The 55,433-nt window shown below is 69.5% G+C and carries 50 protein-coding genes, 3 tRNA genes and 1 pseudogene (1 of these 54 running past the window's edge); 24 read left to right on the plus strand and 30 right to left on the minus strand.

Annotation, left to right across the window (positions count from 1 at the left end; genetic code table 11):
• Positions 1 to 1,466: 1,466 nt before the first annotated feature.
• The 7 genes from GGQ63_RS00005 to GGQ63_RS00035 are packed head-to-tail and all read right to left on the minus strand — an operon-like array spanning position 1,467 to position 9,038.
• Entirely contained in the window at positions 1,467 to 2,675 is a 1,209-nt protein-coding gene (locus tag GGQ63_RS00005; RefSeq protein WP_183851552.1) for a molybdopterin-binding protein, read from the minus strand.
• Entirely contained in the window at positions 2,672 to 3,157 is a 486-nt protein-coding gene (gene moaC / locus GGQ63_RS00010) for a cyclic pyranopterin monophosphate synthase MoaC (RefSeq protein ID WP_183851553.1), read from the minus strand. Before moaC ends, GGQ63_RS00005 begins: the two co-directional genes overlap by 4 nt.
• 3 nt (positions 3,158 to 3,160) lie before the next feature.
• A complete protein-coding gene (gene trpC / locus GGQ63_RS00015) occupies positions 3,161 to 3,970 on the minus strand; it encodes an indole-3-glycerol phosphate synthase TrpC (protein WP_183851554.1) in 810 nt (269 codons plus the stop codon).
• Positions 3,967 to 4,989 carry an anthranilate phosphoribosyltransferase gene (gene trpD / locus GGQ63_RS00020; protein ID WP_183851555.1) on the minus strand — a complete coding sequence of 341 codons (1,023 nt, stop codon included), beginning with the start codon at positions 4,987 to 4,989 and terminating at the stop codon, positions 3,967 to 3,969. The genes trpC and trpD overlap by 4 nt, the downstream gene beginning before the upstream one ends.
• 2 nt (positions 4,990 to 4,991) lie before the next feature.
• A complete protein-coding gene (locus GGQ63_RS00025; RefSeq protein ID WP_183851556.1) occupies positions 4,992 to 5,603 on the minus strand; it encodes an anthranilate synthase component II in 612 nt (203 codons plus the stop codon).
• Between the two features lie 12 nt (positions 5,604 to 5,615).
• A complete protein-coding gene (gene trpE, locus GGQ63_RS00030) occupies positions 5,616 to 7,130 on the minus strand; it encodes an anthranilate synthase component I (RefSeq protein WP_183851557.1) in 1,515 nt (504 codons plus the stop codon).
• Between the two features lie 12 nt (positions 7,131 to 7,142).
• Positions 7,143 to 9,038 carry a peptidylprolyl isomerase gene (locus GGQ63_RS00035; protein ID WP_183851558.1) on the minus strand — a complete coding sequence of 632 codons (1,896 nt, stop codon included), beginning with the start codon at positions 9,036 to 9,038 and terminating at the stop codon, positions 7,143 to 7,145.
• A gap of 152 nt (positions 9,039 to 9,190) precedes the next feature.
• On the opposite strand from GGQ63_RS00035, the gene GGQ63_RS00040 reads away from it, so the two are divergent.
• The 4 genes from GGQ63_RS00040 to pyrG all read left to right on the plus strand — a co-directional run bounded on the left by GGQ63_RS00040 (position 9,191) and on the right by pyrG (position 12,728).
• Positions 9,191 to 9,454 (plus strand): type II toxin-antitoxin system Phd/YefM family antitoxin, encoded by a 264-nt coding sequence (locus tag GGQ63_RS00040; protein ID WP_183851559.1) that lies wholly within the window; start codon positions 9,191 to 9,193, stop codon positions 9,452 to 9,454.
• A 119-nt stretch (positions 9,455 to 9,573) separates the two neighbouring features.
• Positions 9,574 to 10,329 carry a triose-phosphate isomerase gene (gene tpiA, locus GGQ63_RS00045; RefSeq protein ID WP_183851560.1) on the plus strand — a complete coding sequence of 252 codons (756 nt, stop codon included), beginning with the start codon at positions 9,574 to 9,576 and terminating at the stop codon, positions 10,327 to 10,329.
• 76 nt (positions 10,330 to 10,405) lie between these two features.
• Positions 10,406 to 10,954 carry a preprotein translocase subunit SecG gene (gene secG, locus GGQ63_RS00050; RefSeq protein WP_183851561.1) on the plus strand — a complete coding sequence of 183 codons (549 nt, stop codon included), beginning with the start codon at positions 10,406 to 10,408 and terminating at the stop codon, positions 10,952 to 10,954.
• Positions 10,955 to 11,099: 145 nt separating this feature from the next.
• Positions 11,100 to 12,728 (plus strand): CTP synthase, encoded by a 1,629-nt coding sequence (gene pyrG / locus GGQ63_RS00055; RefSeq protein WP_183851562.1) that lies wholly within the window; start codon positions 11,100 to 11,102, stop codon positions 12,726 to 12,728.
• A 6-nt stretch (positions 12,729 to 12,734) separates the two neighbouring features.
• On the opposite strand, the gene GGQ63_RS00060 is transcribed toward pyrG, so the two are convergent.
• Complete coding sequence (locus tag GGQ63_RS00060; protein ID WP_343061041.1) at positions 12,735 to 13,697, minus strand: 1-phosphofructokinase family hexose kinase; 963 nt, start codon at positions 13,695 to 13,697, stop codon at positions 12,735 to 12,737.
• 164 nt (positions 13,698 to 13,861) lie between these two features.
• On the opposite strand from GGQ63_RS00060, the gene kdsA reads away from it, so the two are divergent.
• The 3 genes from kdsA (at position 13,862) to GGQ63_RS00075 (ending at position 17,490) form a co-directional block, all read left to right on the plus strand.
• On the plus strand, positions 13,862 to 14,722 hold the full coding sequence (kdsA, locus tag GGQ63_RS00065; RefSeq protein WP_183851564.1) for a 3-deoxy-8-phosphooctulonate synthase: 861 nt from the start codon (positions 13,862 to 13,864) through the stop codon (positions 14,720 to 14,722).
• A 703-nt stretch (positions 14,723 to 15,425) separates the two neighbouring features.
• Positions 15,426 to 16,844: an MFS transporter gene (locus tag GGQ63_RS00070; protein WP_183851565.1), complete on the plus strand. Its 1,419-nt coding sequence runs from the start codon at positions 15,426 to 15,428 to the stop codon at positions 16,842 to 16,844.
• A 10-nt stretch (positions 16,845 to 16,854) separates the two neighbouring features.
• Positions 16,855 to 17,490 carry a chloramphenicol phosphotransferase CPT family protein gene (locus tag GGQ63_RS00075; protein ID WP_183851566.1) on the plus strand — a complete coding sequence of 212 codons (636 nt, stop codon included), beginning with the start codon at positions 16,855 to 16,857 and terminating at the stop codon, positions 17,488 to 17,490.
• Here GGQ63_RS00075 and GGQ63_RS00080 read toward each other — a convergent pair.
• The 3 genes from GGQ63_RS00080 to GGQ63_RS00090 all read right to left on the minus strand — a co-directional run bounded on the left by GGQ63_RS00080 (position 17,487) and on the right by GGQ63_RS00090 (position 20,008).
• On the minus strand, positions 17,487 to 18,209 hold the full coding sequence (locus GGQ63_RS00080) for an RlmE family RNA methyltransferase (protein ID WP_183851567.1): 723 nt from the start codon (positions 18,207 to 18,209) through the stop codon (positions 17,487 to 17,489). The two genes, GGQ63_RS00075 and GGQ63_RS00080, sit on opposite strands and share 4 nt — an antisense overlap.
• The gene (locus GGQ63_RS00085; RefSeq protein ID WP_183851568.1) at positions 18,206 to 19,468 is read right to left on the minus strand and encodes a Ppx/GppA phosphatase family protein; all 1,263 of its coding nucleotides are present in this window, start codon (positions 19,466 to 19,468) and stop codon (positions 18,206 to 18,208) included. Before GGQ63_RS00085 ends, GGQ63_RS00080 begins: the two co-directional genes overlap by 4 nt.
• A gap of 171 nt (positions 19,469 to 19,639) precedes the next feature.
• Positions 19,640 to 20,008: a PRC-barrel domain-containing protein gene (locus GGQ63_RS00090; protein ID WP_183851569.1), complete on the minus strand. Its 369-nt coding sequence runs from the start codon at positions 20,006 to 20,008 to the stop codon at positions 19,640 to 19,642.
• A gap of 565 nt (positions 20,009 to 20,573) precedes the next feature.
• On the opposite strand from GGQ63_RS00090, the gene GGQ63_RS00095 reads away from it, so the two are divergent.
• Positions 20,574 to 20,647: transfer RNA gene (locus GGQ63_RS00095), tRNA-Gln, on the plus strand.
• Positions 20,648 to 20,837: 190 nt separating this feature from the next.
• On the opposite strand, the gene GGQ63_RS00100 is transcribed toward GGQ63_RS00095, so the two are convergent.
• Entirely contained in the window at positions 20,838 to 21,872 is a 1,035-nt protein-coding gene (locus GGQ63_RS00100; protein WP_183851570.1) for an aldo/keto reductase, read from the minus strand.
• Positions 21,873 to 21,991: 119 nt separating this feature from the next.
• Between GGQ63_RS00100 and GGQ63_RS00105 the strand changes: the two genes are divergently transcribed.
• Entirely contained in the window at positions 21,992 to 22,615 is a 624-nt protein-coding gene (locus tag GGQ63_RS00105) for a TetR/AcrR family transcriptional regulator (RefSeq protein WP_183851571.1), read from the plus strand.
• A gap of 148 nt (positions 22,616 to 22,763) precedes the next feature.
• Here the strand turns inward: GGQ63_RS00105 and GGQ63_RS00110 are convergent, their stop codons facing one another.
• The 3 genes from GGQ63_RS00110 to GGQ63_RS00120 are packed head-to-tail and all read right to left on the minus strand — an operon-like array spanning position 22,764 to position 26,416.
• Positions 22,764 to 23,852: an ABC transporter substrate-binding protein gene (locus GGQ63_RS00110; RefSeq protein ID WP_183851572.1), complete on the minus strand. Its 1,089-nt coding sequence runs from the start codon at positions 23,850 to 23,852 to the stop codon at positions 22,764 to 22,766.
• A gap of 37 nt (positions 23,853 to 23,889) precedes the next feature.
• Entirely contained in the window at positions 23,890 to 24,912 is a 1,023-nt protein-coding gene (locus tag GGQ63_RS00115) for an ABC transporter permease (RefSeq protein WP_183851573.1), read from the minus strand.
• 13 nt (positions 24,913 to 24,925) lie between these two features.
• Positions 24,926 to 26,416: a sugar ABC transporter ATP-binding protein gene (locus GGQ63_RS00120; protein ID WP_183851574.1), complete on the minus strand. Its 1,491-nt coding sequence runs from the start codon at positions 26,414 to 26,416 to the stop codon at positions 24,926 to 24,928.
• A gap of 153 nt (positions 26,417 to 26,569) precedes the next feature.
• Between GGQ63_RS00120 and GGQ63_RS00125 the strand changes: the two genes are divergently transcribed.
• The gene (locus GGQ63_RS00125; protein ID WP_183851575.1) at positions 26,570 to 27,577 is read left to right on the plus strand and encodes a LacI family DNA-binding transcriptional regulator; all 1,008 of its coding nucleotides are present in this window, start codon (positions 26,570 to 26,572) and stop codon (positions 27,575 to 27,577) included.
• Between the two features lie 38 nt (positions 27,578 to 27,615).
• Here GGQ63_RS00125 and GGQ63_RS00130 read toward each other — a convergent pair whose 3' ends face one another.
• Positions 27,616 to 28,647 carry an L-idonate 5-dehydrogenase gene (locus tag GGQ63_RS00130; protein WP_183851576.1) on the minus strand — a complete coding sequence of 344 codons (1,032 nt, stop codon included), beginning with the start codon at positions 28,645 to 28,647 and terminating at the stop codon, positions 27,616 to 27,618.
• 161 nt (positions 28,648 to 28,808) lie between these two features.
• Between GGQ63_RS00130 and GGQ63_RS00135 the strand changes: the two genes are divergently transcribed.
• Both GGQ63_RS00135 and GGQ63_RS00140 read left to right on the plus strand, forming a co-directional pair.
• On the plus strand, positions 28,809 to 29,561 hold the full coding sequence (locus GGQ63_RS00135) for an SDR family oxidoreductase (RefSeq protein ID WP_183851577.1): 753 nt from the start codon (positions 28,809 to 28,811) through the stop codon (positions 29,559 to 29,561).
• Positions 29,562 to 29,633: 72 nt separating this feature from the next.
• Positions 29,634 to 30,689 (plus strand): LacI family DNA-binding transcriptional regulator, encoded by a 1,056-nt coding sequence (locus GGQ63_RS00140; protein WP_183851578.1) that lies wholly within the window; start codon positions 29,634 to 29,636, stop codon positions 30,687 to 30,689.
• Here GGQ63_RS00140 and GGQ63_RS00145 read toward each other — a convergent pair.
• From GGQ63_RS00145 to GGQ63_RS00185, 9 genes are all read right to left on the minus strand, one after another.
• Positions 30,665 to 31,609, minus strand: a complete 945-nt coding sequence (locus tag GGQ63_RS00145) for a LysR substrate-binding domain-containing protein (RefSeq protein WP_183851579.1) — start codon at positions 31,607 to 31,609, stop codon at positions 30,665 to 30,667. The two genes, GGQ63_RS00140 and GGQ63_RS00145, sit on opposite strands and share 25 nt — an antisense overlap.
• A gap of 85 nt (positions 31,610 to 31,694) precedes the next feature.
• A complete protein-coding gene (locus GGQ63_RS00150) occupies positions 31,695 to 32,681 on the minus strand; it encodes an ABC transporter permease (RefSeq protein WP_183851580.1) in 987 nt (328 codons plus the stop codon).
• A complete protein-coding gene (locus GGQ63_RS00155; RefSeq protein ID WP_183851581.1) occupies positions 32,678 to 33,652 on the minus strand; it encodes an ABC transporter permease subunit in 975 nt (324 codons plus the stop codon). Before GGQ63_RS00155 ends, GGQ63_RS00150 begins: the two co-directional genes overlap by 4 nt.
• A complete protein-coding gene (locus GGQ63_RS00160) occupies positions 33,649 to 35,163 on the minus strand; it encodes an ATP-binding cassette domain-containing protein (protein WP_183851582.1) in 1,515 nt (504 codons plus the stop codon). The genes GGQ63_RS00155 and GGQ63_RS00160 overlap by 4 nt, the downstream gene beginning before the upstream one ends.
• Positions 35,164 to 35,238: 75 nt before the next feature.
• Positions 35,239 to 36,270, minus strand: a complete 1,032-nt coding sequence (locus tag GGQ63_RS00165) for an ABC transporter substrate-binding protein (protein ID WP_183851583.1) — start codon at positions 36,268 to 36,270, stop codon at positions 35,239 to 35,241.
• A gap of 50 nt (positions 36,271 to 36,320) precedes the next feature.
• On the minus strand, positions 36,321 to 37,235 hold the full coding sequence (locus GGQ63_RS00170; protein WP_183851584.1) for a sugar phosphate isomerase/epimerase family protein: 915 nt from the start codon (positions 37,233 to 37,235) through the stop codon (positions 36,321 to 36,323).
• Between the two features lie 43 nt (positions 37,236 to 37,278).
• Positions 37,279 to 38,793, minus strand: coding sequence for a mannitol dehydrogenase family protein (locus GGQ63_RS00175; RefSeq protein WP_343061042.1), 1,515 nt, complete (start codon positions 38,791 to 38,793; stop codon positions 37,279 to 37,281).
• Positions 38,790 to 39,572, minus strand: coding sequence for an SDR family oxidoreductase (locus GGQ63_RS00180; protein ID WP_183851586.1), 783 nt, complete (start codon positions 39,570 to 39,572; stop codon positions 38,790 to 38,792). Before GGQ63_RS00180 ends, GGQ63_RS00175 begins: the two co-directional genes overlap by 4 nt.
• A 58-nt stretch (positions 39,573 to 39,630) precedes the next feature.
• A complete protein-coding gene (locus GGQ63_RS00185; RefSeq protein WP_183851587.1) occupies positions 39,631 to 40,512 on the minus strand; it encodes a MurR/RpiR family transcriptional regulator in 882 nt (293 codons plus the stop codon).
• 145 nt (positions 40,513 to 40,657) lie between these two features.
• Between GGQ63_RS00185 and GGQ63_RS00190 the strand changes: the two genes are divergently transcribed.
• From GGQ63_RS00190 to GGQ63_RS00205, 4 genes and pseudogenes are all read left to right on the plus strand, one after another.
• Positions 40,658 to 41,842 (plus strand): Gfo/Idh/MocA family protein, encoded by a 1,185-nt coding sequence (locus tag GGQ63_RS00190; protein ID WP_183851588.1) that lies wholly within the window; start codon positions 40,658 to 40,660, stop codon positions 41,840 to 41,842.
• Positions 41,843 to 41,976: 134 nt separating this feature from the next.
• Positions 41,977 to 42,072: pseudogene (locus tag GGQ63_RS21885) on the plus strand (hypothetical protein); the annotation flags it as partial.
• A 352-nt stretch (positions 42,073 to 42,424) separates the two neighbouring features.
• Entirely contained in the window at positions 42,425 to 42,976 is a 552-nt protein-coding gene (locus GGQ63_RS00200) for a DUF4365 domain-containing protein (protein ID WP_183851589.1), read from the plus strand.
• Positions 42,973 to 44,124: a hypothetical protein gene (locus tag GGQ63_RS00205; protein WP_183851590.1), complete on the plus strand. Its 1,152-nt coding sequence runs from the start codon at positions 42,973 to 42,975 to the stop codon at positions 44,122 to 44,124. The genes GGQ63_RS00200 and GGQ63_RS00205 overlap by 4 nt, the downstream gene beginning before the upstream one ends.
• A 129-nt stretch (positions 44,125 to 44,253) precedes the next feature.
• Here the strand turns inward: GGQ63_RS00205 and GGQ63_RS00210 are convergent.
• Positions 44,254 to 44,327 (minus strand) — tRNA-Gln (locus tag GGQ63_RS00210).
• Between the two features lie 134 nt (positions 44,328 to 44,461).
• Here GGQ63_RS00210 and GGQ63_RS00215 point away from each other — a divergent pair.
• Both GGQ63_RS00215 and GGQ63_RS00220 read left to right on the plus strand, forming a co-directional pair.
• Positions 44,462 to 44,538, plus strand: a tRNA-Pro gene (locus GGQ63_RS00215).
• Positions 44,539 to 44,684: 146 nt separating this feature from the next.
• Positions 44,685 to 45,773, plus strand: a complete 1,089-nt coding sequence (locus GGQ63_RS00220) for a rhamnan synthesis F family protein (RefSeq protein ID WP_183851591.1) — start codon at positions 44,685 to 44,687, stop codon at positions 45,771 to 45,773.
• A 72-nt stretch (positions 45,774 to 45,845) separates the two neighbouring features.
• Here the strand turns inward: GGQ63_RS00220 and GGQ63_RS22165 are convergent, their stop codons facing one another.
• Together GGQ63_RS22165 and GGQ63_RS00230 are read right to left on the minus strand one after the other, a co-directional pair.
• A complete protein-coding gene (locus GGQ63_RS22165) occupies positions 45,846 to 47,324 on the minus strand; it encodes a methyl-accepting chemotaxis protein (protein ID WP_183851592.1) in 1,479 nt (492 codons plus the stop codon).
• Positions 47,325 to 47,397: 73 nt separating this feature from the next.
• Positions 47,398 to 49,551, minus strand: coding sequence for an ATP-binding protein (locus GGQ63_RS00230; protein ID WP_183851593.1), 2,154 nt, complete (start codon positions 49,549 to 49,551; stop codon positions 47,398 to 47,400).
• A 295-nt stretch (positions 49,552 to 49,846) separates the two neighbouring features.
• Here GGQ63_RS00230 and GGQ63_RS00235 point away from each other — a divergent pair, with 295 nt between their 5' ends.
• The 5 genes from GGQ63_RS00235 (at position 49,847) to GGQ63_RS00255 (ending at position 53,657) form a co-directional block, all read left to right on the plus strand.
• Positions 49,847 to 50,347, plus strand: coding sequence for a putative pterin-binding protein (locus GGQ63_RS00235; RefSeq protein ID WP_183851594.1), 501 nt, complete (start codon positions 49,847 to 49,849; stop codon positions 50,345 to 50,347).
• 1 nt (position 50,348) lies between these two features.
• Positions 50,349 to 52,064 (plus strand): sensor histidine kinase, encoded by a 1,716-nt coding sequence (locus GGQ63_RS00240; protein WP_246429545.1) that lies wholly within the window; start codon positions 50,349 to 50,351, stop codon positions 52,062 to 52,064.
• A complete protein-coding gene (locus tag GGQ63_RS00245) occupies positions 52,061 to 52,462 on the plus strand; it encodes a response regulator (RefSeq protein WP_183851595.1) in 402 nt (133 codons plus the stop codon). The genes GGQ63_RS00240 and GGQ63_RS00245 overlap by 4 nt, the downstream gene beginning before the upstream one ends.
• A gap of 74 nt (positions 52,463 to 52,536) precedes the next feature.
• Positions 52,537 to 52,854 carry a hypothetical protein gene (locus GGQ63_RS00250; protein WP_183851596.1) on the plus strand — a complete coding sequence of 106 codons (318 nt, stop codon included), beginning with the start codon at positions 52,537 to 52,539 and terminating at the stop codon, positions 52,852 to 52,854.
• Positions 52,851 to 53,657, plus strand: coding sequence for a response regulator (locus tag GGQ63_RS00255; RefSeq protein WP_210308337.1), 807 nt, complete (start codon positions 52,851 to 52,853; stop codon positions 53,655 to 53,657). The genes GGQ63_RS00250 and GGQ63_RS00255 overlap by 4 nt, the downstream gene beginning before the upstream one ends.
• A gap of 50 nt (positions 53,658 to 53,707) precedes the next feature.
• Here the strand turns inward: GGQ63_RS00255 and GGQ63_RS00260 are convergent, their stop codons facing one another.
• Together GGQ63_RS00260 and GGQ63_RS00265 are read right to left on the minus strand one after the other, a co-directional pair.
• Positions 53,708 to 54,376 (minus strand): response regulator transcription factor, encoded by a 669-nt coding sequence (locus tag GGQ63_RS00260; protein ID WP_183851597.1) that lies wholly within the window; start codon positions 54,374 to 54,376, stop codon positions 53,708 to 53,710.
• Between the two features lie 234 nt (positions 54,377 to 54,610).
• Entirely contained in the window at positions 54,611 to 54,994 is a 384-nt protein-coding gene (locus GGQ63_RS00265) for a response regulator (RefSeq protein ID WP_183851598.1), read from the minus strand.
• A 175-nt stretch (positions 54,995 to 55,169) separates the two neighbouring features.
• Here GGQ63_RS00265 and GGQ63_RS00270 point away from each other — a divergent pair, with 175 nt between their 5' ends.
• A protein-coding gene (locus GGQ63_RS00270) for a protein phosphatase CheZ (protein WP_246429546.1) crosses the window boundary here: on the plus strand, positions 55,170 to 55,433 show its start. It continues 450 nt past the right edge of the window; the window shows 264 of its 714 coding nt (coding positions 1-264); the start codon lies at positions 55,170 to 55,172; its stop codon lies off the right edge, out of view.

The raw sequence follows: 55,433 nt of genomic DNA on the forward strand, positions 1-55,433 counted from the left end.
GGAGCGGCCGGCCGAAGGGCCGGTCGGTCGGCTCCCGAAAGCACCGTCGCCGCCACCAAAGCACCCGTCACCCCGGCCTCCGTGCCGGGGTCCATAATCGGGCCGCCGGGCCGCCCGCGCCGCTGGTGCCACCCCGCGCACCCGCCACCCCGGCTCTCCTCGACAAGGGGAAGGGAAGCCGCGCCTGGTCCGCGCACCGGGTCCGACCCACACACCCGTCATCCTCGCGAAGGCGAGGATCCATCACGCCCGACTGTCCGCTGTTGCATGGATTCCCGCCTTCGCGAGGATGACGGATGGGGAGGACGGCCCCGGAGCACCGGCCGTCACGATTATGGATGCCGGCACGCAGGCCGGCATGACGGGTGGAGGGGGGTGTTCGAAGACATTATGCGGGTAGTGTGCGGAGCGGCCGGCCGAAGGGCCGGTCGGTCGGCTCCCGAAAGCACCGTCGCCGCCACCAAAGCACCCGTCACCCCGGCCTCCGTGCCGGGGTCCATGATCGGGCCGCCGGGCCGCCCGCGCCGCTGGTGCCATTTCGCGCGCCCGCCACCCGGCTCGCCCCGACAAGGGGAAGGGAAGCCGCGCCTGGTCCGCGCACCGGGTCCGACCCACACACCCGTCATCCTCGCGAAGGCGAGGGTCCATCACGCCCGACCGTCCGCTGTTTCATGGTTTCCCGCCTTCGCGGGAATGACGGATGGAGGCGTCTCCGCCCAGAGCGCCGGCCGTCACGATTATGGATGCCGGCACGGAGGCCGGCATGACGGGTGGAGGGGGTGTTCGAAGGCCTGGCGGGTAGTGTGCGGAGCGGCCGGCCGGAGGGCCGGTCGGTCGGCTCCCGAGAGCGCCATCGCCACCAAAGCACCCGTCACCCCAAAGCGCCGACCGTCACGATTATGGATGCCGGCACGGAGGCCGGCATGACGGGTGGAGGGGGCTGTTCGAAGACGTTACGCGGGCAGTGTGCGGAGCGGCCGGCCGGAGGGCCGGTCGGTCTGAGGCCGAGAGCACCGTCGCCACCAAAGCACCCGTCACCCCGGCCTCCGTGCCGGGGTCCATGATCGGGCCGCCGGGCCGCCCGCGCCGCTGGTGCCACCCCGCGCACCCGCCACCCCGGCTCTCCTCGACAAGGGGAAGGGAAGCCGCGCCTGGTCCGCGCACCGGGTCCGACCCACACACCCGTCATCCTCGCGAAGGCGAGGATCCATCACGCCCGACCGTCCTCTGTTGCATGGATTCCCGCCTTCGCGGGAATGACGGAGTGGGGAGGACGGCCCCGGAGCACCGGCCGTCACGATTATGGATGCCGGCCCGGAGGCCGGCATGACGGGTGGAGGGGGCTGTTCGAAGACGTCACACGGGTGCGAACGGGAAGCCTGACGGGTGCTTCGGGGTGGAGCGTCCTTCTTTCGCGGGGATGGCGCTCGGGGGCCGCCCGGCGTGCCGGACCGCGCCGGCCTCGCTCAGGGCAGGCGGAGGATCCGGATGGGGGCGCCCGCGGCCGCGGCGGGGGCGTGCGGCGGGCGGACGATCAGGCAGCCGGAGGCGGCGAGCGTCGACAGCATCGAGCTGTCCTGGCGCGGAAACGGCGTCGCGAGGGGCGGCGCGCCGGGCCGCTCGGCGAGCATGGCGCGGACATAGTCCCGGCGGCGGTCGTTCTGCGCCATCGGCGCGCCGAGCTCGGCCGGCTCGGTCGGGTCGGCGGGCGGCAGGCCGAGCAACGCGTCGAGGAGCGGCCGCAGGAAGAGGAGGCCGCAGACGAGGCTCGACACCGGATTGCCGGGCAGGCCGAGAATGCGCGTCCCGCCGCGGCGGCCGAACATCAGCGGCTTGCCGGGACGCATCGCGATCTTCCAGAAATCGAGATCGACGCCGAGCCCGCCGAGCACACCGCGGACGAGATCGTGCTCGCCGACCGAGGCGCCGCCGAGCGTCACGAGCACGTCGGGCTCCTCGGCGAGCGCGGCCTCGATCGCCGCGGCGAGCGCGGCGCGGTCGTCGCGGACGATGCCGCGGTCGACCGGCCTTGCGCCCGCCTCGATCGCCAGCGCGGCGATGCCATAGCTGTTGGAGGCGACGATCGCCTCGGCCGGCACGTCCGGCGCCGGCGCGGCGAGCTCGTCGCCGGTCGCGAGAATGGCGACCGTCGGCTGCCGGCGGACCGGCACGGCCCAATGGTTCATCGCGGCGGCGATCGCGATCTCGCGCATGCCGAGCCGGCGCGGGGCGGGGAGGAGCACCGCGCCCTCGGCGAAATCGAGGCCGCGCGGCCGCACGTGCTGGCCCGGCCGGACCGCCTCGCGGACGATCACCCGGCCGTCCTCGACCTGCGCATCCTCCTGCAGCAGGACCGAATCGGCCCCCTCGGGCAGCGCACCGCCGGTGAAGATGCGCACCGTCTCGCCTTCGCCGACCCGGCCGGCGAAGGGGGTGCCGGCGGGCGCCGTGCCGATCGGCCGCAAGGCGGCACCGACCGAGGCGGCGTCGGCGGCGCGCAGCGCATAGCCGTCCATCGCCGAGACGGCATAGGGCGGCTGCGTGCGGCGCGCGGCGAGCGGGGCGGCGAGCACGCGGCGGAAGGCCTCGGCGATCGGCACGTCCTCGGCAGGCGTCGGCGCAATGCCGTCGAGCACGCGGGCGAGCGCCTCCTCGACGGGAAGAAGGCCGTTCACGGGCGGTCCGCCCGCCAGGCGCCGGAGCGGCCGCCGGTCTTCTCGATGAGCCGGATGCCGCCGATCACCATGCCGCGGTCGGCCGCCTTCGCCATGTCGTAGATCGTCAGGCAGGCGACCGAGACGGCGGTCAGCGCCTCCATCTCGACGCCGGTGCGCTCCGCGACCTTGGTCGTCGCGCGGATGCGCAGGCCCGGCAGAGCGGCGTCGGGCTCGATCTCGAGCGTCACCTTCGACAGCCCGATCGGATGGCAGAGCGGGATGAGATCGGACGTCCTCTTCGCCGCCATGATGCCGGCGATCCGCGCCGTCGCGATCACGTCGCCCTTCTTCGAAGCGCCCGACACGATCAGATCGAGCGTCGCCGGCGCCATCGTCACCGTGCCTTCGGCGGTCGCCGACCGGTCGGTGACGGCCTTTTCCGAGACGTCGACCATCTGCGCCGCGCCCGTCGCATCGAGATGGGTGAGGGGACCCGCCATCGCTCAGGCGGCCGCGGCGGACGGGGGGGCGAGCAGCGCCCGCGTCGCGGCGGCGACGTCGTCCTGCCGCATCAGGCTCTCGCCGACGAGATAGGTGCCGATCCGCGCGCGGGCGAGCCGGGCGATGTCGGCCGGGGTGAAGATGCCGCTCTCGCCGACGATGATGCGGTCGTCGGGGATCATCGGGGCGAGCCGTTCCGAGGTCGCGAGCGTCGTCTCGAAGGTCCGCAGATCGCGGTTGTTGATGCCGATCAGCGGCGAGGCGAGCCGCAGCGCCCGCTTCAGCTCGGCCTCGTCGTGCACCTCGAGGAGCACGTCCATGCCGAGCGCGAGGGCGGTCTCCTCGAGCTCCACCGCCTCGGCGTCGGCGAGCGCCGCCATGATGATCAGGATGCAGTCCGCGCCCCAGGCGCGCGCCTCGTAGACCTGATAGGGCTCGAACATGAAGTCCTTGCGCAAGACCGGCAGCGGCACGGCGGCGCGGGCGGCGCGCAGATAGTCCGGCGAGCCCTGGAAATACTCGACGTCGGTGAGCACCGAGAGGCAGGCGGCGCCGCCCTCGGCATAGGCGCGGGCGAGCGCGGGCGGATCGAAATCGGGCCGGATCAGCCCCTTTGACGGGCTCGCCTTCTTGATCTCGGCGATCAGCGCCGGCCGTCCTTCCGCGAGGCGTTCGCGGATCGCGTCGGCGAAGCCGCGCGGCGGGTCGGCGGTGGCGGCCAAACCGCGGATCTCTGCCGGCGGCACCTTTTCCTTGGCGGCGGCGATCTCGAGGCGCTTCGTCGCCTCGATGGTCTTCAGGATGTCGGTCATGCCGGCACCTCTCCGGTCAGAGCGACGAGCCGGTCGAGCCGGGCGAGGGCGCGGCCGGAATCGATCGAAGAGGCGGCCATGGCGACGCCCTCGGGGAGGTCGGAGGCTTTGCCGGCGACGACGAGGGCGGCGGCGGCGTTCATCAGCACGGTGTCGCGATAGGCGCTCGGCACGCCCGAGAGGACGGCCCGCATCGCCGCGGCGTTCACCGCGCCGTCACCGCCGCGCAGCGCCTCGGCGGGCGAGACCGGCAGGCCGACCTCCTCGGGATGGATCTCGAAAGTGGTGACGATGCCGCGGTCGAGCGCGGCGACCTTGGTCGGGCCGGCGGTGGTGATCTCGTCGACGCCGTTAAAGCCGTTGACCACCCAGGCGCGCTCGGTGCCGAGGGCGTGGAGGACATGGGCGAGCGGTTCGATCCATTCCGCCGCATAGACGCCGAGCAGCTGGCGCCGCACGCCGGCGGGGTTCGAGAGGGGGCCGAGCAGGTTGAAGATGGTGCGGGTGCCGAGTTCGACGCGGGTCGGCCCGACATGCTTCATCGCCGCATGGTGGGCGGGCGCGAACATGAAGCCGATGCCCGCCTCGCGGATGGCGCGGGCGATCGTCTCGGGCGGCACGTCGACCTTGACGCCGAGCGCCATCAGCACGTCGGCCGCGCCGGATTTCGAGGAGAGCGCGCGGTTGCCGTGCTTTGCGACCGGCACGCCGGCGCCGGCGACGACGAAGGCCGCGGCGGTCGAGATGTTGTAGGTGTGCGAGCCGTCGCCGCCGGTGCCGACGACATCGATCGCGTCCTCGGGCGCGTCGACCGGCGTCATCCTGGCGCGCATCACCGCGACGGCGCCGGCGATCTCGTCGATCGTCTCGCCGCGGACGCGCAGCGCCATCAGGAAGCCGGCGATCTGCGAGGGCGTCGCCTGGCCGGACATGATGACGTCGAAGGCGGCCTCGGCCTCGGCCCGGTCGAGCGCGCGGCCCGCGGCGGCCTTGGCGATGAAGGGCTTCAGGTCGCTCATGGTCAGGCGGCCGATCGCCGGCCGCGCCGGGTCCGGTTCCAGTCGGCGGCGATGTCGAGGAAGTTCTTGATCAGCGTGTGGCCGTGCTCGGAGGCGATCGATTCCGGGTGGAACTGCACGCCGTGGAGCGGCAGCGTCCTGTGCATCGCGCCCATCACGACGCCGTCCTCGGCCTCCGCCGTCACCTCGAGCACATCCGGCATCGTCTCGCGCCTCACCATCAGCGAGTGATAGCGGGTCGCCTGGAACGGGCCGTTGATGCCGCGAAAGACGCTGCGGCCGGTATGGGTGATGGTCGACAGCTTGCCGTGCATCTGGGAGGGCGCGCGCACCACCTCGCCGCCGAGCGCCTGGCCGATCGCCTGATGGCCGAGGCAGACGCCGAAGATCGGGATGGTGTCGCCCGCCCGGGCGATCAGGTCGAGGCAGATCCCCGCCTCGTTCGGCGTGCAGGGTCCGGGCGACAGCACGATGCCCTCCGGATCGAGGGCGATCACCTCGTCGACGGAGATCTTGTCGTTCCGCCGCACGATCAGCTTCGCCCCCAGCTCGCCGATATAGTGGACGAGGTTGTAGGTGAAGCTGTCGTAGTTATCGATGACGAGAAAGGCCATGGTCCCTGCTCCTCACTGGCCGCGCTCGGCGCGCGAGGCGAACCTTACCGCCTCTTCCGCCGCACGGAAAAGGGCGCGTGCCTTGACGACGCATTCCTGCATCTCGTTCTCCGGTACCGAGTCGGCGACGACGCCGGCGCCGGCCTGGGCGTAGAGCGTGCCGTCCTTGATGATCGCGGTGCGCAGCACGATGCAGGTGTCCATCGCCCCGTCGGCGGAGAAATAGCCGACGCAGCCGGCATAGATGCCGCGCTTCTCGAGCTCGAGCTCGTCGATGATCTCCATCGCCCGCACCTTCGGCGCGCCGGACACCGTGCCGGCCGGGAAGCCGGCGGCGAGCGCGTCGAGCGCGTCGTGTTCCGGGGCGAGCCGGCCGACGACGTTCGAGACGATGTGCATCACCTGCGAATAATATTCGAGGAAGAACTTGTCGGTCACCGTCACCGAGCCGATCTCGGCGACGCGGCCGACATCGTTGCGGCCGAGATCGAGCAGCATCAGGTGCTCGGCGCGTTCCTTCGGATCGGCGAGCAACTCGGCGGCGAGCGCCTTGTCCTCCTCCGGCGTGGCGCCGCGCCGCCGCGTGCCGGCGATCGGCCGGATGGTCACCTCGCCCTCGCGCACCCGCACCAGGATTTCCGGGCTCGAGCCGGCGACCGCAAACGAGCCGAAGTCGAGGAAATAAAGGAAGGGCGAGGGGTTGGTCCGGCGCAGCGCGCGATAGAGCGCGAAGGGCGGCAGGGTGAAGGGTGCGGAGAAGCGCTGCGACAGCACGACCTGGAAGATGTCGCCGGCCGCGATATACTCCTTCGCCTTCGCGACCATTTCGAGATAGCGGTCGCGCGGCGTGTTCGAGACGACCGGCACGTCGAGGTCGACATCGGCCGGCGCGGCGCTCTTCGACAGCGGCTGGTCGAGCGCATCGACCACCTCGGTGAGCCGGTCGATGGCGCGGGCATGCGCCTGCGCGGCCGGGACGCCGCTCTCCGGCCGCACCGGGGTGACGACGGTCAGCTCGTCCTTCACCGAATCGAACACCACCATGACGGTCGGCCGGACGAGGATCGCGTCGGGCAGGCCGAGCGCATCGGGGTTCGGCGCGCCGAGCTCCTCCATCTGCCGGACCATATCGTAGCCGAGATAGCCGAAAATGCCGGCCGACATCGGCGGCAGGCCGGCCGGCAGGGCGATCTTCGATTCGGCGATCAGGCCGCGCAGCGCGTCGAGCGAGCGGCCGGGGAGGGGGACGAAGGCCTCCGGATCGGTCGCGGGCGTGCGGTTGATCTCGGCCGCTTCGCCGCGGGCGCGGAAGATCATGTCGGGCGCGAAGCCGATCATCGAATAGCGGCCGCGCACCGCGCCACCCTCGACCGATTCGAGCAGGATGGTGTTGGTGCGACCGGCCGACAGCTTCAGGAAGGCCGAGACCGGCGTTTCGAGATCGGCGACCAGCCGGGTCCAGACGACCTGCGGGGCACCGCTCTCATAGGCGCGCGCGAAGGCGTCTTGCGAGGGTTCGATCAGCATGGCGGCCGCCCGTCACGAACCGGCGCCGACGATCTGCTGCAGCGCCGTCTGGTTCACCCGGACGCCGACCGCATTCTGCAGTTCGCCGACATATTGCTGGAGCAGGTCGTTCTGGAGGCCGTCGGCGAGCTCGCGGCTCGGCTGGGCGAGATCGGGCGCGCCGGAGAAATAGGCGGGCTCGGTCACGTCCGCGACCTGCAGAACGATCTGCTCGCCCTCATTGGCGCCCGGCGCCACCGCGGCATAGCCCTTCGGCCCGCCGAAGGCGGCGCGCAGCGCATCCGCCGAAAGCGGCGCGGCGGGTGTGGTCGAGCGCTGCTGGCCCTCGGCGGTCTGGATCGGGAGCGACACGCTCGCCGCGACCGCATCGAGGGTCTCGCCCTTGCCGAGCCGCTCCTGCAGCTCCTTCGCCTTCGCCGTCAGCCGGTCGCGCGCGGTCTGCGCCTTCCAGGCCGCCACCACCTTGTCGCGCACCTCGTCGAGCGTGCGGTCGCGCGCCGCCTCGACGCCGGCGACCGCGAACCAGACATAGCCGTTGCCGGGCGTGCGCAGCGCGGCATTGTCGATGCCGACATCGCTGTCGAAGGCCGCGGGCAGCAACTGGTCCTTGACCGGCAGGTCGGCGACCGCGGTGCCGGCCTCGTCGAGCCCCTGCCGGTCGACCGCGTCGATCGTCCGCACGGTGAGCTGATGGCTCTGCGCGACCTCCTCGAGCGAGGCGCCGCCGGCGCGGGCGTCCTCGATTGCATCGTGCATCGATCCGATCTCCTCGGCGGCCCGTGAGGTGGCGATCTCCTGCCGGACCTCGCCGGCGACCGCCTCGAACGGCTTGACCGCTTCCGGCACGATCGCGCCGACATGGACGATCACCGGGCCGAGCCGGCCGTCGACGACTTCGCTGCTGCCGTTCTCGGGCAGCGCGAAAGCGGCATCGGCGACCGCCTGGTCGATCATGTCGCTGCGCTTGAAGACGCCGAGATCGGTGTCGGCGAGGGTCTTGCCGGCCTCGGCGACAACCGTCTCGAAGCTCGCGCCGCCGTTCAGCTTGGCGCGCGCGGTCTCGGCCGAGGGCCGGTCGGCGAAGAGCAGCTGGTAGACGTGGCGCGTCTCGGGCGTGGTGAAGCGCGCCTTCTGCGCCTCGTAGCGGGCGCGCGCATCTTCTTCGGAGACGTCGGCGGGCTTGGCGATATCGGCCGGATCGACCTTCAGCAGCGTCACCGAGCGGTATTCGGGCGCGCGCCAGTCGGCCTTGTGCTCGTCGAAATAGGCGGCGAGCTCGTCGGCATTGGGGTCGGCGACCGTGCCGACGAGGCTCGCCGGCACGACCATATAGCGGATCGTGCGGGCTTCGGAGCGATAGGTGTTGAGCGCCTGGAGCAGCGTTTCCGGCGCCTTCGCGCCGCCCGACAGGGCGTCGACGATCTGCCGGCGCAGTTCGAGCGCATGGCGCTCCTGGACGTAGAGGTTCTCGTTCAGGTCGTTCGCCTGCAGGAGACGCACGAAGGTGGCGCGGTCGAAGCCGCCCGAAGGGCCCTGGAAGGCCGGATCGGCGCCGATCTCCTTCAGGAGCATCTCGTCGGAGACGCCGATCCGCATATCCTGCGCGGCGTCCGCGAAGGCCGCCTCGGTGATCAGCCGGCCGAGCACCTGGTTCGGAATGCCGAACATGCGCGCCTGATCGGGCGTCACCTGCTGGTTCAGCCGGCGCTGCAGATTGGCGATCTCGCGGCGATAGGCGCGGTCGAAGGACACGGCCGAGATCTCGGTGCCGCCGACCTGCGCGACGGAATGGACGCCGATGCCGCGGAAGATGTCGGCGATGCCCCAGACGCCGAAGCTGATCACGAGCAGGCCCATGAAGAGATAGGCCACCCAGCTGGTGGCGTATTTGCGCATCGAGTCGAGCATCGGAACCTCGGGCCGGCGCGGTGCGCCGCTGTCAGAAAGCGGCGGATCATAAGAAGTGCGTCCCTCAGGGGCAAGGCGAACCGGCTCGCCTTGCGAGGCGGGGTGGCGGAGCGTATTTAGCGAGGCTCAGCCAACCGGGTCCGGAGGGGCCGATGCGCCAGGTCGAGATGCTCGATGCGACGTCGCAGCTCGCGAGGCTCGTCGCCGCGGTCGAATCGGGCGAGGAGGCCGAGATCGTCATCGCCCGCGACGGCAAGCCTGCCGCCCGCCTCGTCCCGATCGAGCCCCAACCGAGGCCGGCGACCCGACGACTGGGGATCGCCGCGGGTCGCTATGCGATCCATTCCGACGAGGAATGGGAGGCGCTCGACGATGCGGTCGCGGAGCTGTTTTCCGGCGTGAAAGAGAAGCAGTAGTCCGTGCGGCTGCTCCTCGACACTCATGTTCTGATATGGGCTCTCGCTGCCCCCGAGCGAACAAACGCCGTCTCGCCGCCTGCAACTCGACCGTCCTTCTCGTCTGATCGGAAACGCCCATGACCGCATCCCGCCCGCTCGTCGCCGGAAACTGGAAGATGAACGGCCTCAAGGCCGCCGCGGCCGAGTTCGGCCGGATGGTCGAGGGCTATGGCCCGGAGATGCGCAAGAAGGTCGAGCTCGCCGTCTGCCCGCCGGCGACGCTGCTCTATACGCTCTCGGTGATGGCGATCGGCTCGCGCATCGCCGTCGGCGGCCAGGATTGCGCCGTCGCCGCCGCGGGTGCCCATACCGGCGATCTGTCGGCCGAGATGCTCGCCGATGCCGGCGCCGCCTATGTCATCGTCGGCCATTCCGAGCGGCGCACCGACCATGGCGAGAGCGACGGCCTCGTGCGGGCGAAGGCGCAGGCGGTGCTGCGCGCCGGGCTCACGCCGATCGTCTGCATCGGCGAGACCGAGGCCGAGCGGCGCAACAACGAGACCCTCGCAATCGTCGAGCGGCAGCTCGCCGGCTCGCTGCCGGACGGCGTCGGCCCGGAGGACCTCGTCGTCGCCTATGAGCCGGTCTGGGCGATCGGCACCGGTCTGACGCCGTCATCCGATGACATCGCCGAGGTGCATGCCCATATCACCGGTCGGTTGTTCGCCCGGTTCGGCGAGCCCGGCGAGCGGATCCGCATCCTCTATGGCGGTTCGGTGAAGCCCGCCAATGCGAAGGAGATTCTGGGCATCCCGCACGTTTCGGGCGCGCTGGTCGGCGGCGCCAGCCTGAAGGCGGCGGACTTCCTTTCCATCGCTGCCGCCTATGCGTGAGGCGGCGCACTGGAAAGCCCGGGGTCGATGGTGTAGAAGCGCGCCGACATTTGAGAACTCCTCTTCAGAGTGAACGATGCAGACAGTCCTCATCGTGATCCACCTCATGGTGGTCGTCGCGCTCGTCGCGGTCGTGCTCGTGCAGCGCTCGGAAGGCGGTGCGCTGGGTATCGGCGGCGGCGGCGGGTTCATGACGACCCGTGGATCGGCGAACTTCCTGACGCGCACCACCGCGATTCTCGCGGCGGTGTTCTTTGCGACCTCGCTCGGCCTTACCGTGCTCGCCCGTTTCGAGGCAGCGCCGTCGTCGATCCTCGACCGGCTGCCGGCGCAGGGCACCAGCGCGCCGGCCGGCTCCGGCCAGGGCATTCTCGACCAGCTGCCGCCGCAGCAGGGCACGCAGACGCCGGCCGCTCCCGCTCCGGCGGGTGAGGCGGCGCCCGCCGCTCCGGCCATCGACGCCGCTCCGGCGACCGATGCCGCCCCGGCTCCGGCGACCGACGCGGTTCCGCCGACGGATACGGCGCCCGCCGCCCCGGCGACGGGCGAGGCGGCTCCGGCCCCCGCAGCGCCCGAGGCGGCGCCCGCCGCTCCGGCCGCGCCCGCGGTGCCGAGCACGCCCTGAGCGTCGCAGCGCGTATCGAGTACCGTCGCCGCACGGGCGCCGTGCGGCGACGTTTCGTTTTGGCAAGGCGGAAAACCGCAGGGCGAGACCCGGCGGACGATTCCGGCCGTGCGAATCGCTGGATCGAACGATAGGTTAGAGGCCCATGGCGCGGTACGTCTTCATCACCGGCGGCGTGGTTTCATCGCTCGGCAAGGGCATCGCCTCGGCGGCCCTCGGGGCGCTTCTGCAGGCGCGCGGCTATCGCGTCCGCCTGCGCAAGCTCGACCCCTATCTCAATGTCGATCCGGGCACGATGAGCCCCTATCAGCACGGCGAGGTGTTCGTCACCGATGACGGGGCGGAGACCGACCTCGACCTCGGCCATTACGAGCGCTTCACCGGCCGGCCCGCCTCGCGGGCGGATTCGATCACCACCGGCCGCATCTATCAGGAGATCATCACCAAGGAGCGCCGCGGCGACTATCTCGGCGGCACGGTGCAGGTGATCCCGCACGTCACCGATGCGATCAAGAATTTCGTCCTGTCGGGCAATGACGACGTCGATTTCGTGCTCTGCGAGATCGGCGGCACGGTCGGCGACATCGAGGGCCTGCCCTTCTTCGAGGCGATCCGCCAGCTCGGCAACGACCTGCCGCGCGGCGACGCGGTCTATATCCACCTGACGCTGATGCCCTACATTCCGTCGGCGGGCGAACTGAAGACCAAGCCGACGCAGCATTCCGTCAAGGAACTGCGCTCGATCGGCATCCAGCCGGACATGCTGCTGATCCGCTGCGACCGGCCGATCCCCAAGGAGGAGCGGCGCAAGCTGTCGCTGTTCTGCAATGTCCGCGAGAGCGCCGTCATCCAGGCGCTCGACGTCGCCCATATCTACGACGTGCCGACCGCCTATCACGCCGAGGGCTTCGACGACGAGGTGCTCGCCGCCTTCCAGCTGAAGGGCGCGCCCGAGCCGAAGCTCGACCGCTGGCGCGAACTGTCGCACCGGATCCACAATCCGGAGGGCGAGGTGACGATCGCCGTCGTCGGCAAATATACCGGCCTCAAGGACGCCTATAAGTCGCTCATCGAGGCGCTGCAGCACGGCGGGGTCGCCAACAAGGTCAAGGTCAACATCGACTGGATCGAGAGCGAGATCTTCGAGAAGGAGGATCCGACCCCCTATCTCGAGCGCGTCTCGGGCATTCTCGTGCCGGGCGGCTTCGGCGAGCGCGGCTCGGAAGGCAAGATCAAGGCGGCCGGCTTCGCGCGGCGTCACAACGTGCCCTATTTCGGCATCTGCTTCGGCATGCAGATGGCGGTGATCGAAGCGGCCCGCAGCCTCGCCAGGGTCGACCATGCGAGCTCGACCGAGTTCGGCCCGACCGACGAGCCCGTCGTCGGCCTGATGACGGAATGGCTGAAGGGCAACATGCTCGAGAAGCGCGCCGAGGCCGGCGATCTCGGCGGCACGATGCGGCTCGGCGCCTATGAGGCGCGGCTCGCCAAGGGCTCGAAGATCGCCGAGATCTACGGCTCGAACACCATCACCGAGCGGCACCGCCACCGCTACGAGGTGAATATCGACTATCGCGAGCGGCTCGAGCGCTGCGGCATGCGCTTCGCCGGCATGTCGCCGGACGGCGTGCTGCCCGAGACCGTCGAGTTCGTCGACCATCCCTGGTTCATCGGCGTGCAGTATCATCCGGAGCTGAAGTCGCGGCCGCTCGAGCCGCATCCGCTCTTCGCTTCCTTCGTCAGCGCCGCGGTCGAGCGCAGCCGCCTCGTCTGAGCTGGGTCAGCGCGCCTTACCGCGCTCTGGCGCACGTTCGATCGCGCCATAGAGGCGGATGACGTCGGCGCGCTGGCAGAGCCGCAGCCCCGTCGTCATCACCGCCGCGGCGCCGGCGGCTATGCCGAGCCGGAAGGCGTCCTCGACGGGCCAGCCCTCGGCGAGCGCCCAGGTCATGCCGCCCACGAAGCTGTCGCCGGCCCCGACCGCCGAGCGCACGGCGACCTTCGGCGTCGGCAGCCGCACCACCCCGCCCCGATGGGCGAGCAGGGCGCCGCGCGCGCCCATGGTCACCGCGACCATCTCGGCGGCGCCGCGCCGCACGAGATCGAGCGCCGCCTCGCGCACCTCCTCCTCCTCGAGCGGCCGGCCGACGAATTTCTCGAGTTCCCCGACGCTCGGCTTGACGAGATGGACCTCGGCCGTCTCGAGCGTCGTCTTCAAACAGGCGCCGGAACTGTCGAGCACGAAGCGGACGCCGTTCCGCCTGGCGATATGGGCGAGCCGGGCGAAGATGTCGGCCGGCGCGCCGCGCGGCAGGCTGCCGCTCGCAACGATGTAGCGGCCGCGGAAGGCCTCGACGAGCGCCACGCAGGCGTCGAGCTCCGCCTCGCTCACCGCCGGTCCCTCGGGCACGAAGCGGTATTCGAGCCCGGTCTGGTGTTCGTGCACGGTATGGGCGATCCGCGTCTGGCCGGCGATCGGGATGCGGTGGCCGGAAAGCCCGATCGTGCCGAGCAGCTCGTCGAGGAAGGCGCCGGTGACGCCGCCGGCGAAATAGACGAGCTCGGCCGCGCCGCCGAGTTCGGCGACGACGCGGGCGACATTGATGCCGCCGCCGCCCGGCTCGAAGCTCTCGTCGCTCGTCCGGATCTTGTGCGTCGGCCGCACCACATCGGCATGGCTCGACAGGTCGATCGTCGGATTGAGCGTCAGGGTCAGGATCGGCGCGGTGATCGTCTCGGCCACGGTGTTCCTCCATCGTGCGTCCCGGGCATGGCGTGCCGCCGCGCGCCGCGCCATGATCCCGATCAACGCGCGCGCCGGCCGATCGGCGCCCCGGGGATTGCGGCGCCGGCGGCCGGCGGATTAGGTTGCGGCGCCCGATCGGCCGCTGTCTCGCGAGGTTCCCCTTGTCCGCTTCCTCTCCCGCCGCCGCCGCCGGCCCGAACGCCCGGGTCGCGATCGGCGACGCCACCTTCGGCAACGACCTGCCGCTCGCCCTCATCGCCGGCCCCTGCCAGCTCGAATCGCGCGAGCACGCCTTCGAGATGGCCGGCCGGCTGAAGGAACTGACGCGCGAGCTCGGCATCGGTTTCGTCTACAAGACCTCGTTCGACAAGGCGAACCGCACCAGCGTCAAGGGACGGCGCGGCGTCGGGCTCGACGCGGCGCTGCCGATCTTCGCCGATCTGCGGCGGGAGCTCGGCGTGCCGGTACTGACCGACATCCACGAGCGCGAGCAGTGCGCGCCGGTCGCCGCGGCGGTCGACGTGCTGCAGATCCCGGCCTTCCTCTGCCGGCAGACCGACCTTCTCCTCGCCGCGGCCGCGACCGGTGCGGTGATCAACGTCAAGAAGGGCCAGTTCCTCGCGCCCTGGGACATGCGCAACGTGCTCGACAAGGTGCTGTCGGGCGGCAACGCCAATGTGCTGCTCACCGAGCGCGGTGCGAGCTTCGGCTACAACACGCTCGTCTCCGACATGCGCGCGCTGCCGATCATGGCGGCGACCGGCGCGCCGGTGATCTTCGACGCCACCCATTCGGTGCAGCAGCCGGGCGGGCAGGGGACCTCGACCGGGGGGCAGCGTGAATTCGTCGCGGTGCTCGCCCGTGCCGCGGTGGCGGTCGGCGTCGCCGGCGTCTTCGTCGAGACGCACGAGGACCCCGACAACGCCCCCTCGGACGGCCCCAACATGGTCCCGCTCTCCGACATGCGCCGGCTCCTCGAAACCCTGATGGCTCTCGACCGCGTGGCGAAGACGGCGGCGTGAGCAGCCCCGCCAACGGGTGGAAGAAAGACCCTCGCTCCGGCGCTCTCCCCGCCCGGCTCGGCTGTTGCCGAGCCGGGCGCGTAAAGGGCGAAGTCGGCAACAGCCGGCTTCGCCGGCAGGAGAGGGGGGTGGACAGGGCCGCTCGATCGCTGCGGTGGTCATCGAAAGTTCGCCGCAGGCCTTCCCTTCTCCCGGTCGCGTGAGAAGGCTTCCGGCCTTGGCGTCGCAGGGAGCGCCAGCGACCGAGACGCGTAGGCCGGAAGGGTGAGGGCGCCTTCCTCCCCCCTCCGCCGATCGGGAGAAGACCCTCACCCAACCTCTCCCGCGGGGCGGGAGAGGGGCTCGTCGTGCTTGCGGGTCGGGCGATCCGATCGGCCGGTCGGGCTCCCCTCTCCCGCTCGCGGGAGAGGGCTTCCGGCCTCGGCGTCGCAGGGAGCGCCAGCGACCGAGACGGTTAGGCCGGAAGGGTGAGGGCGCCTTCCTTCCCACTTCGCCGACTGCGGAGAAGACCCTCACCCGACCTCGCCCGCCGCGCGGGAGAGGGGCTGACAGGGCCGCGCGCCTGCAAAGTGCGCGCCGCAGGCGCCGATCGAACGACGATAGGGCGGACCGCCGGCGGGCCAAGGGCAGCGCGCGGCGCAACAGTCTTGCCGCAACGAATGGATTGCACCGGCGGCCGGGCGGGAGTAGCGAGCGCGAGGCCATGCCCACCCGCATTCTCCTCCCGCTCATCGTCGCCTGCGCGCTCTTCATGGAGAACCTCGATTCGACGGTTCTCTCGACGGCGCTGCCGAGCATTGCGCATGATTTCGGCGTCAGCCCGATCAAGCTCAAGCTCGCGCTGACGAGCTATCTGCTCACCATCGCCGTGCTGATCCCGGCCTCCGGCTGGCTCGCCGACCGGTTCGGCGCGCGGGCGATCTTCCGGCTCGCCATCCTGCTCTTCACGGCGGGCTCGATCTGCTGCGGCCTGTCGAGCAGCCTGCCGGAGATCGTCGCGAGCCGCATCCTGCAGGGCTGCGGCGGGGCGATGATGGTGCCGGTCGGCCGGCTCGTCATCCTGCGTTCGGTGCCGAAATCCGAACTCGTCGGCTCGCTCGCCTGGCTGACCGTGCCGGCTCTGATCGGCCCGATCCTCGGGCCGCCGGTCGGCGGCTTCATCACCACCTGGTTCGACTGGCGCTGGATCTTCTGGATCAACGTGCCGATCGGGGTGCTCGGCCTGACGCTCGCGACGCTCTTCCTGCCGGATGTGCGCGGCGAGACGCGGAGCCCGTTCGATACCCCCGGCTTCTTCCTCTCCGGCTTCGGCATCGCCGCCTTCGTCACCGGCTCGACGGCGCTCGGCCTCGATCTGCTGCCGCCGGTCGCCGTCGGCAGCCTGATCGGTGCCGGCGGGCTGGCGCTCTTCCTCTACGGGCTGCACGCCCGCCGCACGCCGCATGCGATCATCGACCTGTCGCTCCTGCGCCTGCCGAGCTTCGGCGGCAGCGTCGTCGGCGGGCTGCTCTTCCGCATCGGGGTGGGCGCAACGCCCTTCCTGCTGCCGCTCCTGATGCAGCTCGGCTTCGGGCTGACGCCGTTCCAGTCCGGCACCGTCACCTTCGCCACCGCGATCGGCGCGATCCTGATGAAGTTCATCGCGACGCCGACGCTCCGCCGCTTCGGCTTCCGCTCGGTGCTGATCGTCAACGCGCTCGTCGCCGGCGTCTTCGTCGCGATGCCCGGCTTCTTCGAGCCGACCACCCCGATCCTCCTGATCACCATCCTGCTCGGCGTCGGCGGGCTGTTCCGCTCGCTGCAGTTCACCGCCACCAATGCGCTCGCCTATGCCGACGTGACCTCGGAGCGGATGAGCCGGGCGACCAGCCTGTCGAGCGTCGCGCAGCAATTGTCGATCTCGATCGGCGTCTCGATCGGTGCCCTCGCGCTCGAATTCTCGACCGGCGGCGGGCCGTTCACGGTCGAATCGTTCCGGCTGCCCTTCACGATCGTCGGCGGGCTCACCATGCTGTCGGCGGTGGTCTTCCTGCTCCTGCCGCGCAATGCCGGCGACGAGGTCTCCGGCCACACGACACGCGTCGCGCCGGACGCCGTCACCGCGGCGCGCGAGCGGGAATAGGGGCGCCGCGATGCACGCGCCCGGGCGGATCGTCATCCTCAACGGCGCACCCCGCGCCGGCAAATCCTCGATCGCGGCCGCCATCCAGGAGCGATTCGACGGCGTCTGGATGCATCTCGGCGTCGACCTCCATGTTCGGCACGTCACGCCACCGCGCTATCGCCCCGGCATCGGCCTCAGGCCGGGCGGCGAGCGGCCGGATCTCGAGCCGCTCGTTCCGCGCCTCTACGCCGCGCTCTACGATTCGATCGCCGCGCACGCCCGGCAGGGGCTCGATGTCGTCGTCGATGTCGGCCACCACGACGGCTATTCCCGGCCACTCGGCATTCTGAGCGACTGCGCCGGGCGGCTCGCCGGTCTTCCTGTGCTGTTCGTCGGCGTGCGCTGCCCGCTCGCGGTGATCATGGAGAGGCGGCTCGCCGGCGCGGCCGACCGCGCCGGCGCCTATGTCGCGGTCACGGCCGACGGACCGGTCCCCGATCCGGTCCTGCGCTGGCAGGCGGCGGTGCACGATCCCGGCCTTTATGATCTCGAGGTGGATACGGGCGTTCTGTCGCCCGAGGCCTGTGCCGAGGCGATCGCCGAGCGCCTCGCTCGCCCGATGCCGGGCCCGAGCGCGTTCGAGCGGCTCGCGGGGAAGGGCTAGCCCGTCTCCTCCGGCGTCTCCGGCCGGCCCTTGAAGCCCTTGGCGAGCAGGAACAGCTCGACCGAATCGGCCCGGCTCGACGGCGGCTTGATGTGGTGGACGCTCGCGAAATGCCGCTTCAGCGTCGCGAGCAGCTCGTTCTCCGCGCCGCCGCGGAACACCTTGGCGAGGAAGCTGCCGCCGGGCTTCAAGACGTCGAGCGCGAAGGCGGCCGCGACCTCGCAGAGATGGATGGTGCGCAGATGATCCGTCTGGCGGTGGCCGGTGGTCGGCGCCGCCATGTCGGACAGCACGAGATCGGCCGGCCCGCCGAGCGCCTCCTCGAGCAGACGCGGCGCATCCTCGTCGAGGAAATCCTTCTGGAAGAGATGAACGCCCGGAACCGGGTCCATCTCGAGATAGTCGATCGCCACGACGGTCGGGTGCTCGTCGGTCGAGCGGGTGATCGCGGCGGCGAGCTGGCTCCAGCCGCCGGGTGCCGCGCCGAGATCGACCACCCTCTGGCCCGGCTTCAGGAGATGGTGCTTCTCGTCGATCTCCATCAGCTTGTAGGCGGCGCGCGAGCGATAGCCCTCGCGCTTCGCCCGCGCGACATAGGGGTCGTTCAGCTGCCGCTCCAGCCAGCGCTGCGAGGAGGCCGTGCGGCCGCGCGCCGTCTTCACCTTGACGGTGAGGCCGCGCCCGCCGGGACCCGGCTTGCCGTCGCCCGGCTTCTTCATCGCCCGCCTCCCGCCGCGCGGGGCGCCGCGGCGGGCCGCCGCCAGACGCCGTCCTCGGCCATCATCTCGACGAGCAGCCCTTCGCGCAGCCCGCGATCGGCGACCCGCAGCCGGCCGCAGCGCCAGCGCCGCCGCACCGCCTCGAGAATCGCGCAACCCGCGAGCACCAGATCGGCCCGCTCCGCGCCGATGCAGGGATTGGCGACGCGGGCCGGATAATCCATCGCCCGCAGCGTCGCCATCATCGCCTCGACCTCGTCGTCGATCATCCACAGCCCGTCGACCCGGCGCCGGTCGTAGCGGTCGAGCCCGAGATGGACGCCGGCGAGCGTCGTCACCGTGCCCGAGGTGCCGAGGAAATGCAGGCCCCCCTCGGCGACCGCCGAATCGAGCATGTCGGCCTCCGGGAAGGCGTCGAGCATCGCCGTCACTTCCGCGACCATCGCCTCGAAGGTCGTCGCATCGACCCGCTCGCCGCCGTGCCGCTCGCTCAGCGTCACGACGCCGACCGGCAGCGAGGTCCAGGCGCGGATGCGGTCCGACATCCGCCGCCGCCCGGTCGGGGAGGGCCGGGAGAGATCGATCCAGACGAGCTCCGACGAGCCGCCGCCGATGTCGAAGAGCAGCACGCCGGAGGCGCTCGGATCGATGAGCGATGCGCAGCCGGCGACGGCGAGCCGCGCCTCCGTCTCGCGCGAGACGATTTCGAGCGCGAGCCCCGTTTCGGCGCGCACCCGCTCGAGGAAGACCGGCCCGTTATCGGCGGCGCGGCACGCCTCGGTGGCGATCAGCCGGGTGCGGCGCACGCCCCGCTCGGCGAGCTTGTGGGCGCAGATCGCAAGGGCCGCGACGGCGCGGTCCATCGCCGCCGCGCCGAGCCGGCCGCTCGCGCCGACGCCCTCGCCGAGCCGCACGATTCGCGAGAAGGCATCGACGACACGAAAGCCCCGCTCGCGCGGCTGCGCGATCAGGAGGCGGCAATTGTTGGTGCCGAGATCGAGCGCGGCATAATAGCCGGGATCGGCGGGCCGGGGCGCCGGCAGCTTGGGCGCGGCGGGGGCCGGCTTCTGGACCGCAGCCGGCTGCCCGCGGGGCGCATCCACCGCATAGACCGGCTGCCGCCGCTTGCGCCGCCGCCCCTTGCGGCGCCGCGGTTCACCACCCGCATCCGGGCGGACGGTGGGCGCATGCGCCGATTCCGTCCAGCCGCCGGACCGCTCGGGACCCGCCCGCAGCGGGTCCTCGTCCGTGCTCGTCAATGTCCGTCCTTCGGCTGCGCCTCGACACCCGGGGGCGGCGCGCAGCTCACGCGATGTTCAGTTGGACCAAATGTAGCATCTGGACGGCACCGCACAAGCGCGCGCGACACGAAAACGCCGCGGCTCGAAGGTGCCGCGGCGTCGAAGATCATCCCGGGGGGAGGGGGTGGGTCAGAGGCCCCAATAGGGGGTCGTGCCGTAATAGTCGTGCACCCGCTTCTCATAAGCGCGATCGGAGAGGAAGGTCTCCTCGTCCTCGTCGAACACCGGCGCGTCCTGCAGCTGCTGCTTGGACAGGTTCACCACATAGCCGGCCTGGTTGACGTCATAGGTCAGAGTCGACCACGGCAGCGGATGGTATTTCTCACCCATGCCGAGGAAGCCGCCGAAGGACATCACCGCATAGGCGACCTTGCCCGACGTCTTGTCGATCATGATCTCGTGAATGGTGCCGAGATGTTCGCCGGCGGTGTTGTAGACATCGGTGCCCTCGACCTTGTCGGCGCCGATCAGGGTGCTGGTCTCATGATAATGGGCCATGATTTCCTCCTGGCTCGATGACGGCCAATCAACCCGGAAAGCCGTGGAACGTTCCGCCGCCAGGCCACCGGTGCTCTTCCGCGCTCCCGCCCTCGGGAGGGGGCTCGCCGCGCTTGCGGGGAAGGGTGATCCGATCGGCCGGGCTCCCCTCTCCCGCCTGCGGGAGAGGGCTTCCGGCCTTGGCGTCGCAGGGAGCGCGAGCGACCGAGACGGTTAGGCCGGAAGGGTGAGGGCGCCCTTCTTCTCCTCCACCACTCAAGGAGAGGACCCTCACCCAACCTCTCCCGCAAGCGGGAGAGGGGCTCGTCGCTATTGCGGGAAGGGTGATCCGATCGGCCGGTCGAGCTCCCCTCTCCCGCGAGGCGGCAGAGAGGAGCCGCACCGTTGTGCCCGGGCAAAGGGGCGTCCGCCGGACCTCTTCGCGGCCGACCGGGGAAGACTGCGCGCGGCGTCATCGGGGCGGTTGACGGCGGGGACCGCTTCGCCCTATATCCGACCCGCTCGACGCGCCGCCCAGCCGGCGCCCCCGCGAAGGCGGGGACAGTCGCCGGTTCGCCGGCGATGTTGGGGGATAGTTCAATGGTAGAACAGCGGACTCTGACTCCGTTAATCTTGGTTCGAATCCAGGTCCCCCAGCCATTCAAATCATCACGGAATTTCGCCGCGCGGGCTGATTTCTGAGGCCCGTCGGCAGCACGATTTCGGCGCCGTTTCGGGCTTGCGGGCCGCGGCGCGGTGGCGCCGCGGGGCGTGTGCGGGGATGGCGGCGGGCCGCGCCGGCCGCGGCCGAAGCGGGTCGGGCGCGGCGTGCGCTGCGCCGATGCGCGCGTCAGGCGGCCGCGCGCTCGCCTCGGGGGCGGCGGCGCAGCGGCACCTGCGTCAGCGCGGGCGGAGTGTAGGCGGCCGCGTCGAGCGGGGCGATGTCGACACCGGGCGGCACGATCGCGTCGATCCGGTCGAGGAGCGCGTCGTCGAGCGTCACTGCGGCGCCGGCGAGCAGCCCGTCGAGCTGCTCCATGGTTCGCGGGCCGATGATCGCCGCCGTCATGGCCGGGTGGGCGAGCACGAAGGCGAGCGCCATGTGCATCAGCGACAGGCCGGCCTCTTCCGCGAGCGGGATCAATCTCTCGACCGCGTCGAGGCTCGCTTCGTCGGACATCGCCTTCGGAAAATACTTGGCGCGGAGCGTGTCCGGCGTGCGCTCGCCCTTGCGGTATTTGCCCGTCAGCATGCCTTTGGCGAGCGGGCTCCAGGCCATCACGCCCATGCCGTAACGCTGGCATACGGGGAGCACCTCCCGCTCGATGCCGCGGTTGAGAATCGAATAGGGCGGCTGCTCGGTGCGGAAGCGGTGCAGGCCTCGCCGTTCCGCCACCCCTTGCGCCTCGACGATGTCGGAAGCGGGAACGGTCGAGGCGCCGATCGCGCGGACCTTGCCGGCTCGCACGAGGTCGGTCAGCACCGAGAGCGTCTCCTCAATGTCGGTGTCGGGCGCCGGGCGATGGAGCTGATAGAGGTCGATATAGTCCGTGCCGAGCCGACGGAGCGAATCCTCGGCGGCACGCGTCAGCCAGCGCCGCGAGCCGCCGCGCCGGTTCGGATCGTCGCCCATCGGCAGGAAGGCCTTGGTGGCGAGAACGACATCGTCGCGCCGGCCGGCGAGCGCCTTGCCGACGATCTGCTCCGATTCGCCCTGGCTGTAAGCGTCGGCCGTGTCGATGAAGTTGATGCCGAAATCGAGCGCCTTATGGACTATGCGGACGCACGCGTCCTGGTCCGAATTGGCGAGCTTGCCGAACATCATCGCACCCAGACAATAGGGGCTGACCGTGATGCCGGTACGGCCGAGCGGACGGTGGCGCATGCGCGTCTCCTTTCGGTGAAGCTGGCCAAAGCGCGGCCAGCGGGCTATGAGATGGAAAGTGGAACGATCGTCCGTTTTTATATGGAACATTGTTCCGTTTAACAAGGGACGGGTGCGCCATGAACGGGGATGTCGCAGGCGGGCCGGCTCCGCACGAAGAGGGCCGGCCGATGCGGGCCGATGCCCGGCGCAATGTCGACGCGCTGCTCAGGGCGGCGATGGACGTCTTCGCGCAGCAGGGCGTCGAGGCGCCGATGCGGGCGATCGCGTCGGCGGCGGGCGTCGGCGTGGGCACGCTCTACCGGCATTTTCCGCAACGCTCCGACCTCATCAAGGCGCTCATCGAGCGGGAGGTCGACGCCCGTGTCGCGGCGGCGGCAGCACTCGCGGCGGCCGAGCCGCCGGGTGCGGCGCTCGCCGGCTTTGTGCAGGGGTTGGTTGATCTCGCGGCCACAAAGCGGGGTCTCGGCCCGGCGCTGCACTCGGGCGATCCCGCCTTCCAGGCGCTGCCCGATTATGTCGAAGGGCGGCTCACGCCGGCGCTGCGGGGCCTCCTCGCCGCGGCGGCGGCGGCGGGCGAGATCCGCGGCGACGTCGACGCCCGCGAGCTGCTCTTCGCCGCGCTCCGGCTCGCCGCGCCGGCGAGCGAGGGCGAGGTCGCGGAGGCGCGCCGGATGCTGGCGCTGCTCGTCGACGGGCTGCGCTTCGGAGCGCCTTCGATGCAGAAGGGGCGGGCGGGCTGAGCGGCCGGGGGAGGCGCCCGCAGCCGGCTGCCGCTTCGGCGGGCATCGGCGCGACCGGGGCCGTCCGGGACAGGAGCCGGACGAAACCGGCCGGGGTGCTTCCCCGGCCGGGGTTGAGGTTGCCGACCGATCGCTCGTGCCGAGAGGCTCACTTGCCCCAGATCTTGGCGTATTCGGCGCGATAGCCGTTGTCGGGGTCGAAGGTGTTGCGGTCGCCGCCGTCGAAGGCGACGTTATCCGCCGTCACGACATGGAGCGGCGGCACATAGCCCGAAGCGGGCTGGCCCTGCACCGCCCGGTTGAGCTCGTCGACGAGCTGCCAGCCCTGCAGGTTCAGCGGCTCGGCGACGGTCACCACCTGGTAGCTCTTGGCGCGGATGCGCTGATAGGCGCTCTCCGACCCGTCGCCGGCGGCGACCGCCTTCGGCGCGCCGTCGCCGGCAATACCGGCCGCGGCGAGCGAGGGGCCCATGAAGTCGAAATAGATGTCGTTGATCGCGAGGCTGTGCGTCCAGGAGGCGCCGTATTTCTGCAGCAGCGCGGTGGTCAGCGTCGGCATCCGGTTCGACGTGTCGGCGATCGGCGTGTCGACATATTCGAGCACGGTGCCGCCGAGCTTCTCGATCGTCTCTTTGATCTTGTCCGCTTTGGCGATGGCGATCGTGTAGGTCGAATCGGTGAAGATGACGACGCCGGGCTTGCCGCCGGCATCGGCGAAGGCCCATTTCGCGGCGACTTCCGACACCTGCATCGCATCGGTCGAGACATTGGTGAAGATGCCGATCTTCTCGTTCGGCCCGATCACCGGCCCGGCGTGCCAGGAGACGAGCGGGATCTTGGCGTCGCGCGCCTGTTCGAGCGCCGCCTGCTGCTCGATCGCGTCGAAGCCGTTGATGACGATGCCGTCCGGCTTCAGCGCCAGCGCCTGGCCGAACGCGGCGGTGCGGCCCTGCACCGAGCCGGCGCCGTCGAGCACGCGCACCGTCCAGCCGATCTTCTTCGCCGCTTCCTCGACGCCGGTCGTGACGCCGAGAATGCCGCCATTCTTCATGTCGCCGGCGAGCACGACGATCGTCTTGCCTTCCGCCGCCTTCGGCCCGGTGGTGGGGCCGTCCCAGGCCGTCACCTTCTGGGCGTATTTCGCGACCGCCTCGTTCGCCTCGGCGATCGGATCGGCGAGAGCGGGGGCCGCAAGGGTGAGCACCGCCACGCCGGCCAGGAATGTCCTTCTGAGCATCGTCGTCCTCCCGGGACCTTTTCGAACTTCGTTCCGTCTACTTCTTCACCGCGCCTTTGCGGCGCTGCGCATAGCCTGCGATGCCGATGGCGATCAGCAGGGTCAGCCCGTTGAACAGCGGCTCGACCCAGAACGAGCCGCCGAATTGCTGGATGCCGGAAATGCCCACCGCGAGGATCATCACGCCGACGATCGTGCCCCAGACATTGACGCGGCCTGGCTTGATCGTGGTCGAGCCGAGAAAGGCTCCGACGAGCGCCGGCAGAAGGAATTCGAGGCCGACCGAGGCCTGGCCGATGCGCAGCTTCGAGGCGAGCAGCACGCCGGCGAGCGCGGTCAGGAAGCCGGAGGTGACGAAAGCGCCGAGCACGAATTTCCGCGTCGGGATGCCGTTCAGCTCGGCGGCCCGCTGGTTGGCGCCGATCGCATAGAGGAAGCGGCCGATCGGCGTGTGGTCGAGCACCACCCACATCGTCACCGCGATGGCGAGCACGTAGAAGGCGGTGATCGGCAGGCCGACGACGAAGGTGCCGTTGATCGCGTAGAAGCCGTCCGGCAGCATGCCGACCATCTGCCGGCCACCGGTGTGCCAGAGCGCGAGCGCATAGAGCACCGTGCCGGTGCCGAGCGTCGCGATGAAGCTGTCGATGCGCGCGACCTCGACGAGCAGGCCGTTCAGGAAGCCGACCGCCGTGCCGAGCGCGAGCACGATGACGACCGCGAGCGGCCAGGGGATGCCGAGGAGGGTCTGCAGCGAGATGGCGAGGATGTGCCACAGCACGATGCCGTAGCCGACGGTGAGGTCGATCCGGCCGGCGACCATCGGCACCGTCGCGGCGAGGGCGAGGAGCGCGATGATCGCCTTGTCCGACAGGATGGCGCGCAGGTTGAGGAGGGTCGGGAAGGTGTTGGGCAACAGGATCGAGAAGACGAGGATGAGCGCCAGCATCAGCAGGACGAGGCCATAGACCGGCAGCAGCCGCCCCAGCCTGTGCAGCATGCCGGTGCCGGCGAGCTCGTCGCGGGTCGGTTCGAGCGCGTTCGATTCGATCGAGGGCATAGGCGGGGGACCTTCAAGCGGCTTCGCCGGCCGAGGCGGCCTGGATCAGCGTTTCGGTGGAGAGTTCGACGCCGGCGAGTTCCGCGACGGCGCGGCCGCGGCTGAACACGATCGCCCGGTGGCAGACATGGGCGATCTCCTCGAAATCGGTCGAGACGACGAGCACGCCCATGCCGGAGGCGAGCGCCTCGTAGAGAAGGTGGTAGATCTCCGCCTTGGCACCGACATCGACGCCGGCGGTCGGATCCTCGGCGATCAGCAGGCGCCGGCCGGAATCGAGCCAGCGGCCGACCACCACCTTCTGCTGATTGCCGCCCGACAACGCTTCGATCGCGAGGCCGGGATCGTTCGGCGACAGCCCGACCCGGCGGCCGACCGCCTCCGCCTCCGCCGCCTCGCGCCCCGGCAGCCGCGCGGTGAGGAGGCCGCGGCCGGTCGCGGTCGGATTGAGGAAGGCGTTCTCGCGGATCGAGAGCCCCGGCGCGATGCTCTCCTGAACCCGGTCGCGGGCAACGAAGCCGATGCCGGACCGCATTGCCGTTTCCGCCGAGGCGAGCACCGGCGGCCGCCCTTCGAGCAGGATGCGGCCGCTGTGCGGCACGATGCCGAACAGCGCCCGGCCGACATCTTCATGGCCGGCGCCGCGCAGTCCCGCGAGCCCGAGCAGTTCGCCGCGCTGGATCGTCAGGCCGACCGGACCGACCTGCCGGGTGACGAGGTTCTCGACGGTGAGGATGGCCGGACCGGCCTGTACCGGCGGGCGGCTGATCTCGCGCGCCTTGCGGCCGACGATGAGACCGACGAGTTCCTCGGGCGTCGTGTGCTCGACGCTGCGCATGCCCGCCATCTGGCCGTCGCGCAGCACCGCGACGCGATCGGCGATGCGGAAGATCTCGTCGAGCCGGTGGCTGACATAGATCATGCCGACGCCCTTCGCCTTCAGCGGCCGAAGCGCGTTGAAAAGGCGCTCGACCTCGTCCGCCGGCAGGCTGGCGGTCGGCTCGTCGAGCACGAGGAAGTCGCAGTCGGCGGCGAGCGCGCGGGCGATCGCGACGAGCGACTTCTCGGTCCTGGTCAGGCTCGAGACGCGCGCCGTGGCGGGGAACTCCGCCTCGACCATGGCGAGCGCGCGGGTCGCCGCGGCCTCGGTCGCCGGCCAGTCTATGCGGCCGCGCCGCCGCCGATAGCCGAGCGAGAGGGCGATGTTCTCGGCGACGCTCATCCATTCGATGAGGCCGAGGTCCTGATGGATGAAGGCGACCGCCTGACCGCCGACCCGGCCGGCCTCGTGCGCATAGGGCCGGCCGTCGACAAGAACGCCGCCGGAATCGGCCTTGTGGATGCCGCCCAGAATCTTGATCAGGGTGGATTTGCCGGCGCCGTTCTCGCCGAGCAGCGCGACGATCTCGCCGCGGCAGACGCGCAGCGAAACGCCCTTCAGCGCCTGCGTGCCGCCGAAGGATTTCACGACGCGATCGAAGAAGAGGCCGTCGCTGGCCGTCATCTTTTCGTCTCCCCCCTCACCGGGCACCCCTTCTTGATCGAGGTTTACCGGTAACGTATGGCGAGACTGATCTGGCCTTTCCGCCTTGTCAAGCCGGAACCGTTATCGATAACATGAGGCGGTCGGGAGAGGCGGGCGGCCGAAAGCGCGGCGATGGAGCGGAAGGGCAAGGCCAATCTCGAGGATATCGCCCGGGCAACGGGCGTGTCGAAGATGACGGTCAGCCGCGTTCTGCGCGGCGGCAGCGGCTTCTCCGACGAGACGCGCGACCGCGTCGTGCGGGCGGCCGATGCGCTCGGTTACGTGCCGAACCGGCTCGCCATCGCCTTCGGTGCCGATCAGGCCTCGACGCTCGTCGGCGTCTGCGTGCCGCGGCTGACCTCCGGCCTCTTCGCCCATGTGCTCGACGGGGTCGACCGGGCGCTGTCGCGGCTCGGCTACCAGACGATGATCGGCAGCCACCAGCATGCCGTCGAGCAGGAAGAGGCGTGGGTGCGGCAGGTCGCATCCTGGCGCCCGGCCGGCCTCATCCTGTCGGGACGGCACCACACGGCGGCGACGGTCGACCTGCTGCGCCATGCCGGCATGCCGGTGGTCGAGATCTGGGACCTGACGACCAGCCCGATCGACATGTCGGTCGGCTTCAACCATTTCGACTGCGGCGTCGAGATGGGCCGCTTCCTGGTGTTGCGCGGCCGGCGGCGGGTCGGCTTCGTCGGCGCGCTCGCCGGGGCCGATGTGATGAGCGAGGCGCGGCTCGACGGCTTCGAGAGCGCGCTCGCCGATGCCGGCCTGCCGCTCGCCGACAAGGAGATGCTGCTCGACACGCCGGGCTTCTATGCCGGCTATTACGGCATCGAGACGCTGCTCGCCCGGCGGCGGGACCTCGACGCGGTCTATTTCCACAATGACGAGATGGCGATCGGCGCGCTCGCCTGGTGTCAGGCGAACGGCGTCCGCGTGCCAGACGATCTCGGCATCGCCGGCTGGGGCGGCATGGAGGCGGCCTCGGTGCTGCCCCGCCGGCTGACGACGACCGTCGTGCCGACCACCGCGATCGGCAAGCTCGCCGCCGAAGCGCTCGTCGCCCGCCTGAAGGGCGAGCACGCCGAGGACGTCACCGTGGTGCCGACGCGGCTCGTACCGGGCGCCACGGTCTGATCATCGCGCCCGGGCTTCTTTCGCCTGCGGCGGGCTCCTCAGGAGAAGGCGATCTGCGCCTTCATCGTCTGCCTGCGGTCGGAGGCGAGGCGGAAGCCCGTCTCGGCCTCGGTGAGCGGCAAAGTGTGGGTGATCAGCGGCTTGACGTCGATCAGGCCCTTGCGCATCAGCTCGACGGCGATCGGGAACTCGGCATGGAAGCGGAACGAGCCGCGCAGCTCCAGCTCCTTGGCGGTGATCGCCATCATCGGCAGGGTCATGTCGCCGCCGAGGCCGAGCTGCAGAATGAGCCCGCGCGGCCGCAGCGCCGCGATGCCGGCGGCGAGCGCGGCGGCCGCGCCCGAGCATTCATAGAGCACGTCGAACGTGCCCTTGTCGGCGGTGAAGGGGGCGAGCCCGTCGGGATCGGTCGCCGTGTTGATCGTGCGGTCGGCGCCGACGCGGGCGGCGAGCGCGAGGGTGAAGTCAGACAGGTCGGTCGCGACGATCTCGGCCGCGCCGGCGCGGCGGGCGCAGAGGATCGACAACAGGCCGATCGGGCCGCAGCCCGTGACGAGCACGCGCTTGCCGGTCATCGCGCCGGCCCGGCCGGTGGCGTGCAGCGTGACGGAAAGCGGCTCGGCCATCGCCGCTTCGCCGGCCGTCAGGCCTTCGGCCGGCACGCACTGCCCGGCATCGGCGACGAGCATCTCGCGGAAGGCGCCCTGGATGTGCGGGAAGGGCATGGCCGAGCCGTAGAAGCGCATGTGCAAGCACTGGTTCGGCAGGCCTTCGAGACAGTAGCGGCAGGACCGGCAGGGCCGCGACGGCGAGACGGCGACCATCTGGCCGATCGCCAGCCCGCTCACCCCGGCGCCCAGTTCCTCGACGATCGCCGAGACTTCGTGGCCGAGGATCATCGGTTCCCTCAAGCGCACCGTGCCGAAGCCGCCGTGATGGTAATAATGGAGGTCCGAGCCGCATATGCCGCCGGTGGCGAGCCTGAGCCGCACCTCGCCCGGACCCGGCGCCTCGACATCGCGCTCCTCGATGCGCAGGTCGTGGGCGGCGTGGATGACGATCGCCTTCATGGGCTCCTCCCGGGCGTCGCGGCTGCGGCGGGGAGGGGGCCCGGCGACGCATCTTCGCGCTCGCCCGCGGCTTTCCCCGAACGCGCCTTGACAGGCTCTGTTATCGATAACAGAAACAGCGTCGGCGGCATTTGTCGAGATCAATCTGAGGGAGGTTCCGCGTGCCCAACGGCTTGTTCGATCTGACCGGGCGGCGTGCGCTCGTCACCGGCTCCTCGCAAGGGATCGGCCAGGCGCTCGCCCGGGGCCTTGCCGAAGCCGGCGCCGAAGTGGTGCTGAACGGACGCGACGCGGAGAAGCTCGCCGCGGCCGCGGAGGCGCTCGGCGCCCGGTCGCTCGCCTTCGACGTCACCGATTATGATGCGGCGCGGACGGCGGTCGACGCCTTCGAGGCCGCGCACGGGGCGATCGACATCCTCGTCAACAATGCGGGCATGCAGTATCGCGCGCCGCTCGAGGATTTTCCGGAGGAGGCGTTCCAGCGCCTGCTGCAGACCAACATCGCCTCCGTCTTCAATGTCGGCCAGGCGGTGGCGCGCCACATGATCGGCCGCGGCCGCGGCAAGATCATCAACATCGCCTCGGTGCAGACCGCGCTCGCGCGGCCCTCGATCGCGCCCTATACGGCGACCAAGGGGGCGGTGGGCAATCTGACCAAGGGCATGGCGACCGACTGGGCGAAGCACGGCCTGCAGGTCAACGCGATCGCGCCCGGCTATTTCGACACGCCGCTCAACGCGGCGCTGGTCGCCGATCCCGCCTTCTCGGCCTGGCTCGAGAAGCGGACGCCGGCCGGCCGCTGGGGCCGCGTCGAGGAACTGGTGGGCGCCTGCGTCTTCCTCGCTTCCGAGGCGTCGTCCTTCGTCAACGGCCATGTCCTCTATGTCGACGGCGGCATCACCGCCTCGCTCTGACGGTGTCCGCCGCGCCGTCCGCTCGGGGAGCGGGCGGTGACGCGGCGGGCGCGAGGGGCGGGGCCGCCCACCATGGCGGATGTCGCGCGGGCGGCGGGCGTCTCCTCGATGACGGTGTCGCGGGCGCTCCGCCGCGACGCCGCGGTGAACGAGGAGACGCGCGCCGCCATCCTCGATGCGGCGGAGCGGCTCGGCTATGTCTTCGACGCCACGGCGGCGAGCCTGCGCGCCCGGCGCACCGATTTCATCGCCGCGACCATCCCCTCGATCAACAATGCGAACTTCGCCGACACGGTCCGCGGCCTGACCGACGGGCTCGCCGCGCGCGGCTATCAGGTGCTGCTCGGCTACACGAATTACGATATGGCGGAGGAGGAACGGCTGGTCGAGCAATTGCTCCGCCGGCGGCCCGAGGCGATCGTCGTCACCGGCGGGCGGCACACGGCGCGGACGCGGACGCTGCTCGCCAAGGCGGGCATCCCGGTCGTCGAGACCTGGGACCTGCCGGACGAGCCGATCGGCTCGGTGGTCGGCTTCTCGAATGCCGACGCCGTCGAGGCGATGGTCGACCGCTTCGTCGCGGCGGGCTTCCGCCGGATCGCCTTTCTCGGCGGCGACGCGGCGCGCGATACACGCGGCACCGACCGGCGGCGCGGCTTCCTGCGCGCCATGGCGAAGCACGGGCTCGACGCCGCCCGGCTGATCGCGGGCGGCACGCCGCCGATCTCGATGCGCGAAGGGGCGGCGGCGATGGCTGCGCTGCTCGACCGCCTGCCCGATACCGAACTGGTGATCTGCGTTTCCGACCTCGCCGCCTTCGGCGCGCTCACCGAATGCCAGCGCCGCGGCCTCGCCGTGCCGGAGACGATCGCGATCGCCGGCTTCGGCGATTACGACATCGCCGGCATTTCGGTGCCGACGCTCACCACCATCGACCCGTTCCCGCGCGAGATCGGCCGCCGCGCTGCCGAACTGATCCTCGGCCTCCTCGACGGCACCGTCACCGGCCCCCGCATCGTCGCGATCATGCCGCAGCTGCGTCCAGGCGGCAGCGCGCTTCTGCCGGACGCCGACGGGGCCGGCCGAGCGAACGCGGAAACGGCTCAGAAATCCCCGTCCGCACCATAGGCGCCGGCCGGCCTCGTGCGGACCGGCTGGTGCTGCAGCGACGGGCCGCCGAGCGGGGCGGGTTCCTCGTGCTCGAGGCCGAGATAATGGGCGAGATAGTCGTGCAGGGCGAGCGCGGCGCGGGAGGTGGTGCCGGGCGCCTTGTAGAGCAGCAGGTCGACCTTCGGCAGCGGCGGGAAGACGTCGAGTTCGCGCATCCGCGGCACGACCGCGCTGCGGCCGAGCACGCTCACCGCCATGCCCGAGAACACCGCCGCCTGAAGCCCGCTGACGCTCTCGCTGACGCAGGCGATCCGCCATTTGTGGCCCGCGGCATCGAGCCCGGCGATGGCGTGGTCGCGATAGATGTTGCCGGGCGGCAGGAGGGCGAGCGGCACAGGATTCTCGTGGTGCGCGCTCGATCCTTCGCCGCCGATCCAGACGAGCTGTTCCTGCCGCACGACGAGACCGCCGGTGAAATCGTTCATCCGGGTGACGAGGGCGATGTCGACCTCGCCGCGCTGGACGAGGTCGACGAGCGGGGTGGAGAGGGCGCAGCGCAACTGCACCTGGATGCGCGGGAAGGCCTTCTTGAAGACGCCGAGGATCGAGGGGAGCATATAGGCGGCATAGAGGTCCGGCGTGCCGAGCACGACATGGCCCTCGATCTCCGGCGCCGAGAGCCGCGACAGCAGCTCGTCGTGCAGGCGCAGGATCGACTTGCCGTAATTGACGACGAGATCGCCCTCCGGCGTCAGCGCGAAGCGGCGGCCGTCATGGCGGAAGAGCTGCGTCCCCGCGAGCTCTTCCAGCCGCTGCAATTGCAGCGTGATCGCCGGCTGGGTTCGCCCGAGCCGCCTCGCCGTCTCGGTGATGCTGCCCGTATCGACGACGGAGATCAGCGACCGCAGCATCCGGATGTCGAGGCTGATGAGATTCATGACGTGGGGCGGCTCCCGGCTGTGCGACCGGGAGACCCCATGCAACTTTCATGCAGACTGAATTCCGCGCCGGCGCCGGCGCCGTTCAGCGGTCGTCGACGAGCCGCAGATAGGCCGCGGTGACGAGGAGCACGATGGCGCCGAAGAGGATCAGCCGGGCCCCCTCGGGCAGTTGCAGGAGGCGCAGCAGCGTCGTCAGCACGGTGAGGATCAGAGCCCCGACGATCGTGCCCGCATAGCCGCCGCGGCCGCCGAAGATCGAGGTGCCGCCGATCACCGCGGCGGCGACCGAGGGCAGCATCAGCGGGTCGGCGAGCGACAGCGACGGCGTGCGGATGAGGCCGAGATAGAGCAGGCCGGTGATGCCGGCGATCAGCGCCGAGAGCACGTAGAGCGCCAGGATGACCCGCCAGTACTGCACGCCGGAGAGGCGCGCCGCCCGCTCATTGTCGCCGACCGCATAGAGGAGGCGGCCGAAGCCGGTGAAGCGCAGCATCAGGATGACGAAGGCCGCGACGGGAATGAAGAGGAGGAGCGCGTTCGGCACGCCGCCCGTCAGGCCCGTGCCGAGCCAGGTCAGCCCGTCCGGCACCCGCGCGCCGGAGGCGATCACGGTGCGCTGATAGACTTGAAGACAGCCGATGCCGACGAGGCTGGTACCGAGCGTCATGATGAGGGGGTGGACGCGGAAGACGCCGACGCCGATGCCGTTGGCGATGCCGATCAGCAGCGCCGGCAGAAGGGCGATCGCGCCGGCCGAAACCGGATCGAGCGCCACCGATTGGGCGGCCATGAAGAAGGCCGCCATGGTCGCGACCGTCGAGACCGACAGGTCGATGCCGCCGGTCAGCATCGTCATGGTCTGGCAGGCGGCGAGCATGGCGAGCGGGATCGCGAACTTCACCGTGTTGGCGATCCAGCGCTCGTTGACGATGCCCGGCCGCAGGAATTCGAGCACGCCGACGAGGATCACGAGCAGCACGATCAGCGGCACGAGCGGCTGGTCGCTCATGAAGCGGCGGATCCGCCGGCCGAGCGGGGCCGGGCGATCGAGCGTCGCGGTATCGGTCATGGCGTGCGGCCTCTCATCGCGACGAGGGCGCCGAGCATGACGACGACGACCATGATCACGCCCTCGATGATGGTGGTGACGTTGGGATCGACCGCGAGCAGGGTGAGGTCGGTGCGGACGAGCCGGAGCACGAAAACGGCGATGATCGGCCCGAGCAGGCCGCCGCGGCCGCCGCCGAGCGCGACGCCGCCGAGCACGACCGCGGCGACGCTGGCGAGCAGATAGGGACCGGGGATCGGCGCGCCGATACCGGTGCTCATCGTGAGCGTCAGGCCGCCCATCGCGGCGAACAGGCCGCCGAGCGCATAGGCGAGGATCTTGGTGCGGGCGACGGGAACGCCGCTGCGGAAGGCGGCGAGGTCGCTCGAGCCGATCGCATAGAGCGACAGGCCGAGCCGCGAGCGCCTGAGCGGGATCCAGACGACGGCGAGGCAGATGACGAGCACGACGAGCGCCTTGGGGATCCAGTCGGTGACCGCACCGGGGAGCCCCGGGATCGGCACGGTGCCGACGATGAGCGCCTTCAGCCATTCCGCCGCGCCGCCGCCCGGCGCGTCGAGGACGAGGAGCGCGGCGCCCTGCAGCATGAAGAGCGTGGCGAGCGTGACGACGATGTCGGGCACGCGGCTCACCACGATCAGGGCGCCGTTCATCGCGCCGAGCGCAAAGCCGAGCGCCAGCACGAACGGCACGACGGCGAGCGCGAACTCCTCGCTCGCCCCGGCCATCAGCGCCGCGGCGGTGACGCTCGTCAGCGCCATCATCGCCGCGACCGACAGGTCGATGCCGCCGGCGAGCACGACGACGGTCTGCGCCGCGACGGCGAAGGCGTAGGGCAGCACCGCGCGGGCGAGCGAGCCGAAATCGGCCGCGCCATAGCCGGGCTGGATCAGCCGGGTGACGACGAGGAGGGCGAGGAAGAGCACGAACAGGCCGGCGACCCAGCCCTGGCGACGAAGGAAGCGGCTCACGGCGTCGCTCCGGAGGGAGAGGCGGGGAGGGAGGCGGCCTCGCGCGGCAGGCCGTAGGCCGCCCGCGTCAGCGCCGCCTCGTCGGCGATCTCGACCGGCAGCACATCGACGACGCGGCCGCCGAAGACGACGATCGCCCGGTCGCAGACGCGTTGCACCTCTTCGAGCTCGGAGGTGTAATAGAGGACCGACTTGCCCTGCGCGGCGAGCTCGCGCAGCAGGCGGTAGATCTCGCGCTTGGTGCGCACGTCGATGCCGCGGGTCGGATCGAAGCAGAGGATGGTGCGGGCGTCCGCCGCGATCCAGCGGGCGATCGTCACCTTCTGCTGGTTGCCGCCGGAGAGGCGCTGCACTTCGCGCTGGGCGCGGGTGTCGATCTGCAGCCGCTCGATCGCCGCGGAGACGAGGCCGCGCTCGCGGCCGACCGCGAGCGGACCCCAGGACCGGAGGCGGGCGCTGAAGGGGAGGGCGATGTTCTCCCGCACCGAGCGCTGCATCAGCAGCGCCTCGGTCCGGTCGCCGGGGACATAGGCGATGCCTTGCGCGATCGCATCCGCCGGATGACCGAACACGACGGGCTCGCCGTCGACCGCGATCGTGCCGCGGCTCGGCCGGATCGAGCCGGCGAGGGCGGCGAAGAGCTCGTCCTGGCCCTGGCCTTCGAGCGCCACGACGCCGGCGACCTCGCCATTTGCGAGCTCGAAGGAGACGTCCTCGAGCTTCGAGCCGGCGGCGAGGCCTCTGACCGACAGGCGCGGCGGGCCGGAGGAGGCCTGCGCATCGCGCGCGGCCGCCGCGACGCGGGTCTTCTCGACCCGCGCGCCGAGCATCATCTCGACGATCCGCTCCTCGATGCCCGGAACGATGTCGACGACGCCGACCGTCTCGCCGTCGCGCAGGACGGTCGCCCGGTCGCAGAGCGCGGCGATCTCGACGAAGCGGTGCGAGATGAAGATGACGGAACGGCCGGTCTTCACCTCGCCGCGCACCACCTCGATCACCCGCTCGGCGAGGTTCGCCGGCAGCGCCGCCGTCATCTCGTCGAGCAGCATCACATCGGGCTCGAGCGACAGGGCGCGGGCGAGATCGAGCACGCGCAGCACCGCGAGCGGCAGGTCGCGGGCGAGATCGCGCAGGTCGAGGTCCGGCACGCCGAGCGCCCGCACCCAGTCGCGGAAGGGGGCGACGGGCGTCCCGGTCAGCCGCAGATTGTCGGCGATGTCGAGATCGGGGATGAGCGAGGGTTCCTGATAGACCGGGACGAGCCCGGCCCTGCGCGCCGCGGCCGGCGAGCCGAGCGGCCGGGCTTCGCCGCGGATCAGGATGCGGCCGGCGCTCGGCCGGATCGCGCCGGTCAGGATCTTGACGAGCGTCGACTTGCCCGCGCCGTTGGCGCCCATCAGGGCGTGCACCTCGCCCGGCCGGACGCGGAGCGAGGCGTCGCGCAGCGCCGCAACGGCGCCGTAGTTCTTCGCGACGCCCGAGGCGTCGAGGAGGGGTTGCGTCGTCACGGGCGCTCGGAAACGGATCGAGGAAAGATCGGGCGGACGCCGCGGCCGGCGCCCGCCCGGATGGCGGGGCGGAGCTTACTCGCCGGGGCCCTTGCAGGCGACGATCTGCTCCTTCGTATAGTGCGTCCAGTTCGGGATCGAGATGCTCACCGGCCATTCGGCGCTCAGCGAGGGATCGGCCGCCGCGGCGAGCTTCGCCTTGCCCTCGGGCGTGACGTTCTCCCACAGCTCGGGGTCGACCAGCACCGTCTGCGAGGCCGGCTTCTGGCCTTCGAGGATCTGCAGCGCGAGGGCGACGCCGGCGCCGCCGATCGAGCCCGGATTGGTGACCGCGGCGCCCTTCAGGCCTTCGACCTTGTTCAGCTGGCCGACGAAGCCGGCATTGTCGGCGCCGACCACCGGGACGAGCGTCGCCTGCGATTCGACCAGCGCGTCGACGATCACGTTGTCGATGCCGGAGGTCCAGATGCCGTCGAAGGGAATGCCGGTGGCGATGAAGTCGAGGATCTGCTGCTTGCCCTGATCCTGCTGCCAGCCGGTGAACACCTCGTGCGCGACCTTGACGTCCGGGAACTCCGCGAGGGCGCGCTTGAAGCCCTTGTCGCGATCGCTGTCGGCCGAGGCGCCCGCGGCGCCGCGCATATAGACGACCTCGCCCTTGCCGCCGATCGTCTCGAACAGCCATTTGGCGCCGAGATAGGCGTATTCCTCCTGGTTGTTGGAGATCACATAGGCCGACGGCTCGGTGACGCCCTGGTCGACGGCGACCACGACGATGCCGGCCTTCGCCGCTTCGGCGAGGGCGGCGTTGACGCCCGAGGGGTCGGCCGGATTGACGACGATCGCATCGACGCCGGCGCTGATCAGGTTGCGGATGTCCTCGAGCTGGCCCGCCGCATCGGTGTTGCGGTGGGCGATGTTGAGCTTCGACACCTTGCCGGAGGCGAGCGCCTCGGCCTTCATCGCGCAGACCATCTCCTCGCGCCAGCCATTGCCCTGCACGGTGTTGGAGACGCCGATCGTGTAGCTGTCCTTCGCATGGGACAGCGCGGTCGACGCGAGCAGCACGGCACCGGCGACGAGCGGCAGATAATTGAGCTTCTTCATGGTTTTCCTCCTCACGGCCCCTCTGGGCCGACCTCCCGAAATCGATCCGTTCACTTGACCAAGGGGCGCAGCACGTCCCGCGCGAGCAGGAAGCCCCGCTTCACCCGATCGTCGTCCCCCTCGAACCGGCGGTCCTCGTGCTCGATGACGATCGGTCCATCGTAGCCCGCGCGGTAGAGACCCGAGAAGATCACGTTCCAGTCGACCTCGCCCAGACCCGGCATGCGCGGCACCTGCCAGCCCATGCCGGCGGAGAGGATGCCGCGCTCATAGAGCCCGTCGCGGTCGATCATCAGATCCTTCGCATGAGCATGAATGATATGCGGCCCGAATTCCCGGATGAAGCGGGCGGCGTCGATCATCTGCCAGACGAGATGCGAGGGATCGAAATTCATGCCGATCGCGCCGTCGAACGCCTCGAGGATGCGGCGCCAGATCTGCGGCGAATAGGCGATGTTGTGCCCGGCCGGCCATTCGTCGACGCTGAAGATCATCGGGCAGTTCTCGAAGGCGAGGCGCACGCCGTTGTCGGCCGCATGGGCGACGATGTCCGGCCAGACCGCGAGCGCCTCCTGCCAGTTGGCGTCGACGTGCTTCGAGGCGTCGCCGCCGCAGAACGTGTTGACGACCGGCACGCCCATCCGCCCGGCGGCGACGATCACCGTCTTCAGATGGTCGATCACCGCGGCCCGGTGGGCCGGGTCGGGGTGGAGCGGGTTCGGATAATAGCCGAGGCCGGAGATCGAGAGTCCCTTGTCGGCGAGGGCGGCGACGATCTCCCGCCCCTCCGTCTCCGAAAGGGTCGCGACGTCGATATGGCTGGTGCCGGCATAGCGCCGGGTCGGTCCCGCGGCGCGTGGCCAGCAGGCGATCTCGAGCGTCTCGAAGCCGGCCGCGCTCGCCCAGTCGGCGACGTCGGCGAGCGGCGCGTCCGGGAACGGCGCCGTCAAAATCCCGAGCTTCATGATATCCTCCCCTCCTCCAGGGTTCTCTATCGCGCGCGTCCGGTCAACCCGGCGGCCCGGCACCGCAGAGCCGGGCGAGATCGGCGAGCGGATCGGGCGCGAGGAAACCGGCGAGCCGTGCCGCGACGCCGGCGCGGAACGTCGCGTCGGCGGCGAGCTCGGCCGGAAAGATCGCGCCGATCGCGACGATGGCGGCGGTGAGCGCGGCCGCATCGTCGCCGATCGCGTCGGCGATCGCGGCGATCCGGTCGGCATAAGGGTCGTCGACCGTCCAGGCGCGGCCGAAGCGGGCCGATGCGCGGACGAGATAGGCCATCCAGGCGGCGACCGGCACGCAGAGCAGGTCGATCGCCGCGCCGGCGCGGCGCCGGTCGCGGATCGGGTTGAGGATGCGCTGGACGATCTTCTGCGAGCCGTCGGTGGCGATCTGGTGATTGCGGTGACGGATCGCGGTGTTGCGCAGCCGGGCGAGGCTCTGTTCGAGATAGGCCTCCGGCACGATGCCGGGCACCGGCTCGAGCGTCGGCAGGGTCTCCTCGGCGAGCATGCGGCGCACGAAGCCGGCGAGGAGCGGGTCGGCCATGTCGTCGAACGTGTGTTCGAGGCCAGCGAGGACGCCGAGATAGCAGAGCGTCGTCTGCGCGCCGTTCAGCACGCGCATCTTCAGATGTTCGAACGCGCCGACGTCATCGACGAACTGCGCGCCGACCCGGCCGAAATCCGGCCGGCGGGCGGCGAAGCGATCCTCGATCACCCATTGCCGGAACGGCTCGCCCACCACCACCGCCTCATCGCGGTAGCCGAGCACCTGTTCCACATAAGCGAGATCGGCGGCGCCCGTCGCCGGCGCGATGCGGTCGACCATGGTCGAGGGGAAGGCGACGTTCCCGGCGATCCAGCCGGCGAGACCATCGCCGCGCCGCTCGGCGAGGGCGGCGACGACGCGGCCCAGAATGGCGCCGTTCGACGGGATGTTGTCGCAGCTCATCACCGTCACCGGCGCGCCGTGCGCCTTCCGCCGCCGCTCGAGGGCCGCGAGGATGAGGCCGGGCAGGCTCTGTGGCGCCTCGGGATGGGCGAGGTCGTGGGCGATCTCCGGCCGGCTCTCGTCGAGCGCGCCGTTCGCCGGCGTGTGGCAATAGCCTTTCTCGGTGACGGTCAGGGTGACGAGATCGATCGCCGGATCGGCGAGCACGGCGAGCGCCGGCTCGGCGCTCGCCTGCGCGTCGACGACGCGGACGATGCTGCCGATGACGCGGGCCGTGACGCGGTCGTCCTCGCGCATCAGCCGCGTATAGAGCCCGCCCTGCGCGCCGAGCGTGTCGGCGAGCGCCGGCGGGCGGATGTTGATGCCGACGATGCCGAAGCGGTCGAGCCGATCGGCGAGGAGGTCGTCGACGAACTCGGCCTGATGGGTGCGGTGGAAGGCGCCGACGCCGATATGGGCGATGCCGGCGGCGAGCGCCGCGCGGTCATAGGCGGGCCGGGCGACGGCGGCGGGCAGGCGGTCGAGGAGAGCCGGGCCGAGCCGCTCCGCCGTTTTCGGAACCGCGCTCACCGGCCGGACCCCACCACCCATTGCTCCTGATCGACCAGCGAACCGGTCATCGGTCCGCACGCATCGCTCAGGAGAAAGACGGCGAGATTGGCGATGTCCTGCGGCACGAGCAGCCGGCCGAAGGGCTGTCTCGCGCTCGCGGCCTCGAGCCAGCCGGGGCCGTGGCCGAGCGTCTCCGCCTGCATCACCCGCTCCGCCGGCGTGTCGGTCCAGCCGACATTGATGCCGTTGACGCGGATGCGGTCGAAGCGGTGGGCATTGGCGACATTGCGCGTCAGCAGGGCGAGCGCGGCCTTGGTTGCGGAATAGACGGCGAGCTCGGGCGCGCCGCAATGCGTATTGACCGACAGGATGTTGACGATCGCCCCGCCGCCGCCCTGCCGTTTCATCGCCGCAACGGCGCCCTGCATCAGGAAGAAGGGCGCCCGCGCATTGACGGCGAAGAGCGCTTCCCAATCGTCCCGCGAGGCGTCGAGGAGGGAGGCCCGGTCGGTCAGCGCCGCGGCGTTGACGAGGAGGTCGATCCGGCCGAAGCGGTCGAGACAGGCCTCGATCAGCCGCGCGGGCGCGTCCGGATCGCCGAGCTCGGCGGCGACGAAGAGGGTGGGCGCGCCCCGTTCGGCGAGCGAGGCGGCCGCCGCCTCGCCGCGCGTCCGGTCGCGGCCCGAGATCACGAGGCCCGCCGCGCCGGCTGCGGCGAGCGTTTCGGCGATGGCGAGGCCGATTCCTTGCGTCGCCCCGGTGACGAGCGCCACCTTGCCGTCCACACGCGCTTCCATCATCCCGTCCGGAATTATGTTTCTATTTTCTCGATCATGGAACGGAGCTTCCCGATAGTCAACCGGAGACCCGCCCCCGCCGCGCCGAAACGGCGTGGGCGAGCGCCATGCCGACGGCGAGCGATGCGGACAGCGAGCGGAACCCGGCGAATTCGGCCTCGACCACCTCGAGCCACATCTCGGCGAGCGGGACCAGCGGGCTGAAGGTCGAATCGGTGATCGCCACGATGCGGGCGCCGCGCTCATGGGCGATCGCGACGAGATCGGGTGTGATCGAATTGTACGGGCTGAAGCTCACCGCGAGCACGGCGTCGCGCGGGCCGACGCAGCCGATCTGATCGTGTGCCGAGGAACCGACATTGTCGACGAGGACGCTCCTCACCCCCTGCTGCAGCAGGGTGACGGAGAGATAGGCGGTGACCGGGAAAGCACGCTTGCTGCCGACGAGATAGATGAGGTCGGCGCCGGCGAGGATCTCCGCCATGCGCTCGAAGCGGGACGGCTCGAAGCTCTCGCCGAGACGGGCGAGGGCGGCCTGCGCCGCCGCCGCGAGGCCTTTTACCAGATGGACGTTGGGGTCGCTCTCGGCCGGGTCGGGCTGCTCGGCGCCCTCGCGCCGCCCCTCCGGCCAGGAGGCCTTCACATGCTCCTTGAACAACGCCTGGAAGTCCGAAAAGCCGGAATAGCCGAAGATCTGGGCGAAGCGGACGAGGGTCGAAGGCTGCACGCCCGCCTGCTCGGCAACTCGTCCGATCGTGCCGAGCGCCACTTCGCCGGGATGCTGCCAGAGGAAGATCGCCACCTGCCGCAGGCGCTTCGGAAAATGCACCGTGCCCGAGGAGAGCACGGCACGCAGTTCCTCATAGCTGCGCGGCTTCGCGTAGCCGATCGCCGCGCGGCCCGCGGCCTTCTTCTCCGGTGCCGCCCGGCGTTCCGCCATGCCGCTCCTCCCTCGTCGCGCCGACCCTGCCGGCGCCGGCATTGTCGCGCGGCACGAAAATTTCACAATCCCGATTCTGGAAAAGGACTTCGAAAATCCCGCGCCCGCCGCTAGCATCGCGCCAAAAGCGGGAGGAGAGACGATCATGGTCTATGCGACGGCCGATGGGACGACGGGCGCGCGGCTGCGCGTCGGCATGGTCGGCGGCGGGCGGAACGCCTTCATCGGCGCGGTGCACCGTTTTGCGATGCGGCTCGACGACCAGATCGCGCTGGTCGCCGGCGCGCTCTCGGCCGATCCGGCGAACGCCGCGGCCTCGGCCGCCGATCTCGGCATCGCGCCGGAGCGCAGCTATGACGACTGGCGAGCGATGGCGCAGGCCGAGGCGGCGCGGGATGACGGCATCGAGGCGGTGGTGATCGTCACGCCGAACCATCTCCACGCGCCCGTCGCCGCGGCCTTCATGGAGGCCGGCATCGACGTGATCTGCGACAAACCGCTTTCGGCCACGCTCGACGAGGCTCGCATGCTCGTCGACCTCGCTGCGGCCCGGCGGCGGAAGCTCCTCGTCACGCTCAACAACACCGGCTACGCCATGGTCCGTCAGGCGCGCGAGATGGTGAGGGCGGGTGCGCTCGGCCGGATCGTCTCGATCCATGCCGCCTATATTCAGGACTGGCTGACCCTGCCGATCGATGCCGACGGCCAGAAGCAGGCCGAATGGCGCACCGATCCGGCGCGCGCCGGGCAATCGGCCGTGCTCGCCGATATCGGCGTGCACGCCTACAACCTCGCCGCCTTCATCTCAGGGGAGGGAGCCGAATCGGTCGCGGCCGATCTCTTCACCGCGGTGCCCGGCCGCCGGCTCGACGACAACGCCCATGTGCTCGTCCGCTGGTCGGGCGGCGCCCGCGGCACGATCCTCGCGAGCCAGACCTCGCCCGGCCACGACAACGATCTCTCGGTGCGGATCTATGGCGAGCGCGCCGGCCTCGAATGGCGTGGCACGGACCCGGAGCGGCTGCGCTTCACGCCCTATGGCGAGGAGACGCGCACCATTGTCCGTGGCGGACCCGGCTCCTCGGACGAGGCGCGGCGCGTCTCGCGCATGCCGGCGGCGCATCCCGAGGGCTATATCGAGGCCTTCGCCAATCTCTACCGCGACGCCGCGACGCTGATCCGTGCGCACCGCGCCGGCGCGCCGCAGGATCCGTCGATCGCCGCGCTCGTGCCGGATGTCCGCGACGGGGCGCGCGGGGTCAAGTTCGTCGCCGCCGCGGTCGAATCGAACGCCGCCGGCGGCGCCTGGACGGACGCGAGGTGGCGCTGAGGGGAGGGGGCCGGAGCGCGTGAGAGGGAAGCCTCTTCGTCAGCAGGTCAGGTTGGACGACCGAGGGGCTTGAGATCTACTCTTGGGCGCCGTTGGTCGGCGCGAGGTCGCGTTTGCAGCGGGCACTTCGGTCCATGCAGGACCCTCGTGGCCTATCCAGAAGACCTGCGGGGGGGCATGGCGCGGACCTCTATCTGCATCAGCAGGCGCTCGACACCACTACTCCCTCCGGCCGCGCTCCGTTCGGCATGATGGCGGTGTTTGCCGAGTTCGAGCGGGCCATGTCCAAGAGCGGGTCAATGCCGGTCTCGCCAGAGCCAACGCGGAGGGCAAACGCCTCGGCAGGCCGACCCTCGGCAGCGGCACCGAGGCCAAAGTGGGTGAACTGCGGGCAACCGGCATGGGCATCATCAAGGTGGCCAAGACGCTCGGCATTGGAGTGTCGGCCGTGGAGCGGCTTGAGCGGTCCCCGGCGTGAGCCTGCGAGAGCGGGTGTCTGTTCTTTTTGCTCCCGACCGTGATTAATGAAATCTGTGGGTCTTGCTGCGATTGTGCGCACACCCGGACAGCGTCGAGGACGACATGCCGTCACCCCTACCACCGTTCTCCGCCCTTTCGGCCCGGCAGGAGGCATTCGCGGGGAGCTATATTCGAGCGGTCATATCGCTGGCTGGCTGCTCCATCGCAATCCCCGAGACCGACAACGACAAGGTGGACATCGTCGCTATGTCTCGGGTGAAGGGCAGCAAGTTCACCAAGCCCAAGATCGACATCCAGTCGAAGTGCAAACTTGGACCAGTTCCGACCGGCGACCCGATCTCGTACACCCTCAACATGGAAACCTACGACAACCTGAGAGACCCGCTCGTGACCAACCCTCGCATCCTTGTGGTGGTGTTCGTCCCCGAGTTGCACCCCGACTGGGTCGTTCAGGACGAGGCGCAACTCGCCCTCAGGCACTGCGGCTACTGGACGTGCCTCCAAGGGGAACCAGAGGTGACGGGGCAGGACAGCAAGACTGTTCACCTTCCGAAGGCCAACGTGTTCAGCGCGGCTGCCCTGCAGGCGATGATGGTCAGCGCCAGCAACGGCGTGAGCCTCACGTCACCACTCACGCTGGGAGCACTGGAATGAGGGCCCGCATCACCGACGAAGAAGCGATCGCGGCACTCAGCCCGCTCAACGTGGTGGGCTACCTGCGGGCCAAGGGCTGGGAGCGTTACAGCGAGGCGACGGGGCGATATTCGGTTTGGCTCAACGAAACGTACCCTGACGCCGAGGTGGTAGTTCCTGCTCGACGCAGCGCATCGGACTTCGTGTCCCTGTTCTCCGCTGTTCTGGCCGAACTTGCCACCACGGAGCAGCGGTCTCAGTTCGACATCATCAGGGACTTGCTCAACTCCGGTTTCGACCTCGTCCGCCTTGCGGCGAGATCGGAGAGTACCTCCGGTGGCTCCATCCGAATTGACGAAGGTATCCAGCTCTTCGAGCAGGCCAGAGAGATCGTAATGGCTGCGGCCTGCGCGACTGTAAGACCGCGTGCGGTGTTCCATGCCAGGAAGCCGCAGCAGGCGAACGAGTACATGGAGCAAGCGCGGTTCGGTCAAACCGAGCACGGCAGCTACGTGTTGACCATCCTGTCGCCCGTCGCCCCGCAACTGCACGAATTTAGCGACACGGACTTGTTCCCCGAAGAGCCCTTTCAACGGCAGGTGGTCAGGACGTTGGCGAGGTCGATGGGCTTAGCTGTCGAAGCCGCTGAACAGGCCTCGATGCAAGGAAACTTTGAGCCTTTCCAGAACGCCGTGAGCGGAGGCGTAAGCGCCAACCTCTGCGAAGCCATTGCTGGCTTGCACAAGATCGGGGAAGCCCCCGAGTTGGCCGTCAGCGTGGCGTGGGCACAGAACCGGCCGACACCGACCGATACCCCATCCCGCGTCGTCGTCACCCGCGACGTCATCCCGGCCATTAGCGAAGCTGCCCGCATCTTCCGGTCAAGAGACACCCTGGAGGCCTATCTGGTGCAGGGGCCAGTCGTTAAGCTGGAGCGAGCAGAAGGGGCAGCCGAAGGCAAAGCGACCATATACGCGCCAGTGGAGGACGCCCTCCGCAAGGTTGTGGTTTCGTTGTCGGCCGCTGACTACGACCGAGCTACCGTTGCCCATCGCGAATTCAGGCCAGTTCGAGTGGTGGGGAACGTGAGGAGGGAGGGGCGTTCATACCATGTCTATGAACCGACCGGCTTCGACTACGCACTGGAGGACGACGAGGCCCAAACATAGGCTGGCGCATGCTCTGTCCAAGTCTATGAAGACGCAGCAAAAATGCCCCACCAGCGTGTACCACTCGCGTGTACCACCAGGCACGCCCTCCAGGCGCTAAGTCATTGATATTTAGTGCATATGGAAGACTGGCTGGGGCGCTAGGATTCGAACCTAGGATGGCGGGACCAAAACCCGCTGCCTTACCGCTTGGCTACGCCCCATCCGGCGCCGTCCTATAGCGCCAGCGGGCCGTGCGGCGCAATGGTCGAGCGGGCGGTGGAAATCGCGGCCTTCCGGCTTCGGAGCGCTTGCGGGACGAAAAACGCCCCTATATAAGTCCGCTCGCCGCTGGTCACGGAGTGTAGCGCAGCCTGGTAGCGCACCTCGTTCGGGACGAGGGGGTCGCAGGTTCAAATCCTGCCACTCCGACCATTTCTGGCGACGGGCACCGAGCGTGGGACCGGTTGGCTGTTTTCGAACCGGGCCGGAGGGGTTCGGTTCCATAGACGGACATCGCGCGCATGGCTCGGCCCCATCCATACGGTCGGCCGGGGCATCATTAGAGAATCGACGCGCGCATGACCGTTCGGCCGATCAAGTGGGTCAAGAAGCGGCTGCGCCGGGCCGATGTAAAACTCTCCGAGCACTATCTGCCCATTGCCCGAACGGTGCTCGCGCGCTGGCGCGGCAACGAAGGGAGTCCGGAGTTCGTCGACGGAGCGCTCCACCAGCCCGGTAGTGTCTTCGCCGTCTTCGTAATGTGGCAGCCCGTCGAAACGCGCTGGTATGTCTCGAACGCCCTCGCCGCGCTCGCGGCCGCAGGCGTCAACGTCATCCTCGTCGTCAACCATCCGCTCGACGAGGCGCGCCGGCGCGAACTCCTGCGCTCCTGCGCCGTGATGATTCTGCGCGACAATTCGGGTCGCGACATGGGCGGTTACCGGGATGCGATCCTTTACGCCGCCGCGCTGCGGCCCGAACGCCTCATCGTGATGAACGATAGCGTCTATTTTCTCGAGAGCGGCCTCGTGCCGTTGATCGAGCGGCTCGCCACCAGCCCGTTCGACGTCCAGGGCACGTTCGAGAACTGGGAGCGCGACCATCACGTCCAGTCCTTCTGCTATTCGATCTCCGGGCGGCTCCTGCAGAACCCCGAGCTTCAGGATTTCTGGAAGGCCTATCTGCCGGTCAACTCGCGCCTCTGGGCGATCCGCAAGGGGGAGGTCGGCAGCTCGCGCGTCATGGTGCGCGAGGCCCGTTCGATCGACATCCTCTACACGCCGGCGCGGCTGCGGCCCGGAATCGTTGCCCTCTCCCGCGCCGAGCTTCTCGATCTCGTCCGCTATTTGCCACGCAATCTGAGGCCGAACGTGCCGAAGCGCGGCTTCCCGACGGCGTTGATCGCCGAGCGTTTCCTCGCGGCCGTCAATGTCTATTCCCAGATTCATAGCGGCGGATTTCTCTACCGACGGTTCCTTGGTTCACCGCTTCTGAAGAGGGATTTGCTCTTTCGAGGGTATTACGGCCTCTATGAAGTCCAGACGCTGCTCGGCGAGGTCGGGGCAGAGGGCCACGAGGCCGACATCCTGACCGACATGCGGATCAAGGGCGACGGCTTGCTGCTGCGCGGGCGCCGGCGTATCGCGTTCGATATGAGCCTCAGCTAGAACAGCGTTCGCGTCGGCCGCTCCCCGGACCGGAGCCCGGAGAGCGACTGCCGCAGTGGCGCCACTCCCCGCCTACCGCTCGATCAGGACCTTGACCTCGTTGCGCAGCCGGTCGGCGAAGCCGGAGAGGGCGCTCGATACCGTCTCGATCTCACCCGCGGCACCGCGGACCGTTCCGGCGATCGTCGAGACGAGATGGATGCTCTCGCTCACCGATTCGTTCGCGCTGGTCTGCCCCTCGACGGCTTCCGAGAGGGCGGTGAAGACGTCGCGCAGCGTGCCGACGCCTCGGGCGATCTCCTCGACGGCGCGCGCCGCGTCGCCGCCCGCCCGCTGGACGTTCTCGACCTGGCTGCTGATCTCCTTGGTGGCGTTCGCCGTCTGCAGGGCGAGTTGCTTCACCTCGGAAGCGACCACCGCAAAGCCCTTGCCGGCCTCGCCGACCCGCGCCGCCTCGATCGCCGCGTTGAGCGCGAGCAGGTTGGTCTGCGAGGCGATGCGCTCGATCAGGGCGGAGACGTTGCCGATCCGCTCTATGCTCTCCACCAGCTCGGCGACGAGATGGTTCGCCGAATCGGCGCGGTTCGCCGCCGTCGCTGTCATCTCGCTCGCGGAGTGGATCTGCGTGCTCACCTCCCGGAACGAGCCCGACATCTCGACGGCCGCCGCGGCCGCCGTCGACGTCAGCGAGGCGCTGCGTGCCGTCAGCCCGTTCAACGTCTCGCTCGCCTGTTCCATCGTGCGCGAGGCACTGTTCATTTCCTCGACGACGGCCGTCACGCTGTTCGCCACCGCAACCGAATCGCTGACGAGCGCCCAGGTCAGCATTGGGCCCTCATAGGCGCCGTCTGGACCCGTGAGGGCCGAGACCTTGAGGTCCAGGGTCTCCGGGCCGACCTGGATGCGGGCGTTGTGCGGCAGCCGCGAGGCATCGGCGAGCATGCGCCGCTGCATCTCCGGCCGCTTGTGGAACACGTCGATCGACGAGCCGATCAGCTGCGATGCCTTGATCGGCAGGTGTTTCTCGATCCGGCGCAGCGTCTCGAGGCTGGTGGCGTTGGCATAGTCGATGACGAAGCCTTCGCGCGTGCAGGTCATCACATTGATCGGCATCTGCTCGACCATCTGGCTGAGACGCCGGTGCCGCTTCTCGGCCTCGATTCTCCCGGTCTCGACGCTCCAGACGAGCTGCGCATGGGAGACCGGCCCGCTGCGATCGGGCAGCCCGACGATCTCGAACTTCAGCGACTCGTCGCCGACCATGCTCGTCCGGACGAGCGATGCGTCACGGGTCCCGGCCAAGGCGGTCCGGGTGGCCGCGATGTCGAGGCCGAAAATGGAGAGATTCGCCCCCACGAGCCGGCCCTGTGGCAACCGCACGGCCTCGCCGATCTGCTCGACCAGCCGCATCGCCTCGCGGTTGGCGTATTCGACAATGCCGCTGCCCACATCGCAGATCATCACGGCCGCCGGCAGTCTGTCGAGCAGCGCGGTCTCGAAACGGAGGCTCCGCGCGCGGCGACGAAGCGGCTGGGTGGCGGCAAGAGTCATGGAGGTCCCCGTCATTACGGCCGGAGTGATCGCCGGCCCGCAGCGAGGCTCTGCCTACGGTTCGGGGCTTGCCTCAGGCTGGCGCCTGGGAGGTGCTCGCGCTGCGCTCCGCTGCGGCCTGCGCCGGTCCCGTCTCCCCGGCATCCGCGCCGCGCTCGGGAAGAGCGATCCGGAACACGGCGCCCCCGTCTGCATTGCCGGCGCTCAACAGGCCGCCATGTTCGCGCACGATGCCGAAGCTCACCGACAGACCGAGACCGGTGCCCTGACCGGACGGCTTGGTGGTGAAGAAGGGCTGGAAGACCTTGCCGAGCGCGGTTTCGGGAATGCCGCCGCCATTGTCCCGCACGGTGAGAACCACATGGGGCCGGCCGTCGATCGTCTCGCGCCCGATGTCGATCGCGATCGTGCCTTGCAGCCCCGGGACGCTCGCCCGCCGGCTGCGGATCGCGTCGCGGGCGTTGAGGACGAGGTTGATCAGCACCTGCTCGATCTGCTCGCGTCGGCACAGCACGTCGAGCCGCTCGGCAGGCGGCACGAAATCGAGCGTGATGTCGTCGACCCGGGTTTCGGTGCCGAGCACCTGCAGCACGCCCTCGACGATGCCGGCGGCCTCGGCGGGCTGCAGGCCCTGCGGGCTCTCGCGGCTGAAGATGCGCATATGGTCGATGATCGCCTTCATCCGCTTCACCTGGCGCAGGATGCGGTCCAGCTTGTCCGCGGTGTGCTCCGCCGGCAGCCCGCCGCGCAGCCCGGTCAGCGCATTGTTGGCGGCCAGCCGGATGACGCCGAGCGGCTGGTTGATCTCGTGCGCCAAGCCGGTGACGAGTTCGCCGAGCGAGGCCATCTTCGACATCTGGTAGAGCTTGTTCTGCTGTAGCCGCTGTGCGGTCTGGTCGACGGCGAACACGACCACCGCGGGCTCGCCGCCCGCATCGGAGCGGGTCCGGTCGCGGATCTCGTCGAGTTCGGCGACGACCAGTTGGATCTCGTATTCCTCGCCGTTCCAGGAAAAGTGCTCGACGGAGGTCGCGGGCACGCGGCCGGTACGAATGCGGTCGAGGAAGTCGCGGCGCTGGATGCGATCGACGATCAGGTCGGGCATCCGGCAGGTCTCGGACCGCCCGATCCGGGTCACTTCGCCATTCGCGACGAGCAGGACGCAGATGCCCGGAACGCGGCTGATCGCCTCGAGCACCTGCGCCTCGCGCTGCTGCGCGCCCGCCTGCAGCGCCTGTTCACGCAGCGCCTCGCCGAGCGCCGCATAGCGCCGCACCATCAGCGCGAGGGCGACGATGGTCACCCCGAGACCGGCGGCGAGGCCGATCACCCAGAGATAGAACTCGCGCGATTCGCGCAGAACCGAGGCGAAGCTTCGCGCGACGATGACGGAGACGGGATAGCTCTCCGACCGAACGACCGCCCCGATTCGCCTCACGCCGTCGCTGCCGACGCCGCCGTACCAGGCCGGATCCGGTCCATTGGCGGAGGGAAGGTCGGGCAGTGCCACGGCGGCGACCTCGCCGTCGAGGCGCCTGGCGCCCGGAGCGCTCGCCCGGATGACGCCGTCGTCCCCGATCAGTGCGACGAGCCCGTCCCCGTCCGGAACGAGTGCCTCGTAGAAGCGGAGGTCGGAAATCTCGTACGAGGCGGCGATGATTCCGCGCAGCCGCCCGTCCGGTGCCCGGAGGGCTTTCGAGAACTGCACGGACCATACCCCGGTGACGCGGCCGAAAACCGGCTTGCTGACGGCGAGGCGGCTATCCTCTGCGCCGGCCGACATGTGCTTGCGGATGTGTTCGCGGTCCGAGAGGTCGATGCGGCGGCCGGGGGGCACCAGATTGCTCGCGACGAGTTGCCCCTGCGCGTCGATGAACGACACCTGGAGGACGGAGGTGGGCAGCTTCGCCGCCTTGAGCCGCCAGCGCATCGCCTCGGGGCTCGCGTCCTCCGCCACGCCGGCGAGCCCGTCGAGAAAGCGGTCGACGCCTTCGAACGTCCGCTCGAAATGCGACACGAGGACCAGGGCGAGCTTGCGCGTCGTCTCCTGCGCCTCGCGCACCTCGTGCTGTTCGTGGAACCTCATGATCAGCGACGCCATCGCGGTCGGCACGATGAAGGCGGCGACGAGCAGAATAGCGAGGAGCAGGCGGCGGCCGGAGCCATCGGCCGAGGTCCGGGCGGGAGGATCGGTCGCTGGGAGAGGGCGCGGAAGAGGCGTCGTCATGACAACAGGTAAACTCGCGGCGGGAGCGTGACCCCGTCGCGGCGAGTCCGGTCGACATCGGCGCCGCTCTTCTCCCCGATCGGGCGCGCGCATTGCGTGAACGTCACAAGACGACACTCCGAAGGTGCGGCTTCACCATAGACCACGATAAGGGGCGGTGCTGACGGAAATCACATCCAAAATGGATCATTCGGCCGACGATCGATGCCGGAACGGTTACGATCGCGGAAGCATCCCGGTGGCCCCTGTGACAGATTGCGCCGCGACAACGGAAGGTCCCGGGCCGGAGGCGTCGATGTTCGTCAGGTTGGCGGTCGCTTTGATGCTCTGGGTCGCATTGCTCGCCGGGGGGGCGAGGAGCACGCCGGCCGTCGCCGAAGAGCTCGCTCTGCGATGGCTCACGCGCGACGGCCGGGTGCTTGCCGAACGCACGTTGACGCTTTCCGATCTCGACGGGCTCGAGCAGTCGCGGATCGAGACCGCGACTCCCTGGACCGAGGGGCCTCAGGTGTTTACCGGTCCCTCCTTCGCTGTACTCGCAGGACTGACGGGCGAGCGGCCGGCGGAGGCCGAGGTCGTCGCGCTCAATGATTATTCCGCGACCGTCCCTGCCGGCGACTGGTTCTCGCGCGGCGTCATTCTCTCGACGCGCCTGAATGGCGAGACGATGCGCGTCCGAGACAAAGGCCCTTACTGGGTGATGTATCCGATCGATCGCGACTCCCAGCTCGAACGCCAAGATTATCAGTCCAGAATGGTCTGGCAGGTCAAATCAATTGACTTCATTTCGGAGTAACTTGCCGATCGGACTTCTGAAGGGGGGGCTGATCGTCACCTCGATCGCGCTGTTTGTCGCGACGGCGATGATCTATGTTTCGCAGAGTCAGCAGCGGGCGCTGATGACAGCGACGATCCGCAGTTCGGGCTGGGTCGCCTATCAGGCCGATTTGGAGTTCGTGAAGACCCAGTCGGCCTTCGCCACGGCGGCGCTCGTGCCGAGCGGCGAGTCGATCGACGCCCTCCTTCTCCGGCTCGAGATTCTGCGCTCGCGGCTGCCGGTGCTCTATGCCTCGGACGAGGGACGCATCCTTCGTGAGATCGTGGCGACGGAAGCGATCGTCAAGCCATTCGAATCGCAGCTCGATTCGCTCATCGACGAGGTCGGGCGGGTCGCGCCCTCGAACGCCGATGCGGCGGGGCGCTTGCGCGGTTTGGCCGAGCGGCTGCGCCCCCTCGGTCAGGTGCTTCAGAAGATCCTGAAGGAATCGGTCGCCTACAATCAGGAGATCTTCCGCCGCGAGCGGGCGCTCGAGCAGGCGCCCGGCATCGTGCCTCTGGTTCTGCTTTTTCTCTCCGGCGCGACTCTCGCCGTCATCCTCATTCTTCAGGGTCGGCGCGACCGTGTCCAGCTCGCGCAGATCGTGCAGGGCAAGGCCGCCATCGCCGCGATGGAGGAGAACCTGCGCGCTGTGATCGAGGCGACGCCCGCCTGTATGGTGGTGGTCGACCCGCGCGACGATTCCGTGAGCTTCATGAACGGCAGCGCCGCGGCGCTCGTTTCCGATGCGCGCGACGATCCGGCCTGGCCCCGCTTCGTCCGGGCCGCCCGCGAGGCGGCCGCGCAGGGCCAAGGCAATCGCTGGGGCATGCTGTCGATGGCCTATGCGCGCGGCGCCGGCGATGTCGTCTCGTTGCGGGGCTCGTTCTGCCGGGTGCTCTGGGAGCACAGGCCGCAGCACCTGCTCGTTCTCGCCGACACCACCCAGGTCCGCAACGCCGAGCTGAAGGTGATGCAGGCGGCGAAGCTCGCGACGCTCGGCGAGATGGCGACCGCGCTCGCCCACGAGCTCAACCAGCCGCTCGCCGTCATCAAGATGGCGGTCGCCAATGCCCGGCGGCATCTTTCCGGGCTGGAAGGCGGGGAACCGGTATCCGCGAAGCTCGACCGGATCTCGGCACAGGTCGATCGCGCGAAGCGGATCACCGATCAGGTCCGCCGTTACGGCCGCATGCCGACCGAGCAATTGCAGCCCTTTGCGCTGCGCCCGGCGCTCGAACTGGCGATCGGCTTCGTCGCCGAGCAATATCGTGCGGCCGCGATCCGGCTCGCGATCGATATCGACCTTTCGAACGAACTCGCCGTCCGCGGCGAGCAGACCATGTTCGAGCAGGTGATCGTCAATCTCCTCGTCAACGCCCGCGACGCCTTCGACAATCGCTCGGAGGCCGCGCATCCCGTCGTGCGGGTCACCGCCCGGCAGGAGGGCGGCCGGGCGCTGATCGCCGTCGAGGACAATGCCGGCGGCATTGCGCCGGACATGCTCGAGCGGCTGTTCGAGCCGTTCGCCACGACCAAGCCGACCGAGAAGGGCACCGGCCTCGGGCTCTCGCTCGCCCGCAGCGTGGTGCGCGACATGGGCGGCAGTATCCGCGCGGAGAACGCCGAGACCGGCGCCCGCTTTCTGGTCGACCTCCCGATCTCCCCATCTTTCGCGGAGCGCAACGCCGCATGAAGACGCAATCCACCATCCTCATCTGCGACGACGAGGAGGAACTGGCGCAGGAGCTCGGCGAGTTCTTTCTCCATCAGGGCTGGCGCGTCGAGGTCTGCTTCAGCGGCGGCGCCGCGATCGAGCGGCTGCGCGCGGGGCTCGCGCCCGACGTCCTGATCACCGATCTCCGAATTGCCGGATTCGACGGCGGCGAGGTGCTCGCAGAGGCGCACGCCCTGCCGCCGGCGCATCGGCCGATCATGTCGATCATCATCACCGGCCATGTGCTCGACAGCGCGACCCATCTCGATTTCGGCTGCGACCGGCTCTATGTCAAACCCGTCGATCCCGACATCCTCCTCTCCGATATTCGCGGCTTCATCGCGCAGCGCGGAGAGATGGCCGAAACGGCCGGCTGAACATGAGATCCGTCCGCCCCCCGTTCGCCCTTGACGACGAGTGCCGCCGCGATCCGCTCATCGAGAGCGGGCCGGTGCACAGCCTCGACCTGCCGGTGAGCCGGGACACGATCGATCCGCAGCGGACGCGCAATGCCCGGCTCGGGGCGCGGCAGCCCCACGCCGTGCGGTCTGTTGCGGCACACGGTCACAGTCTGGGGTTGCGTGGCGCCGCGCAGGGGGGCGAGACCATTGACGATCTGGCCCGCGCACGTCTCTATGGATTCGACGACATACTGGGGGTTCTGATCTCGCCGAAGCGCAGCGCCGACGGTCTCATGACGATGCTGGCCCGGTGGTCGGAGGTGGAGGCCCCCGTCGTGGAGGCTGGGGCAGGGCATTCCGGATCATGAGCGACATCGCAGCCGAAAAACCGCGCGTTCTTCTCGTCGATGACGACGCCGACATTCTGGCGGAACTGAGCGAGGGTCTGACCGCGCTGGGGCTGCCCAACCTGACGGCCGCAACGCCCGTCGCGGCGATCGATCTCGTACAGCGGAACGAAGACCTGCAGGTGGTGGTGACCGATCTGCAGATGCCGCGCATCGACGGCATGGAACTCTTGCAGAAGCTCGCGCTGCTGCGCCGCAAGCGGCCGCTCGCGACGATCATCATCACGGGCCACGCCTCGCTCGACCGGGCGGTGGGCGCGCTTCGTCTCAATGCGGTGGATTTCCTGCAGAAGCCGGTGCTCGCCGAGGAGGTTGCGCAGGCGGTGCGCCGGGCTATGGCGCTCGTCGAGGACGCCCAAAGAAATGCCGGCAATGCCGCTGCGCAGGCCGCGTCGGCGTCCAAGCTGCCGATGGCGGCCGGACCCAACTATCTGAAGGCGCTCGTCGCGGCGCGGGCCGACCGCGAGGCGATCTTCAAGTCCGACCTGTTCTCGGATCCGGCATGGGAGATGCTGCTCGACCTCGCCGTTGCACAGGCATCGGGCCGCCCGATCTCGGTCACCAGCCTCTGCATCGCGTCGGGCGCGCCGACGACGACGGCGCTGCGGCGGATCGACGAGCTGAAGGAAGCCGGGCTGATCGAGCGGCGGCCGGATCCGCAGGATCGGCGGCGCATCATCGTCGAACTGACGGAAGGGGGACGCGCCCGGATGGACGCCTTCGTCAAGCGGCAGGCGGAACGTCTCGGCTTGCCGCTCGATTGACGGGCGGGCCTCGGCCCCGCCTGACCGGATCGTCTTCCCGCAGGCGAAACTCAGCCGACGAACTGGTAGCCGAGATAACGCTTCGCGTCGATCACGTCGAAACCGATCTTCAGCCGCAGCTTCTTGCGCAGCTTGCTCATATGGCCTTCGACGACGCTTTCGTCCACATCGTCATTGAAGATGCCATAGATCGTATTGAAGATCTGGGTCTTGGTGACCCGGCGCTTGTTGTTCTTGACGAGGTATTCGAGGATGTGCCGCTCGCGTCGCGGCAGAGGCAGCGGCTCGCCGTCGATCTCCGGGTCGCGGCCATCGAAAAACACCTTCAGCCGACCGCTTTCGGTCGGTCCGTTACTGGCATTGACGCGCCGCCAGATCGCATCGGTGCGGGCGACGATCTCACGCACGTGAACGGGCTTGCGTACGACGTCGTCGATGCCGGCGGTGAAGAGTTCGAGCGTCTGGGCGAGGCTGCGCTGGTCGCTGAGTGCCAGAACCGGCGCGCGGCTGTGGGTGCGGATCACTTCCGGATAGGTCGGACGGCGATCGAAGTCACCGAGCAGGAAGCCTTCCACCGCGGCGAGATCCTGATCGGAAGCACTTTCGATCCAGCCGCGAAATTCATCTTCGCCAAGACCGACGCTCGAAAGTCCTTCCTGTGAAAAACTCGACACGTAACTGTCACGAACGACAGAGCGCTCATCCACGATGACGTACATTGCCATTCCCCAACTATGACACTCATCTTTGAGGCGCCCGCTTAATCTTTCGTCTTGGGGGCGCTGCAGTCGATGGGAAATGCTTAGGCTCCGAAATTAATCCACTCAATTACGTTTGCTTCGGATCTGGCTTGTGCTTTCCATCCAATCTGGAAGTGTTGCGACGACCACCAACGAAAACGCCCTCCCGGATGAGGAGGGCGTTTGTCCGACGGCGGTCGGCGAGGAGAGCGATCAGCCGTCGAACACGGTCTCGATCTTGCTCTTCAGGGTCTGGGCGTTGAACGGCTTGACGATATAGTTGTTCACGCCGGCCTTCTTCGCCGCGATCACGTTTTCCGATTTCGCTTCCGCCGTGACCATGATGAACGGCACGCCCGACAGACGTTCGTCGTTGCGGACCTGCTTCAACAGCTCGTAGCCGGTCATCGGTTCCATGTTCCAGTCGGAGATGACGAGGCCGTACGGGCGCTCCTTCAGCTTCGACAGGGCCTCGGTGCCATCGGCCGCCTCATCCACGTCTTCGAAGCCGATCTGCTTCAGAAGATTACGAATGATACGCACCATGGTCTTGTAATCGTCGACCACAAGGACCGGTATCGACAAATCCAAGGCCATCGGTCTCCATCCTTTCAGCAAATCTCACGATGCGGTTTTCACCGCTGGTTTGTGAGATCATCTTCTGGGGCGACATGCTTGCGCGAAGCTTGCATGGACGCGGCATGGATACTTCACGTAGCAAAGGGTGGGCTTTATAGGAAAGCATGACCTTCAGCTTGCTATGGAGACGAACATGCCGTCCGGGCGCCGGCCCTTTCGCATCGAGATGAACGAGACCCAGGGTGAAACGAAGCGGCGCGCGCCGGGTCCCTATCAGGGCATGGCCGCTTCGAAGATCGACCGGATTCTCGACGAACTACACGACCTGCGCAGCGTCGTTTCCCGCCTGGACCGTCGCTGTCCGGAGATGGATCCGGAGTGCTCCCGCCATTCGATGTGGCTCGACATCGAGGCGATCCGTCAGGCCATCGACAGCACCAAGCTCGAGCTCGCCACG

This window comes from Prosthecomicrobium pneumaticum (assembly GCF_014199915.1).
Taxonomy (GTDB): Bacteria; Pseudomonadota; Alphaproteobacteria; order Rhizobiales; family Kaistiaceae; genus Prosthecomicrobium; species Prosthecomicrobium pneumaticum.

What these genes read in the sequence shown, in the direction of transcription:
- GGQ63_RS00130 (WP_183851576.1), bottom strand. Translation starts at nt 28,647, where the DNA reads ATGAAGGCGATCGTCATCCACGCCGCCCACGACCTGCGCATCGAGGAG.
- GGQ63_RS00115 (WP_183851573.1), bottom strand. Translation starts at nt 24,912, where the DNA reads ATGCCCTCGATCGAATCGAACGCGCTCGAACCGACCCGCGACGAGCTC.
- GGQ63_RS00235 (WP_183851594.1), top strand. Translation starts at nt 49,847, where the DNA reads ATGTTCGTCAGGTTGGCGGTCGCTTTGATGCTCTGGGTCGCATTGCTC.
- GGQ63_RS00220 (WP_183851591.1), top strand. Translation starts at nt 44,685, where the DNA reads ATGACCGTTCGGCCGATCAAGTGGGTCAAGAAGCGGCTGCGCCGGGCC.
- trpE (WP_183851557.1), bottom strand. Translation starts at nt 7,130, where the DNA reads ATGCTGATCGAACCCTCGCAAGACGCCTTCGCGCGCGCCTATGAGAGC.
- GGQ63_RS00180 (WP_183851586.1), bottom strand. Translation starts at nt 39,572, where the DNA reads ATGGAAGCGCGTGTGGACGGCAAGGTGGCGCTCGTCACCGGGGCGACG.
- GGQ63_RS00245 (WP_183851595.1), top strand. Translation starts at nt 52,061, where the DNA reads ATGAAGACGCAATCCACCATCCTCATCTGCGACGACGAGGAGGAACTG.
- GGQ63_RS00255 (WP_210308337.1), top strand. Translation starts at nt 52,851, where the DNA reads ATGAGCGACATCGCAGCCGAAAAACCGCGCGTTCTTCTCGTCGATGAC.
- GGQ63_RS00035 (WP_183851558.1), bottom strand. Translation starts at nt 9,038, where the DNA reads ATGCTCGACTCGATGCGCAAATACGCCACCAGCTGGGTGGCCTATCTC.
- GGQ63_RS00040 (WP_183851559.1), top strand. Translation starts at nt 9,191, where the DNA reads ATGCGCCAGGTCGAGATGCTCGATGCGACGTCGCAGCTCGCGAGGCTC.
- GGQ63_RS00100 (WP_183851570.1), bottom strand. Translation starts at nt 21,872, where the DNA reads ATGCGCCACCGTCCGCTCGGCCGTACCGGCATCACGGTCAGCCCCTAT.
- GGQ63_RS00080 (WP_183851567.1), bottom strand. Translation starts at nt 18,209, where the DNA reads ATGAAGAAGCCGGGCGACGGCAAGCCGGGTCCCGGCGGGCGCGGCCTC.
- GGQ63_RS00260 (WP_183851597.1), bottom strand. Translation starts at nt 54,376, where the DNA reads ATGTACGTCATCGTGGATGAGCGCTCTGTCGTTCGTGACAGTTACGTG.
- GGQ63_RS00025 (WP_183851556.1), bottom strand. Translation starts at nt 5,603, where the DNA reads ATGGCCTTTCTCGTCATCGATAACTACGACAGCTTCACCTACAACCTC.
- GGQ63_RS00150 (WP_183851580.1), bottom strand. Translation starts at nt 32,681, where the DNA reads ATGACCGATACCGCGACGCTCGATCGCCCGGCCCCGCTCGGCCGGCGG.
- GGQ63_RS00230 (WP_183851593.1), bottom strand. Translation starts at nt 49,551, where the DNA reads ATGACGACGCCTCTTCCGCGCCCTCTCCCAGCGACCGATCCTCCCGCC.
- GGQ63_RS00185 (WP_183851587.1), bottom strand. Translation starts at nt 40,512, where the DNA reads ATGGCGGAACGCCGGGCGGCACCGGAGAAGAAGGCCGCGGGCCGCGCG.
- trpD (WP_183851555.1), bottom strand. Translation starts at nt 4,989, where the DNA reads ATGAGCGACCTGAAGCCCTTCATCGCCAAGGCCGCCGCGGGCCGCGCG.
- GGQ63_RS00140 (WP_183851578.1), top strand. Translation starts at nt 29,634, where the DNA reads ATGGCGGATGTCGCGCGGGCGGCGGGCGTCTCCTCGATGACGGTGTCG.
- tpiA (WP_183851560.1), top strand. Translation starts at nt 9,574, where the DNA reads ATGACCGCATCCCGCCCGCTCGTCGCCGGAAACTGGAAGATGAACGGC.
- GGQ63_RS00090 (WP_183851569.1), bottom strand. Translation starts at nt 20,008, where the DNA reads ATGGCCCATTATCATGAGACCAGCACCCTGATCGGCGCCGACAAGGTC.
- moaC (WP_183851553.1), bottom strand. Translation starts at nt 3,157, where the DNA reads ATGGCGGGTCCCCTCACCCATCTCGATGCGACGGGCGCGGCGCAGATG.
- pyrG (WP_183851562.1), top strand. Translation starts at nt 11,100, where the DNA reads ATGGCGCGGTACGTCTTCATCACCGGCGGCGTGGTTTCATCGCTCGGC.
- GGQ63_RS00120 (WP_183851574.1), bottom strand. Translation starts at nt 26,416, where the DNA reads ATGACGGCCAGCGACGGCCTCTTCTTCGATCGCGTCGTGAAATCCTTC.
- GGQ63_RS00170 (WP_183851584.1), bottom strand. Translation starts at nt 37,235, where the DNA reads ATGAAGCTCGGGATTTTGACGGCGCCGTTCCCGGACGCGCCGCTCGCC.
- GGQ63_RS00105 (WP_183851571.1), top strand. Translation starts at nt 21,992, where the DNA reads ATGAACGGGGATGTCGCAGGCGGGCCGGCTCCGCACGAAGAGGGCCGG.
- GGQ63_RS00075 (WP_183851566.1), top strand. Translation starts at nt 16,855, where the DNA reads ATGCACGCGCCCGGGCGGATCGTCATCCTCAACGGCGCACCCCGCGCC.
- GGQ63_RS00110 (WP_183851572.1), bottom strand. Translation starts at nt 23,852, where the DNA reads ATGCTCAGAAGGACATTCCTGGCCGGCGTGGCGGTGCTCACCCTTGCG.
- GGQ63_RS00125 (WP_183851575.1), top strand. Translation starts at nt 26,570, where the DNA reads ATGGAGCGGAAGGGCAAGGCCAATCTCGAGGATATCGCCCGGGCAACG.
- GGQ63_RS00145 (WP_183851579.1), bottom strand. Translation starts at nt 31,609, where the DNA reads ATGAATCTCATCAGCCTCGACATCCGGATGCTGCGGTCGCTGATCTCC.
- GGQ63_RS22165 (WP_183851592.1), bottom strand. Translation starts at nt 47,324, where the DNA reads ATGACTCTTGCCGCCACCCAGCCGCTTCGTCGCCGCGCGCGGAGCCTC.
- secG (WP_183851561.1), top strand. Translation starts at nt 10,406, where the DNA reads ATGCAGACAGTCCTCATCGTGATCCACCTCATGGTGGTCGTCGCGCTC.
- GGQ63_RS00070 (WP_183851565.1), top strand. Translation starts at nt 15,426, where the DNA reads ATGCCCACCCGCATTCTCCTCCCGCTCATCGTCGCCTGCGCGCTCTTC.
- GGQ63_RS00205 (WP_183851590.1), top strand. Translation starts at nt 42,973, where the DNA reads ATGAGGGCCCGCATCACCGACGAAGAAGCGATCGCGGCACTCAGCCCG.
- GGQ63_RS00265 (WP_183851598.1), bottom strand. Translation starts at nt 54,994, where the DNA reads ATGGCCTTGGATTTGTCGATACCGGTCCTTGTGGTCGACGATTACAAG.
- GGQ63_RS00165 (WP_183851583.1), bottom strand. Translation starts at nt 36,270, where the DNA reads ATGAAGAAGCTCAATTATCTGCCGCTCGTCGCCGGTGCCGTGCTGCTC.
- GGQ63_RS00190 (WP_183851588.1), top strand. Translation starts at nt 40,658, where the DNA reads ATGGTCTATGCGACGGCCGATGGGACGACGGGCGCGCGGCTGCGCGTC.
- GGQ63_RS00200 (WP_183851589.1), top strand. Translation starts at nt 42,425, where the DNA reads ATGCCGTCACCCCTACCACCGTTCTCCGCCCTTTCGGCCCGGCAGGAG.
- trpC (WP_183851554.1), bottom strand. Translation starts at nt 3,970, where the DNA reads ATGACCGACATCCTGAAGACCATCGAGGCGACGAAGCGCCTCGAGATC.